The organism is Rhodobacter viridis, from assembly GCF_003217355.1.
GTDB lineage: Bacteria > Pseudomonadota > Alphaproteobacteria > Rhodobacterales > Rhodobacteraceae > Rhodobacter > Rhodobacter viridis.
The window spans coordinates 558006-615676 of sequence record NZ_QJTK01000001.1; the positions used below are offsets into that span (position 1 = coordinate 558006).

46 protein-coding genes and 1 tRNA gene (1 of these 47 only partly in view) are annotated in these 57671 nt (G+C 65.3%); 27 read left to right on the forward strand and 20 right to left on the reverse strand.

Features of this window, described 5'->3' with window-relative positions:
• Window positions 1-125: 125 nt before the first annotated feature.
• Complete coding sequence (locus C8J30_RS02670; protein ID WP_110804157.1) at window positions 126-707, reverse strand: recombinase family protein; 582 nt, start codon at window positions 705-707, stop codon at window positions 126-128.
• 560 nt (window positions 708-1267) lie between these two features.
• Here C8J30_RS02670 and C8J30_RS02675 point away from each other — a divergent pair.
• The 4 genes from C8J30_RS02675 to typA all read left to right on the forward strand — a co-directional run bounded on the left by C8J30_RS02675 (window position 1268) and on the right by typA (window position 4755).
• Window positions 1268-1885 carry a YitT family protein gene (locus C8J30_RS02675; RefSeq protein WP_110804158.1) on the forward strand — a complete coding sequence of 206 codons (618 nt, stop codon included), beginning with the start codon at window positions 1268-1270 and terminating at the stop codon, window positions 1883-1885.
• Window positions 1886-1924: 39 nt separating this feature from the next.
• On the forward strand, window positions 1925-2536 hold the full coding sequence (locus C8J30_RS02680) for a YitT family protein (protein ID WP_110804159.1): 612 nt from the start codon (window positions 1925-1927) through the stop codon (window positions 2534-2536).
• Window positions 2536-2868: a DMT family transporter gene (locus C8J30_RS02685; protein WP_245909688.1), complete on the forward strand. Its 333-nt coding sequence runs from the start codon at window positions 2536-2538 to the stop codon at window positions 2866-2868. Before C8J30_RS02680 ends, C8J30_RS02685 begins: the two co-directional genes overlap by 1 nt.
• Before the next feature lie 69 nt (window positions 2869-2937).
• A complete protein-coding gene (typA, locus tag C8J30_RS02690) occupies window positions 2938-4755 on the forward strand; it encodes a translational GTPase TypA (protein ID WP_110804161.1) in 1818 nt (605 codons plus the stop codon).
• A 173-nt stretch (window positions 4756-4928) separates the two neighbouring features.
• On the opposite strand, the gene C8J30_RS02695 is transcribed toward typA, so the two are convergent.
• The 4 genes from C8J30_RS02695 to C8J30_RS02710 all read right to left on the reverse strand — a co-directional run bounded on the left by C8J30_RS02695 (window position 4929) and on the right by C8J30_RS02710 (window position 9319).
• The gene (locus C8J30_RS02695) at window positions 4929-6005 is read right to left on the reverse strand and encodes an ABC transporter ATP-binding protein (protein WP_110804296.1); all 1077 of its coding nucleotides are present in this window, start codon (window positions 6003-6005) and stop codon (window positions 4929-4931) included.
• A 47-nt stretch (window positions 6006-6052) separates the two neighbouring features.
• Entirely contained in the window at window positions 6053-6859 is an 807-nt protein-coding gene (locus C8J30_RS02700; protein WP_110804162.1) for an ABC transporter permease, read from the reverse strand.
• A complete protein-coding gene (locus tag C8J30_RS02705; protein WP_110804163.1) occupies window positions 6856-7737 on the reverse strand; it encodes an ABC transporter permease in 882 nt (293 codons plus the stop codon). The genes C8J30_RS02700 and C8J30_RS02705 overlap by 4 nt, the downstream gene beginning before the upstream one ends.
• Window positions 7738-7909: 172 nt before the next feature.
• Window positions 7910-9319, reverse strand: coding sequence for an aminotransferase-like domain-containing protein (locus C8J30_RS02710; RefSeq protein ID WP_110804297.1), 1410 nt, complete (start codon window positions 9317-9319; stop codon window positions 7910-7912).
• An 87-nt stretch (window positions 9320-9406) separates the two neighbouring features.
• Here C8J30_RS02710 and C8J30_RS02715 point away from each other — a divergent pair, with 87 nt between their 5' ends.
• Window positions 9407-9616: a DUF1127 domain-containing protein gene (locus C8J30_RS02715; RefSeq protein WP_110804164.1), complete on the forward strand. Its 210-nt coding sequence runs from the start codon at window positions 9407-9409 to the stop codon at window positions 9614-9616.
• Window positions 9617-9689: 73 nt separating this feature from the next.
• Here C8J30_RS02715 and C8J30_RS02720 read toward each other — a convergent pair whose 3' ends face one another.
• The 3 genes from C8J30_RS02720 to C8J30_RS19005 form a co-directional block, all read right to left on the reverse strand.
• Window positions 9690-11324, reverse strand: a complete 1635-nt coding sequence (locus C8J30_RS02720) for a Hint domain-containing protein (RefSeq protein WP_110804165.1) — start codon at window positions 11322-11324, stop codon at window positions 9690-9692.
• A 146-nt stretch (window positions 11325-11470) separates the two neighbouring features.
• Window positions 11471-12142: a Hint domain-containing protein gene (locus tag C8J30_RS02725; protein ID WP_181420744.1), complete on the reverse strand. Its 672-nt coding sequence runs from the start codon at window positions 12140-12142 to the stop codon at window positions 11471-11473.
• Window positions 12143-12493: 351 nt separating this feature from the next.
• The gene (locus C8J30_RS19005) at window positions 12494-20518 is read right to left on the reverse strand and encodes an Ig-like domain-containing protein (protein ID WP_245909689.1); all 8025 of its coding nucleotides are present in this window, start codon (window positions 20516-20518) and stop codon (window positions 12494-12496) included.
• A gap of 907 nt (window positions 20519-21425) precedes the next feature.
• Here C8J30_RS19005 and ppk2 point away from each other — a divergent pair.
• On the forward strand, window positions 21426-22367 hold the full coding sequence (ppk2, locus tag C8J30_RS02775; protein WP_110804167.1) for a polyphosphate kinase 2: 942 nt from the start codon (window positions 21426-21428) through the stop codon (window positions 22365-22367).
• Window positions 22360-22977 carry a TetR/AcrR family transcriptional regulator gene (locus tag C8J30_RS02780; RefSeq protein ID WP_110804168.1) on the forward strand — a complete coding sequence of 206 codons (618 nt, stop codon included), beginning with the start codon at window positions 22360-22362 and terminating at the stop codon, window positions 22975-22977. The genes ppk2 and C8J30_RS02780 overlap by 8 nt, the downstream gene beginning before the upstream one ends.
• 11 nt (window positions 22978-22988) lie before the next feature.
• On the opposite strand, the gene C8J30_RS02785 is transcribed toward C8J30_RS02780, so the two are convergent.
• A complete protein-coding gene (locus C8J30_RS02785; protein WP_110804169.1) occupies window positions 22989-23615 on the reverse strand; it encodes a LysE family translocator in 627 nt (208 codons plus the stop codon).
• Window position 23616: 1 nt separating this feature from the next.
• Entirely contained in the window at window positions 23617-24063 is a 447-nt protein-coding gene (locus tag C8J30_RS02790) for an Lrp/AsnC family transcriptional regulator (RefSeq protein WP_110804170.1), read from the reverse strand.
• A 292-nt stretch (window positions 24064-24355) separates the two neighbouring features.
• Between C8J30_RS02790 and C8J30_RS02795 the strand changes: the two genes are divergently transcribed.
• Window positions 24356-24445: transfer RNA gene (locus tag C8J30_RS02795), tRNA-Ser, on the forward strand.
• Window positions 24446-24628: 183 nt separating this feature from the next.
• On the opposite strand, the gene C8J30_RS02800 is transcribed toward C8J30_RS02795, so the two are convergent.
• Entirely contained in the window at window positions 24629-24835 is a 207-nt protein-coding gene (locus C8J30_RS02800; RefSeq protein ID WP_146227852.1) for a DUF3329 domain-containing protein, read from the reverse strand.
• A 175-nt stretch (window positions 24836-25010) separates the two neighbouring features.
• A complete protein-coding gene (gene katG / locus C8J30_RS02805) occupies window positions 25011-27179 on the reverse strand; it encodes a catalase/peroxidase HPI (protein WP_110804172.1) in 2169 nt (722 codons plus the stop codon).
• 94 nt (window positions 27180-27273) lie between these two features.
• Between katG and C8J30_RS02810 the strand changes: the two genes are divergently transcribed.
• The gene (locus C8J30_RS02810; RefSeq protein ID WP_110804173.1) at window positions 27274-28188 is read left to right on the forward strand and encodes a hydrogen peroxide-inducible genes activator; all 915 of its coding nucleotides are present in this window, start codon (window positions 27274-27276) and stop codon (window positions 28186-28188) included.
• Window positions 28189-28419: 231 nt separating this feature from the next.
• Here the strand turns inward: C8J30_RS02810 and C8J30_RS02815 are convergent, their stop codons facing one another.
• On the reverse strand, window positions 28420-29373 hold the full coding sequence (locus C8J30_RS02815) for an acyltransferase family protein (protein ID WP_181420745.1): 954 nt from the start codon (window positions 29371-29373) through the stop codon (window positions 28420-28422).
• A 163-nt stretch (window positions 29374-29536) separates the two neighbouring features.
• On the opposite strand from C8J30_RS02815, the gene C8J30_RS02820 reads away from it, so the two are divergent.
• Window positions 29537-30730 (forward strand): NnrS family protein, encoded by a 1194-nt coding sequence (locus C8J30_RS02820; protein ID WP_110804174.1) that lies wholly within the window; start codon window positions 29537-29539, stop codon window positions 30728-30730.
• On the opposite strand, the gene C8J30_RS02825 is transcribed toward C8J30_RS02820, so the two are convergent.
• Both C8J30_RS02825 and C8J30_RS02830 read right to left on the reverse strand, forming a co-directional pair.
• Window positions 30712-31275, reverse strand: a complete 564-nt coding sequence (locus tag C8J30_RS02825) for a UbiX family flavin prenyltransferase (RefSeq protein ID WP_110804175.1) — start codon at window positions 31273-31275, stop codon at window positions 30712-30714. The two genes, C8J30_RS02820 and C8J30_RS02825, sit on opposite strands and share 19 nt — an antisense overlap.
• Entirely contained in the window at window positions 31272-32783 is a 1512-nt protein-coding gene (locus tag C8J30_RS02830) for a UbiD family decarboxylase (RefSeq protein ID WP_110804176.1), read from the reverse strand. The genes C8J30_RS02825 and C8J30_RS02830 overlap by 4 nt, the downstream gene beginning before the upstream one ends.
• A gap of 138 nt (window positions 32784-32921) precedes the next feature.
• Between C8J30_RS02830 and ubiT the strand changes: the two genes are divergently transcribed.
• The 7 genes from ubiT to C8J30_RS02865 all read left to right on the forward strand — a co-directional run bounded on the left by ubiT (window position 32922) and on the right by C8J30_RS02865 (window position 44106).
• Window positions 32922-33470, forward strand: coding sequence for a ubiquinone anaerobic biosynthesis accessory factor UbiT (gene ubiT / locus C8J30_RS02835; RefSeq protein WP_110804177.1), 549 nt, complete (start codon window positions 32922-32924; stop codon window positions 33468-33470).
• Window positions 33470-34447, forward strand: a complete 978-nt coding sequence (ubiU, locus tag C8J30_RS02840) for a ubiquinone anaerobic biosynthesis protein UbiU (protein ID WP_110804178.1) — start codon at window positions 33470-33472, stop codon at window positions 34445-34447. The genes ubiT and ubiU overlap by 1 nt, the downstream gene beginning before the upstream one ends.
• A gap of 16 nt (window positions 34448-34463) precedes the next feature.
• The gene (gene ubiV / locus C8J30_RS02845; RefSeq protein ID WP_110804300.1) at window positions 34464-35366 is read left to right on the forward strand and encodes a ubiquinone anaerobic biosynthesis protein UbiV; all 903 of its coding nucleotides are present in this window, start codon (window positions 34464-34466) and stop codon (window positions 35364-35366) included.
• 324 nt (window positions 35367-35690) lie between these two features.
• Window positions 35691-37334: an NAD(P)-binding protein gene (locus C8J30_RS02850; RefSeq protein WP_110804179.1), complete on the forward strand. Its 1644-nt coding sequence runs from the start codon at window positions 35691-35693 to the stop codon at window positions 37332-37334.
• Window positions 37327-40956: a pyruvate:ferredoxin (flavodoxin) oxidoreductase gene (nifJ, locus tag C8J30_RS02855; protein ID WP_110804180.1), complete on the forward strand. Its 3630-nt coding sequence runs from the start codon at window positions 37327-37329 to the stop codon at window positions 40954-40956. Before C8J30_RS02850 ends, nifJ begins: the two co-directional genes overlap by 8 nt.
• A gap of 10 nt (window positions 40957-40966) precedes the next feature.
• Complete coding sequence (locus tag C8J30_RS02860) at window positions 40967-41962, forward strand: dihydroorotate dehydrogenase-like protein (protein ID WP_110804181.1); 996 nt, start codon at window positions 40967-40969, stop codon at window positions 41960-41962.
• A 56-nt stretch (window positions 41963-42018) separates the two neighbouring features.
• Window positions 42019-44106, forward strand: a complete 2088-nt coding sequence (locus C8J30_RS02865) for a methyl-accepting chemotaxis protein (RefSeq protein ID WP_220033690.1) — start codon at window positions 42019-42021, stop codon at window positions 44104-44106.
• Window positions 44107-44180: 74 nt separating this feature from the next.
• Here the strand turns inward: C8J30_RS02865 and C8J30_RS02870 are convergent, their stop codons facing one another.
• Both C8J30_RS02870 and speB read right to left on the reverse strand, forming a co-directional pair.
• Window positions 44181-45215, reverse strand: coding sequence for a DUF475 domain-containing protein (locus C8J30_RS02870; RefSeq protein ID WP_110804183.1), 1035 nt, complete (start codon window positions 45213-45215; stop codon window positions 44181-44183).
• A gap of 87 nt (window positions 45216-45302) precedes the next feature.
• Window positions 45303-46280, reverse strand: coding sequence for an agmatinase (gene speB, locus C8J30_RS02875; RefSeq protein ID WP_110804184.1), 978 nt, complete (start codon window positions 46278-46280; stop codon window positions 45303-45305).
• 167 nt (window positions 46281-46447) lie between these two features.
• Between speB and C8J30_RS02880 the strand changes: the two genes are divergently transcribed.
• The 4 genes from C8J30_RS02880 to C8J30_RS02890 all read left to right on the forward strand — a co-directional run bounded on the left by C8J30_RS02880 (window position 46448) and on the right by C8J30_RS02890 (window position 49106).
• Window positions 46448-47497: a cytochrome-c peroxidase gene (locus C8J30_RS02880; protein WP_110804185.1), complete on the forward strand. Its 1050-nt coding sequence runs from the start codon at window positions 46448-46450 to the stop codon at window positions 47495-47497.
• 214 nt (window positions 47498-47711) lie between these two features.
• Window positions 47712-48218, forward strand: coding sequence for an RrF2 family transcriptional regulator (locus C8J30_RS02885; protein ID WP_110804186.1), 507 nt, complete (start codon window positions 47712-47714; stop codon window positions 48216-48218).
• A 242-nt stretch (window positions 48219-48460) separates the two neighbouring features.
• A complete protein-coding gene (locus C8J30_RS19220; protein ID WP_281269360.1) occupies window positions 48461-48592 on the forward strand; it encodes a hypothetical protein in 132 nt (43 codons plus the stop codon).
• A gap of 109 nt (window positions 48593-48701) precedes the next feature.
• Window positions 48702-49106: a TfoX/Sxy family DNA transformation protein gene (locus C8J30_RS02890; RefSeq protein ID WP_110804187.1), complete on the forward strand. Its 405-nt coding sequence runs from the start codon at window positions 48702-48704 to the stop codon at window positions 49104-49106.
• Here the strand turns inward: C8J30_RS02890 and ndk are convergent.
• Window positions 49073-49495, reverse strand: coding sequence for a nucleoside-diphosphate kinase (ndk, locus tag C8J30_RS02895; protein ID WP_097070160.1), 423 nt, complete (start codon window positions 49493-49495; stop codon window positions 49073-49075). The genes C8J30_RS02890 and ndk overlap by 34 nt on opposite strands.
• A 273-nt stretch (window positions 49496-49768) precedes the next feature.
• Between ndk and C8J30_RS02900 the strand changes: the two genes are divergently transcribed.
• From C8J30_RS02900 to C8J30_RS02925, 6 genes are all read left to right on the forward strand, one after another.
• A complete protein-coding gene (locus tag C8J30_RS02900) occupies window positions 49769-51625 on the forward strand; it encodes an ABC-F family ATP-binding cassette domain-containing protein (RefSeq protein WP_110804188.1) in 1857 nt (618 codons plus the stop codon).
• A gap of 28 nt (window positions 51626-51653) precedes the next feature.
• Window positions 51654-52589, forward strand: coding sequence for a nucleoside hydrolase (locus tag C8J30_RS02905; protein ID WP_110804189.1), 936 nt, complete (start codon window positions 51654-51656; stop codon window positions 52587-52589).
• A gap of 89 nt (window positions 52590-52678) precedes the next feature.
• Window positions 52679-54100 (forward strand): protein adenylyltransferase SelO, encoded by a 1422-nt coding sequence (locus C8J30_RS02910; protein ID WP_110804190.1) that lies wholly within the window; start codon window positions 52679-52681, stop codon window positions 54098-54100.
• A 59-nt stretch (window positions 54101-54159) separates the two neighbouring features.
• Complete coding sequence (locus C8J30_RS02915; protein WP_110804191.1) at window positions 54160-55050, forward strand: DMT family transporter; 891 nt, start codon at window positions 54160-54162, stop codon at window positions 55048-55050.
• A 115-nt stretch (window positions 55051-55165) separates the two neighbouring features.
• Window positions 55166-56440: a phosphopyruvate hydratase gene (gene eno, locus C8J30_RS02920; protein WP_110804192.1), complete on the forward strand. Its 1275-nt coding sequence runs from the start codon at window positions 55166-55168 to the stop codon at window positions 56438-56440.
• Between the two features lie 127 nt (window positions 56441-56567).
• On the forward strand, window positions 56568-56996 hold the full coding sequence (locus tag C8J30_RS02925) for a cupin domain-containing protein (RefSeq protein WP_110804193.1): 429 nt from the start codon (window positions 56568-56570) through the stop codon (window positions 56994-56996).
• On the opposite strand, the gene C8J30_RS02930 is transcribed toward C8J30_RS02925, so the two are convergent.
• Both C8J30_RS02930 and C8J30_RS02935 read right to left on the reverse strand, forming a co-directional pair.
• Complete coding sequence (locus tag C8J30_RS02930) at window positions 56997-57251, reverse strand: DUF2798 domain-containing protein (RefSeq protein ID WP_110804194.1); 255 nt, start codon at window positions 57249-57251, stop codon at window positions 56997-56999. It abuts the gene before it with no gap.
• 150 nt (window positions 57252-57401) lie between these two features.
• Window positions 57402-57671, reverse strand: the 3' portion of a protein-coding gene (locus C8J30_RS02935; protein WP_110804195.1) for a DUF4405 domain-containing protein. The gene runs 147 nt beyond the window's last position; only the last 270 of its 417 coding nucleotides appear in the window; its start codon lies beyond the right edge, outside the window; the stop codon is at window positions 57402-57404.

The window sequence follows — 57671 nt, forward strand, 5'->3', positions numbered from 1 at the left end:
ATGGCGTTGACGCAAAAAATAGAAAATCTACTGCGAAAACGCCCGATAGCTCTTTGGCATCATGGGGTTGGCCGGTCGCGCCGCTGCGCCTGTGCCCGGATTTGCGCCCGAGCCCGGCCTGTCGCTCATGCCTCGGTCGTTGTTTCCGCGGCTGTCCCATCGCCAAGAATACGATAGACGCTGGCCCGACCGATTCCCAAACGCTTGGCGATCTCGGTGCCGCCGATGCCTTCCGCGTGCAGCCGCAACACCTCGTCGGCCTTGGCGCGGGCGGTGGGGGCACGGCCCTTGTATTTTCCTTCGGCCTTCGCCTTGGCGATCCCCTCGCGCTGGCGCTCCAGCATGATCTCGCGCTCGAACTCGGCCACGCCGCCGAGGATCGTCAGCATCAGCTTGCCGGTGGGCGTCGCGGTGTCGATGCCCATGGACAGGATGCGCAGCGCCACGCCCTTCGCCTCAAGCTGCCCCAGAATGCCCACCAGATGCGCCACAGAGCGCGCCAGACGGTCAAGCTTGGTGACGACGAGCGTATCCCCTTCCCGCGCGAAGGCCAGCGCCTCGGCCAGCTGCGCGCGGCTGACGACGTCAACCGAGGAAACCTGCTCAACAAAGATCCTCTTGCAACCGACGGCATCCAGATCGCGCCGCTGGGCGTCGAGCCCGGCTTTCTGGTCGAGGGTCGAGGTGCGGGCATATCCGATCAGCATGGGGCCTCTCCAAGTCGTCTCACAATGTCTTAGACGTTCTCAGCCACACCGTCCCAAATGTCAACGACAACTTCTGTGAGACGCAATTCGGGCGAGGCCGAGACGTCTCACTAGACCATGCCCTGCGAGACGCGCCCGGCAGTGGAGGACGCGGGCCGTGCTGATCGGGCCGGTAGTTCTGGCGAGGATCGCTAACCGGGAAAGGTCAAGCAGACGCGGACCCCACCGGGGGGAACCACGCGGCATCCGCTGTCGAGGGCTGACCTCTCAGATTTTTCCGCCGAAATCCTCGGGCAAGCCTTTGACGACTGGTACATAGACCTGATACATCCGAACCATCCGAGGCGCCGGAAAATCCTTTGAAATCAATGTATCGTCAGGTGAGCGGGCGGACTTCGAGTCTCTCATCACCCACCATCGCAGCCCGTGAGACCTGATCCTGACGACGCCCCCCGCAATGCGATCTGCGGGGCAGGTCTTTTGTCGGACCGGGGCCGAAGCGGCCGGATCGCAGTCGCCTGCCCCCTTGCCCGCGCGCAGCAGGAATGAGACAAGCGCGCATGACCGAAATCATCGCCGAAAACCCCGTCGAACATACTTTGCTGGATGACGCCCAGGGCCTGGCCTATGGCACAACGATGGCCGCTTTCGGCATCGTGCTGCTGACCCATCTGGGCTTGGTGACCGGGCAGACAGCGGGGCTTGCGGTGCTGATTTCCTACGCCACCGGCTGGGGCTTCGGGCCGGTCTTCTTCGCGATCAACATCCCCTTCTACTGGTTCGGCTATCGCCGCATGGGGCTGGCTTTCGTGATCAAGACCTTCCTCTCGGTCGCGGCGCTCTCGGCCTTGGCGGCCTTCTTGCCCGGCTATGTCAGCTTCGCCAACGTCAACCCGATCGTCGGCGCGGTGATCTTCGGCTTCCTCTCCGGCTCGGCGCTGCTCGCGCTCTTCCGCCACGGGGCGAGCCTTGGCGGTGTCGGCATCATGGCGCTCTATCTGCAAGACAGGACCGGCTTTCGCGCCGGCTGGACGCAGCTGATCTTTGATGCCTGCGTCTTCGGCATCGCGCTCACCCTGCGTGACTGGAAGACGGTCGCGATTTCGGCACTGGGCGCGCTCGTCATCAACATCGTCATTGCGATGAACCACCGCCGTGACCGCTATATCGCGACCTGATCCGTTGACAGGACAGCAATTGTGACGCATATTCACGTCATGAGTGCTGACCCATCTGCCCGCCGCTACACGCCCTTCGAAGATGCCCAGGGCCTTGTGCTCGCCTCGGCGCAGGCGGCGCTTGGCATTCATCTGCTGCGCGCCGCGGGGCTGGTCACCGGCGGCACCGCGGGCACGGCGCTGATCCTCAGCTACGCCACCGGGCTGAACTTTTCGGCGCTGTTCTTCGCACTCAACATCCCCTTTTATGCGCTGGCCTGGTGGGCGCGCGGACCGATCTTCTGCCTGAAGTCGCTCGCCACGGTCACCTTCGTCTCGATCCTGGCCGAGGCGCTCAAACCCGTCCTTGTCCTGCAAACCATCCACCCGGCCGCCGCCGCCCTGCTTTTCGGCGTCTCGGCGGGCGTGGGCCTGCTGGGCCTCTTTCGCCATTCCGGCACCTTGGGCGGCGTCTCGATCATCGCGCTGATCGTGCAGGACCGCTTCGGCTGGCGCGCGGGCCATGTGCAGCTGGCGCATGACCTGATCCTGTTCGCCATCGCCGCGCTCATCCTGCCCCTCGACCGCATCGGCTGGTCGCTCCTTGGCGCGCTCGTTCTCAATTTCGTCATCGCCTTCAACCATCGGCGCGACTGGTATATCGTGTCGTGATGAAACCTTATCTCTATCTCCTGATCGCGGTCCTGTTCGAGACCTTCGGCTCCACCTGCCTGCAGGCCTCGAACCAGTTCACCCGGCTTTGGCCGACGCTGGGCGTGATCTTCGGCTTTGGCGTCGCCTTCTGGTTCTTCACGCTGGTGCTGAAATCGCTGCCGCTTGGCATCACCTATGCGCTTTGGTCGGGCATCGGCATCGTGCTGATCACCGCCTCGGGCTGGCTGATCTTTCAGCAAAAACTCGACCTGCCCGCGCTCTTCGGCATCGGCCTGATCATCGCGGGCATCGCTGTCATCAACCTGTTTTCGTCGGCAGGGCATCCCTGACGCGGTTCTTACTGGCCAAACGGCTGCTTTTCCCGTAAGGGCAGCACAAATCTCGAACAGGCGGACTTCATGGACATTCGCAATATTGCGATCATCGCACACGTTGACCACGGCAAGACGACCCTCGTCGACAAGCTGCTGGGTCAATCCGGGGCTTTCCGGGAAAACCAGGCCGTCGCGGAACGCGCGATGGACAGCAACGACATCGAACGCGAACGCGGCATCACCATTCTGGCCAAATGCACCTCGGTCGAATGGAAGGGCACGCGGATCAACATCGTCGACACGCCCGGCCACGCCGATTTCGGCGGCGAGGTGGAGCGCATCCTGTCGATGGTCGATGGCGTCTGCCTGCTGGTCGATGCCGCTGAAGGCCCGATGCCGCAAACGAAATTCGTGACCTCGAAGGCCCTCGCGCTTGGCCTCAAACCGATCGTCGTGCTGAACAAGGTCGACAAGCCCGCGGCCGAGCCCGACCGCGCGCTGAACGAGGTCTTCGACCTTTTCGCCAACCTTGGCGCCACCGACGAGCAGCTGGATTTCCCGCATGTCTATGCCTCGGGCATCGGCGGCTGGGCGGATCGCGAGCTTGACGGCCCGCGCTCCGATCTTTCCGCGCTCTTCGATCTGATCCTCGACCATGTCGAACCGCCGAAACAGGAATTCCGCGCAGACGAGCCCTTCCAGATGCTCGCGACGACCCTTTCGGCCGACCCGTTCATCGGCCGCATCCTCACCGGCCGCGTCGAGGCCGGGCGCCTCAAGGTCGGTGACACGCTCAAGGCGCTCTCGCGCACCGGCGAGCGGATCGAGCAATTCCGTTGCACCAAGATTCTCGCCTTCCGCGGCCTGACGCAGCAGCCGATCGACGTGGCGGAAGCGGGCGACATCGTCACCATCGCCGGCATGACCAAGGCGACCGTGGCCGACACGCTCTGCGCGCTGGAAATCGACATCGCGATCCCGTCGCAACCGATTGACCCGCCGACGATCTCGGTCACCTTCGGGATCAACGACAGCCCGCTGGCGGGCCGCGACGGCACCAAGGTGCAATCGCGCGTCATCCGCGAACGCCTGATGAAGGAAGCCGAAACCAACGTCGCGATCCGCGTCGAGGACACGCCCGGCGGCGATGCTTTCGTCGTTTCGGGGCGCGGCGAACTTCAGATGGGCGTGCTGATCGAGAACATGCGCCGCGAAGGGTTCGAGCTGTCGATCTCGCGTCCGCGCGTGATCTTCCGCGAGGAAAACGGCGAGCGGATGGAGCCGATCGAAGAGGTCATCGTCGATGTCGATGACGACTATTCGGGCGCGGTGATCGAGAAACTGACCGGCCCGCGCAAGGGCGATCTGGTCGAGATGCGCCCCGCCGGTCACGGCAAGACCCGGATCGTCGCCCATGTGCCCTCGCGCGGCCTCATTGGCTATCAGGGCGAGTTCATGACCGACACCCGCGGCAACGGCGTCTTGAACCGCATCTTCCACGGCTGGGCGCCCTACAAGGGCCCGATCCAGGGCCGCCGTCAGGGCGTGCTGATCTCGATGGAGAACGGCGTCTCGGTCGCCTATGCGCTGTGGAACCTCGAAGAACGCGGCAAGCTCTTCATTGGCGCGCAGGAACAGATCTACGAGGGCATGATCATCGGCGAGCATTCGCGCGACAATGACCTCGAAGTGAACCCGCTCAAGGGCAAGAAGCTGACGAACGTGCGCGCCTCGGGCACCGATGAAGCGGTGCGCCTGACGCCGCCGGTGCGGATGAGCCTGGAAGAGGCGATCGCCTATATCGACGACGACGAACTCGTCGAAGTCACGCCGAAGATCGTGCGGCTGCGTAAACGGCTCCTTGACCCGCATGAGCGCAAACGCGCCTCGCGCTCGGAATAAGATGGGAAAAGGGGGGCTCTGCCCCCCTCTTTCATTCGTGCCGAATGAAATTCACCCGCCGGGATATTTGAAGCAAGATAAAGGACTTGCGAGGCGTATTTATCTTGCCGGAAATATCCCGCGGGGGGTGAATTTGCGCAGCAAAGAGGGGGGCGCGAAGCCCCCCTTTTTCCTCAGCGGAACAGAACCAGCGCGCCCGGCGACCAGGCCACCCGCGTCTGTGTGCCCACATCCAGCACCGGACGGCCGAAGACGTTGCGCATCGAAATCCGCACCGGCGTTTCGACGCCATCGAGCTTCACGTCGTAATAGGTCATATCGCCGTAATAGACGACCTCGTCGATCACGCCGGGGGATTCGCGGTCCTGCGCGGTCTGACCTTCGTAAAGGATCGTCAGCGTCTCGGGACGGAAGCCCACCGCGGGCTCACCGCCCTGCGGCTTGGCCGAGGCCTGCTCATCCGTCACATCAACCTGACCCAGCCCCGCCACCTCGAGCTGCACATGGCCGTTGCCCTCGCCCAACACCTTGGCGGGCAGGAAGTTCATCACGCCGATGAAATCCGCGACGCGGCGCGAGGCCGGACGGCGGTAAAGCGTTTCCGGGTCAGCCAGCTGCGCGATCTCGCCCTCGAACATCACGGCGATCCGGTCCGACATCACCAGCGCCTCTTCCTGATCGTGCGTCACCAGAACGAAGGTGATGCCGACCTCGCGCTGCAGCTTGATCAGTTCGATCTGCATCTGCTCGCGGATCTTCTTGTCGAGCGCCGAGAGCGGTTCATCGAGCAAGAGCACCTTCGGTTTCAGGATCAGCGCCCGCGCCAGCGCCACGCGCTGCCGCTGCCCGCCCGAAAGCGCATGCGCCGCCCGCGCGCCGTAGCCCTTGAGCCCGACCATCTCCAGCGCCTCTTCCACCGCCTTGGCTTTCTCGGCCTCGGACCGCGGATCGCGACGCAGGCCGAAGCCGACGTTCTGCCCGACGCTCAGATGCGGGAAGATCGCATAGCTTTGAAACACCATGTTCGTCGGGCGCTTGTTCGGCGGCACGTCTTCCATGTGCTTGCCGTCGATCAGCACGGAGCCCGAGGAAATATCCTCGAACCCGGCGATGGTGCGCAAAAGCGTGGTCTTGCCACAGCCCGACGGACCAAGAAGCGAGAAAAACTCGCCCTCGCGGATCGTCGCGGTGATGCCGCGCAGCGCGTGGTAATCACCGTAATATTTGTGCACGCGATCGAATTCGATCATCTTGCGGCGTTGCTCGAGCGGCACCTTTGCCGTGATGACGTTCTGGGTCACAGGAAACCTCCAGTGTCTTTGGCGCCGGTCTTCGCGATGCCGCGGCGGCGGAAATATTCGGCAGTGGCGAGCAGCATCACCGAGCAGACCACAAGCACGGTGCCAAGCGCCATGATCATCGGGATCTGCTTCGGGAAACGCAGCTGCGAATAGATGTAGGTGGGAAGCGTCGTCTGTTCGCCCGCCAGGAAGAAGGCGATGATGAATTCATCGAGCGAGATGGTGAAGGCCATCAGCGCCGAGGAAATGATGCCGGGCGTGACCAGCGGCAGGATGATCAGCCGGAAGGTCGACCATTTCGTTTCGCCCAGATCATAGGCGGCTTCCTCGAGCGAGCGGTCGAGCGAGGAGAAGGCCGCGTTCAGAACCGCAATGGCATAGGGCGTGGCGACCAGAACGTGACCGAGGATCACCGTCAGGATCGAGAGCGGCACGCCCGCGGCGAGCAGCACGACGAGAAGCGAGACCGCGACGATGATCTCGGGCAGAACGAGGGGCAGCATGATCAGCCCCATCGCCCCCGCCTTGCCCGGGTAGTTGTAGCGGGTGGCCGAACGGGCGGCGAAAATGCCAAGCGTCGTGGCCAGGACCGAGGTCGAAAACGCCACGATCAGCGAATTCGTCAGCGCCCCCGCCAGGGTTTCATTCTCGAAGAGCTGCGCGAACCATTTCAGCGTGAAGCCCTTCAGCGGAAAGGCGATCACCGTACCGTCGTTGAAGGCAAAGACGGGCAAGAGTGCAATCGGCGCATAAAGGAAGACGAGATAAAGGAAGGCATAGGCCCTCAGCCCGGAAAACTTCATTTGCCCACCTTCAGGAAGCGCCGGTTCAGGAAGAGGAAGAGCAGCGACACCGCCGCGACGACAAACATCGCCGAGACCGCGACCGCCGCGCCAAGGGGCTTGTTGTCGATCTTCAGCATGTCCTTCTGGATCATGTTCGCCACCATCGGCAGCTTGCCGCCGCCAATCAGTTCCGGCGTCACGTAATCCCCGATCGTCGGGATGAAGACGATCATCACCGCCCCGATCACCCCCGGCATCGCCAAGGGCAGCGTCACCCGCCAGAAGGTCATCAGCTTGCTCTCGCCCAGATCCTGCCCGGCTTCGAGCAAGGATCGGTCGATCTTCTCAAGGCTGACGAAGATCGGCAGGATCGCGAAAGGCGCATAGGCATGGGCGAGCGTGATCGCGATCGCGCCGATCGAGTTCAGCATCTGCAGCGGGCTGTCGATGATCCCCAACCCCTGCAGCGTCGAGTTGATCACGCCGTTGAAGTTCAGGATCACCTTCCACTGAAACACCCGGATCAGATAGGAGGTCCAGAACGGGATGGTGATCAGAAACAGCCAGCGCGACTTGTTCGAGGCGGGCACCACGAACGAGATGAAATAGGCGATCGGAAAGGCCAGCAGCACCGTCACCAGCGTCACCAGCGCCGAAACCAGCACCGAGCGGAACAGGATGGTACGGAAGATCGGGTCCGACCAGGCGTCGATGTAGTTCTGCGTGGTGAATTCGTGGATCACCACCAGATAGCCATCCTTGAAGAAGGAATAGGCAAAAATGGTCGCCAGAGGCGCAGCCAGCAGCAGCATGGCATAAATCAGCGTGGGGCTGACCATGAACCAGCCGCTGGCCGCCTCCGAGCGCGCCCATCGCCGTATTGGAGATGCCGACATACTCTTAATTCTCCCTCAGCGCGTCTCAGGCGCGTTAAGGTCAAATTTGCACAAGGTTTCGGCAGAGGAAAGGGGGAGGATGCCCCGCCCCAAGACGCCGTCAGGGAAATTTTCCGCGACTGCCCAGCAAAGCGGCAGCCGGAGCGTCGCCGCGCAACCTTGACGTGTGTCGTCAGACGGGCAGATCCCGGGGCGGATTCTCGAGCAGCGCCCGCAATTTCGCGATTGCGCGCATCAGACGGTCCTCGGGCACGCCCCCCGCCAGCGCGAAGCGCACCGCATTTGGCGCATGGCCATCGGCGAGCACATATTCATCCGCCGAGCGCACCAGCACCCCCTCGGCCTCGGCGACGCGCGCGAAGGTCGAGGAGCGCCAGCCCGTCGGCAGCCGCAGCCAGATGAAGCTCAGCCCCGGTTGCCAGGCGATGTCGTGATCGGCCATCGCCTGCACGACCATCTGCAGGCGGCGGCTCATCACCTCCTGCGCGGCATGGCGCAGACGCATCGCCTCGCCAGAGGTGAAAAGCCGGGTGATGATGTCGGTGACCGGCCGCGGCAGGCCGAAGAAGCTGTGCTGCGCGGTCAGCCGCCCGGCCTCGCCCATGCCTTCGGGGGCGATGACGATGCCAAAGCGCATCCCCGCCGAGATCGTCTTCGAGGGCGAGGTCACATGCCAGGTCCGTTCCGGCGCGATCACCCGGATCGCATCCAGCCCCGAGACGGGGGCAGTGTAGCAATCATCCTCGATGATCTGCAGATCATGGCGGCGTGCGACCTCGGCAATGGCCTGCCGGCGCTTGTTCGACATCCGCGCCGTGGTCGGGTTCTGCGCGTCGGGCGTGACGCAGACCACCTGCCCGCCATAGCGGCGACAGGCGGCATCAAGCGCCTCGGGGATCATCCCCTCGTCATCAAGCTTCACCGGCACCACCTCGGCCCGGCTCAGTCGCGCGGCATGGCGGAAGCCGGGATAGGCGAGCTCCTCGCACAGCACCACCGGACGCTCGCCGCGCAGACAGCATTGCAGCACGATCGAGATGCCGTTCTGCCCGCCATGCGTCAGCACCAGATCGTCGGCACCGATCTGCCCATGCAGCGAACAATGCGAAAACCAGTCGAGCGCCGCCTCGCGGCAATAGCGGTCGCGGCGCAGGCCGGGATATTCCAGATAATGCTCGCCCAGTGCCGTCGCCGCATCGGCCATGGCCTGGGCCAGCGCCACGGATTGTCCCACATCGGGCAATTGTGGCGAGCGCAGATCGATCACCCCATCCGCCGCAGGGTCCGAAAGCGGCTGTTGATAGAGAGATTCTGTCGGCCCCAGCCGACGCGATTGTGTTGATACAAATGTTCCGCGTCCGACCGCGGCCTCCAGAAGCCCCTCCTGGGTGGCAATCTGGTAAGCGCGGGCCACCGTTCCGGGCGTAACACTCAGTTTCCATGCCAGATCGCGCACTGTCGGCAGCCGCGATCCGGGCGCAAGATCGCCCCGGCGCACGCCTTCGCGCAGCGCCCGGACCAGCGCCAGATATTTCGGACCGGATTGTACCGGCAGGTCGGGCTTCCAACTTGTATCAGTCACAATGTTTCCCTCGCGCTGCTTGTGCGGGAATTGTAGGGTCTTCATACCAGAAAACGCTCAATTGTATCAATACAGAAAAGGTGCATCATGACCAGCCTGTCCCACTCCGTTTCGTCGCTGTCGCCGCGTGGCGCGCAGACGCCGCTTGCGGTCGTGCTGGGCGCGGTCGCCCGTTGGCGCGATGACCGCCGCGCCCGACTGGCGCTGGCCCGCCTCGACGATCATCTTCTGCGTGACATCGGCCTTGCCCCCATCGGCGCGGCGAAACCGCTGCCGTCTCAATATTCGGCCTTCTGAATCCCGAGCGCCGCAGTCCCCTGTCGGCCTCTTCCTGTGGCCGGGTGCATCGCATCCGGCCTTTTTTCTTTGCCTATGCCGCCTTGAGGGCCAGCAGCACGCGCACCTCATGCGCCTTCAGCGACCGACGCGCCGAGGTCCAGCGGCCCTGCCGGGCAATCTTGCCAAGATCCGGAAAGATCTGGAACAATTCCTCGCGCTGCGGCGCATCAAGGCCCGAGAGCGTGTGATCGCCGGGCTGGAAGCTTTCGGTCCAGGCGCCCTCGGCGCGGATGATTTCATGCGCGTCGAACATCAGATGCAGATAGGTGACCTCGTCGCGCTGCACCCGGGTGATGCCGGGCAGGCCGACCATATGCGCCGCCGCGGCCAGAACCTCGGCCTCGCCAAACAGCAGTTCCGCCCGCGCGCCTGAAATCAGCATCCGGTGCTGCGGGCTCACCAGCATGTCGGCCTCGGGCAGCCCCTCGCCCAACGCCCCCGCCGCGATCCGCACCGGTTGCAGATGCGGCGCCGCCGCCAGATCCGAGGCCTTCAGCCGCCGCCGCCCGATCCAGCGGATCGCCTGATAGCCATTGTCGCGCGTCAGCACCCGGTCGCCCAGCCGCAGCGTTTCCACCGCCACCCGACCGCGCTTCGTCTCGATCAACGTGCCGGGAATGAAACAGGGGATATTTCGGACGAATTCGACATTTTCGATATTCGTGAAACTTGTCGTCGCGCCATTCAGCCAGACGATCGTGCCGGATTCGCCGTTGATGACGGTGCGCGACCAGTCGATGTCGTGACGAAAGACGTACAGCGTATCGACATCGCTGTTGTTGGCATCCTCCGAGCCGATGATGACGGTATTGCCGCCCGAGGTGACAGAGATCGTGTCGGAGCCCGCGCCGCCGTTGACCGTGTCGTTGCCCTCGCCGGTGTTGATCGAATCAGCGCCATCGCCGCCCAGGATCACGTCATTGTCGGCCCCGCCGGTCAGCGTGTCGTTGCCCGCGCCGCCCTCGAGGCTGTCCGCCCCCGCGCCGCCGAGCACCAGATCATTGCCAGCCCCGCCGGTGACAGTGTCGTTGCCGGTGCCACCATCGACACTGTCATTGCCGGCGTCACCGGACACAAGGTCATTGCCCGCGCCGCCCAGAACGGTGTCGTTGTCGTCGCCGCCATAAAGGCTGTCGTCGCCCCCTGCCCCATCGAGCGAATCCGCGCCGCCATAGCCGTAAAAGACGTTGGTGTAGCTGTCCGAGCCGCTGGTGCTCTGGCCGTCGAAGCCGATCAGCGTATCGGCATAGGTCGAGCCATGGATCCCGTCGATGCCGCTGAGCGCATCGGTGCCCCCGCCGCCGGTCGCCGTGCCCGCGGACAGATTGACCGAAACCCCCGCCGTCGCATCGGTGTAATCGGCGAAATCCATGCCGGTGCCACCGTTCAGCGTGTCATTCCCGGTCCCGCCGCGCAGCGTGTCATCGCCCGCCTCGCCATAGAGCTGATCGTTGCCCGAGCCGCCCGACAGGGAATCGTTGCCATTGCCGCCGTAAAGGCGATCCGCGCCATTCGCCCCGTAGACGGTGTCATTGCCGTCCCCCGCCAGAACGTAATCGCCACCATCCCCAGCATTGACAAGATCATCGCCCGCCCCGGCATTGATCGTATCCGCAAATGCGGTGCCGTTGAGCGTGTCGTTCTGGTCTGTGCCCGTGATCGCCATAGTCGTTCCAGCCTGCCCCGGTGACCGGGGCCTTTGCCGAAGCAATGGTAAACAAGCGTGGCGGATTGGGGCCGGAAAGAGGGCAGAGGGCGTGCGCTATCGTGGCACGTTCAAGGCGGCAGGCCTGCGGGACGGTCGCGGCAGGCTCAGGCGGCCGAGCCGATCTCGGCAAAGGGACGGACGGAGTCGAAGCCGGTGATCACCTCGGTCTCGATCCCCGGCAGTGCCAGCGACAGGGCGGCGCGGCCCTCGCTGTCCAGCGCCGCAAGGCTCGCCTGCGTTGGCAGGAAGCTTTCCGACCAGCTGCCATCGGCCAGCACCAGTTCGTGGCGCGCAAAGAGCAGCTGCCAGTATTCCACCTCGATCGCGGCATCGCAGGCGATCCCGTAGAGACCGACCAGATCGCGCGCCATCGTCAGCCGCTCGGCGGCTTCGCCCTCGCCCGGCATCCGCGTCAGGAACCGGTGGTTCGGCGACACGACCATGTCCCGCTCGGGCAGGCCCTGCCCCAGCGCCCCCGCGGAAATCCGCACCGGGCGCAGCAACGGATTGAGGCCAAGCGCTTGCCAGCCAAACCGGCGGCGACCGACCCAGAGCAATTCCTGCATGCCATTGTCGCGGGTGATCACCCGCGTCCCGGGGGTGAGCGCCGAGACCGGGATCATGCCTTGTCCGGTGGCAATCTGGCTGTTTGCGGTGAAGCAGGGCACCGAGCCCAGCAACTTCCTGATATCCATGGAGAAAAGCTGATCGCCCGCGGCATCGCGACCCTCGATCCGTCCGCTCGATTCGTCATATCCATCGAAATGGAGACGCATTTCGACCACGGGATTGGGGGACCCGATCCGCCCTGAGGCACCATCGAGAAGCGCTGTTCCGTGCATGATTTTGCCCGTTGCCGTCATCTTCCACGTCCTGACCCGGAAAAACCGGGGTCCACAGAACACCCCAACACTGAGCATACTGCAGGGTCGGCATTGCCAAAAGGTAAATGATCAAAAAATTGTCACAATGAGGCGGAACTTTCCGTTTCCCGACACGAAACCAACGCATTGGCCGCGATCTCGCCATGATTGAAACGGATCGGTTCGGTTTCCGTTCGGAAAACTTGGGGCGCACGAGGTTTCCCCCGCACGCCCCAGCCCCCACTGACCTTGGTCAGACCGGTCTCAGCGCCGCTGCAGCAGCGTCGCCTCGTGTTTCTTCAGGATCTTGCGCGCCGCACCGTAGGCCTCGATGCCCTCGCGGGTCCGCAGCTCCGGGAAGAGTTCCAGGATCTCGGCACGTTGCGCATTGCCCAGACCTTCGAGCGTCTGATCGCCCGGCTGGAAGCTTTCGGTCCAGGCGCCGTTCGCCAGAACCACTTCGTGCCGGTCGAACATGAAGTGGATGTAGCTGGTGCCCAGCGTTTCCACCGACTTCACGCCGCGGTTGTCGATCAGGTGCTTGGCCGCCACCAGAACCTCGTGCTCTTCGAAATAGAGCGCGGTGCGTTCGTTCGCGACCAGCATCCGGTGGTTGGGCGAGACAAGCATGTCACGCTCCGGCAGACCGTTGCCAAGGCTGCCCGCCTTGATCAGCACCGGCTTCAGATGCGGCGCGGCGATCAGTTCCGCCCGGTTCATGTCCCTCCGGCCGATCCAGCGGATTTCCTGAATGCCGTTGTCACGGGTCAGGATGCGGTCGCCTTCGCGCAGCTCTTCGACCAGCCGCTCGCCCCGCGGCGTCGCCACCAGCGTGCCGGGGGTGAAGCAGGGCACCACCTTCTCGATGTTCCTGAAGTTGAGCGAGCCGGTGACATTGCCATTCGCATCGAGGAAGTTGACGGTCCCGCTTTCGCCCACGCCCGTCGCCGGATTGTAGGTCGGATCAGTCGGATCGTAGATGATCTTGACCCGACCGGAGCCGGACAGATCGAGCGTATCCCAGTCGTCGCCGCCTTCGTTGCCGTCGATGATGTCGTGATTGCCGACATCGCGGCTCGTCACGAGGAACATGTCGCGATCGTCGCCACCCGAGAGCGTGTCGACACCGTCACCACCAACCAGCGTGTCGTTGCCCGCGCCGCCCTCAAGCAGATCCTGGCCCTGACCGCCGGTCAGGCTGTCGGCACCCGCATCGCCGTAAAGCCGGTCGTCGCCATCGTCGCCAGCGATCGTGTCGGCGCCCGCACCACCATGGACCGTGTCCTGACCGGTGCCGCCGGAGGCCAGATCATCGCCCTCGCCGCCCGTGATCGAGTCGTCGCCCTCGCCGCCCGCCAGCGTGTCGTTGCCGGTGCCGCCATCCAGCGTGTCCGAGGCCGAACCGCCATCAAGGCTGTCATTGCCCGCACCGCCCAGAAGCGTGTCGTTGCCCTCGCCGCCGGTGATCGTGTCTTCGTCGATGCCGCCGTCGATGAAGTCGTTGCCGTTGTCGCCGGTCAGGACGTCATCGTCGTCGCCGCCGTAGATGACGTCATTGCCCTCGCCGCCATGCACCGTGTCCATGCCGTTTTGCGGCACCGGATCGGTGGCATCCGCGACTTCGGTCGGGCTCGTCGTGCCCGGGCCGTTGTCGGCATAGATCGTGTCGTTGCCGTCGCCGCCGGTGAGGCTGTCCGAGCCCTCGCCGCCGATGACCAGATCGTCGCCGATGCCCGCTTGCACGGTGTCGGCATCGTCACCGGCGTCGATCACGTCATTGCCCTGGCCCGCGTCGATGCTGTCGGCGTCGTCCCCGGTGCGGATCGTGTCGTTGCCCACCCCGGCGATGACCGTGTCGCGGTCGTCGTTCGGGTTGGTGTCGGCCCCGTAAAGGCCCGGATAGGCCAGATCGGGGCGCGAGGTCGTGCCCGAGGTGTCGATCAGATCGGCGCCGTCGCCGCCATCGACCAGATCGTTGCCGTCGCCGCCGGTCAGCGTGTCATCGCCAAGCTCGCCGTAAAGCGTGTCGTTGCCGGTGCCGCCGGTGACGCTGTCATTGCCGTCGCCGCCATCGATGCTGTCGTTGCCCGCGCCGCCGTCGATCGTGTCGAGACCGCTGCGACCGTCGAGCGTGTCATTGCCCTCGCCGCCGCGGATGCTGTCGTCATCGAGCCCGCCGATGACGCTGTCATCACCCGCGCCACCGTCGAGCGTGTCATCGCCCGACTCGCCGAGGATGGTGTCGTTGCCCGCGCCGCCCGAGACCGAGTCATCGCCCGCCCCGGCCTGCACCGAGTCATTGCCCGAGCCCGCATCCACGGTGTCATCGCCCAGACCGGACAGGATCGTGTCATTGCCCGCCCCGGCCACGACGCGGTCATCCTGCGGGCCATCGCCCGGGATCAGCGCGTCATTGTGGTCGATCATGTCGCCTTCCGGATCGCCCGTGTAGTCGTAGTCGATCAGGTCGGCGCCATCGGTGCCTTCGACGATGCCATCGCCATCGGTGATGATGTTCTCGATATTGGTGAAGTTCAGCGTGCCGACCACATTGCCGTCGGCATCAAGGAACTGCACCGTGCCGTTTTCGGCATTGTGCGGATCGTAGATGATGTTGGTGCGGCCCGCGCCGGTCAGATCAAGCGTGTCATAGTCGTCGCCCCCCTCGTTGCCGTCGATGACGTCGCCCGAGCCCGCCGCCGCGGTTGCGACGCGGAAGGTGTCGCGATCGTCGCCGCCCGCCATCGAGTCGGCACCCTGACCGCCGATGATGCTGTCATTGCCGGTGCCGCCAAGGATCGTGTCCTCGTCGATGCCGCCGTCGAGCGTGTCATTGCCCGCATCGCCGTAGATCTGGTCGTCGTCGTCCTCGCCGTAGATGACGTCATTGCCGTCGCCGCCGTGGATCGTGTCCATGCCGTTGTTCGGAACAAGGTCGGTCGCGTCGGGCACGTTGATGATATCGGGCACGGTCGGGCCAAGGCCGCCGTAGATCGTGTCATTGCCCGCGCCGCCATCGACCACGTCCGAGCCGCAGCCCGAGGTGATGCTGTCGTCGCCCTCGCCGCCCAGCACGGTGTCGGCATCGACGCCGCTGTCGATCGTGTCATTGCCGGTGCCGCCGTCGACGCTGTCGGCATCGTCGCCGGTCAGGATCGAGTCATTGCCCGCCCCGCCCAGCACGGTGTCGCGGTCATCATTCGGATCGGTGTCGGCCGGGTAAAGCCCCGGATAGGCGATATCGGGCGAGGCCGCATCGTTGCGGGTGTTGATGACGTCGTTGCCGTCGCCCCCCTCGACCCGATCCGAGCCGGTGCCGGTGGTGATGCTGTCGTCGCCGGTGCCGCCAAGCGCGGTATCGTTGCCCGCCACGCCTTCCAGCGTGTCGTTGCCAGCGCCGCCAAGCAGGCTGTCGTCGCCCTTGCCGCCGATCACGAGGTCATTGTCGTCGCCCCCATCGACGGTGTCGTTGCCGTCGCCGCCGCGCAGCGTGTCGGCGCCGCCTTCGCCCAGAAGGCTGTCGTCGCCGTCACCGCCCTCGACCGAGTCATTGCCGGTGCCCGCCCAGACAGTGTCATCGCCGAGACCTGCCAGCACGGTGTCATTGCCCGCGCCCGCACGGATGCGGTCGTCGTTCGGTGCATCGCCCGGCAGGATCGCGTCGGAATGATCGACCATGTCGCCTTGCGGATCGCCGGTGTAGCTGGTGTCGATCAGATCGCCCGCCGCCGTGCCGTCCACATAGCCATCGCGCGGATCGCAGCCGACGGTCACGGTCACGATCGCGGTGTCGGTGCCACCATGGCCATCCGAAACGGTGTAATTGATCGTCGCATCGCCCGAGAAGCCGTTGGCCGGGGTGAAGGTGATCGTGCCGTTCGCGTTGATCGTGACGGTGCCGTTCGGGCTCGTGGCCGAGGTCACGGTCAGCGTGTCGCCGTCGATATCGGTGTCATTGGCCAGAACGGCGACGTTCACCGCGGTCTGGTAATTCGTCGCGGCGGTGTCGTTCACCGCATCCGGCGCATCGTTCACCGGGGTGACGGTGACATTGACGGTGCCGGTGTCAGTGCCGCCATGGCCGTCCGAAACGGTGTAGCTGATCGTCGCCGGACCGTTGTAGTTCGCGTTCGGCGTGAAGGTCAGCGTGCCGTTCGGGTTGATCGTCACGGTGCCGTTCGGGCTCGTCGCGGCGGTCACGCTCAGCGTGTCGCCATTCGCATCGCTGTCGTTGCCGAGCACGTCGATGATGACGGACTTGTCCTCTTCCACCGTCGCGGTGTCGTCATTCGCCACCGGCCCGACCTGATCGCCGACGACCTTCTCGATCTCGGTGAAGTTGATCGACCCCGTCACCGCCCCATGCGCATCGAGGAATTCGACGGTGCCGTTGATGCCGTTGCCGTTGCTGTCGGTCGAGGTGTTGACCAGACGCCAGTTGCCCTGACCGGTGATGTCGAGCGTGTCATAATCGTCGCCGCCCGCGCCGCCGTCGACCACGTCGCCCGCCGCGCCGTTGATCAGGTCGCGATCATCGCCGCCCGAAACGGTGTCCGCCCCGGCGCCGCCCACCAGCGTATCCGCGCCCGTGCCGCCCGAAAGGCTGTCCTTGCCATCGCCGCCCAGAAGGCTGTCGAGACCATCCCCGCCCAGAAGCGTGTCGTCGTCAATGCCGCCATCGAGCGTGTCATTGCCCGCATCGCCCGACAGCACGTCACTGTCGTCGCCGCCGTAGATCACGTCATTGCCGCCGCCGCCATAAACGGTGTCGTCGCCATTGTTCGGCGCGGCATCGGTCGCATCGGGGATCTCGGTCGAGCTCGTCGTGCCCGGGCCGTTGTCGGCATAGATCGTGTCATTGCCATCGCCGCCGGTGAGGCTGTCCGAGCCCTCGCCGCCGATCACGAGGTCGTCGCCCATGCCCGCTTGCACGGTATCGGCGTCGACGCCCGCGTCGATCACGTCATTGCCCTGCCCCGCATCGATGCTGTCGGCATCGTCGCCGGTGCGGATCGTGTCGTCTCCGGTTCCGGCGATCACCGTATCCCGGTCGTCGTTCGGATTGGTGTCTGCACCATATTGGCCCGGATAGCCGATATCGGGGCTCGAGGTCGTGCCCGAGGTGTCGATCAGGTCGTTGCCCTCGCCACCATCGGCCAGATCATTGCCATTGCCGCCGGTCAGCGTGTCATTGCCAAGCTCGCCCTTGAGCGTGTCATTGCCCGCCCCGCCATTCAGGCTGTCGTTGTCCGCGCCGCCATCGAGGCTGTCATTGCCGTCGCCCCCGATCAGCGTATCGCGGCCGTCATTGCCCAGAAGCGTGTCATTGTCGGCCCCGCCATCAAGGCTGTCGTCGCCCAGACCGCCGACAAGGCTGTCATTGCCCGCGCCACCGACCAGCGTATCGTTGCCGTCGCCGCCAAGCGTGGTGTCATTGCCGGTGCCGCCATCGACCGAGTCATTGCCCGCCCCGGCGTTGATCGAGTCGTTGCCAGCACCCGAGCGCACGGTGTCATTGCCCGCGCCCGCTTCGACGATGTCATCCTCGGGGCCCTGACCGGGCAGGATCGCATCGCCGTGGTCGATCAGATCGCCCTCGGGGTCGCCGGTGTAGTTGTAGTCGATCAGATCGTCGCCCGCGGTGCCTTCGACCACGCCATCGCGCGGATCGGCGCCGACGGTGACGGTGACAGTCGCGGTATCGACACCGCCATGCCCGTCCGAAACGGTGTAGGTGATCGTCGTATCGCCCGAGAAGCCGGTGGCCGGGGTGAAGGTGATCGTGCCGTTCGCGTTGATCGTGACGGTGCCGTTCGGGCTCGTGGCGGCGGTCACGGTCAGCGTGTCGCCGTCGATATCGGTGTCATTGGCCAGAACGGCGACGTTCACCGCGGTCTGGTAATTCGTCGCGGCGGTATCGTTCACCGCATCCGGCGCATCGTTTTCCGGGGTGACGGTGACGTTCACCGTCGCCGTATCGGTCAGACCGTCCGGATCGCGCACGGTGTAGGTGATCGTGTCGGTGCCGTTGTAATTCGCATTCGGCGTGTAGGTCAGCGTGCCGTTCGCATTGATCGTCACCGTGCCATGCGCCGCCGTCGCGCCGGTCACCGTCAGCGTATCGCCATCGGGGTCGGTGTCGTTCGCCAGCACGCTGATCGTGGTCGAATGGTCCTCGGCCGTGGTCGCGGTGTCGTTCACCGCATCCGGACGGTGGTTGACGTCATCGCCGGTGATGTTCTCGATCTCGGTGAAGTTGAGCGAGCCGGTGACGTTGCCATCGGCATCCAGGAATTGCACGGTGCCGTTATGGCCGTTGCCATTGCTGTCGACGGTCTGGTTGATCACGCGCCAGTCGCCCTGGCCGGTGATGTCGAGCGTGTCGTAATCGTCGCCGCCCGCGCCGCCATCGACGGTATCGCCCGCCGCGCCATGAATCACGTCGCGGTCATCGCCCGCCGAGATCCGGTCATTGCCCGCACCGCCGGTGATATTGTCGTTGCCGCCCTGGCCCAGGATGGTGTCGTCGCCATCGCCGCCCGACAGCGTGTCGGCCCCGGCCACGTCGGGATCAACCGCCGAAACGGTCGAGCAGGTCAGGTCGGTCACGGTGATCGCCTGATCCGAATTGCCACCGTTGTTGTAGTCGATCTCGATGCGGGCGACGGTGCCGTCGATATGCACCAGAACCGAACCCTGCGCCGAGGCCGAGGACAGCGAACCGTTGTCGACATCATGGCCGGTGACGGTGCCGTTCGAAACGGTCTGCGCGCCTTCGACGGTGTAGGTCACGTTCAGCAGGTGGCCCTGCGCATCATAGGCGCGGACGGTGACGATATCCTGATGGTAGTCGCAGCTGTTGCCGACATCGATATCGTTGATGCGGAAGCTGACATCGGTCACCGCCGAGGCGTAATCGGCATTGGTCGAAGCGAAGTTCAGCGAGGTGGTCGAGGTGTTGCCCGCCCCGCCATTGCCGTAAAGCCGCAGCCCGCCCGAGGCGTTCAGCCCGTCGCCCGCCTCGACATATTGCGTTTCGGTGGTCGAGGTCGCCGTGGCACCGCAGGTCTGGTCGGCGAAGCCGAAGGTGACCTTCACGCCGCCCATGTCATAGGACGAGCCATTGGTGATCGTGCCGCAGCTCTGGCCGAATTTCTGCCAGTCCATCGTCAGATCGACCGAGGCCGCGCCGCTGTCGAGATCGCCGTCGCCCTCGATATAGTCGTTGCCCGACCCGCCCTCGATGCTGTCGTTGTCGGCACCACCATAAAGGCTGTCGTTGCCGCCCATGCCCGAGATCGTGTCGTTCCCGTCCATGCCGTGGAAGACGTTGGTGAAGGTGTCGGCGGGGGTGGTGCCCTGCTGGTCGAAGCCGGTCAGGCTGTCGTTGTAATCCGAGCCGATCACGCCATCGACGCCGGAGCTGACGGAATCGCCCGCCGCATCGCCGCCCGAGAGCACGCCGGTGTTCAGGTTCACGTTCACCGCCGCGCCGGAGTTCGAATAGTCGATGACGTCAAGGCCGGTGCCGCCCGTGAACGTGTCATTGCCCGCACCGCCGACAAAGGTGTCGTCGCCCGCGCCGCCAAACAGCGCGTCATTGTCGGCGCCGCCGTTGATCAGGTCGTTGCCGTCTTCGCCGTAAACGGTGTCATTGCCCGCACCCGACAGGATCGTGTCATTGCCCGCGCCCGCAACGACGCTGTCGGCATTGCCGCCCTGGTAGTCGTTGTGATCGATCATGTCGCCTTCCGGGTCGCCGGTGTAGCTCGTGTCGATCAGATCGGCACCCGCGGTGCCTTCGACGATGCCGTCAAGCGTCGGATAGGTCGCGAGGCAGGAATAGGGAACCGAGGGGCAGTTGTCGGTGCAGGAAACGACCGTATAGGTCACGCCCGCCTTCAGCGCCGAGGTGGAGACGATGCCGACCATGTCGTTGTCGGCCATCTCGAAGGCATAGACGGTGATGTATTGCGCGGGATCGGTGCAACCGGCGGGGGCGACGGTATAGGCATATTCGGGGGTGATGCGGCCGGAGGCGGAGGTGTAGCTCGAACCTTCAAGCGTCTCGCTCGAGTTCAGCGTCTGATCCAGATCGCCATCGTTGAAGCAGCTGTCGTTGTCACGCACGGTGATCTGATTGACCGTCGCGCCCGAGGCGATGGAGAAGGTCGCGCCAGCGGCATTGCTGAGCCCGACGGCGCTGTCCGCGAAAAGACCGGCTTTCGAAGATGTGATGTTCGACAAATCCCACGCGAAAATCGTGTGATCGCTGAAAGTATAGGTCATGGCAGCTTCTCCTTACCCCCACGGCGAAGACAATTCTCCGCGCGCCTTGCAATCTCGGCCCTGCCCCGCGCAGGTCCTTTACTCGTCCTCACGGGTCTCCCCGCCACCGCCGTGAGACCTTGAAACCGTCGGGCTGGATCAGGGATGCACAAAGCCACCCGCCGAAATGGCGGTTTTGCAGACTTGCTTCGGTGTCGTTTTTCGGGGTGGCAGATCACCCCTTCTACGGCAGCACCACTTCAACCTTCCCGAGGATCCGAAGATCTCGATCGTCACAGGCCGCCCCCACGGCCCGCGCCCAAAGTCGGGCCCCGTACTGATACCAAGAGCTTGTCCTTCGGGGAACGGGAATCTGCCCAAATCTCGCCCAGATTTTTCCGCGAACACTCCTTGGTTGTCCCATTCGCGCCGTTATTTCGGACCTATCGCGCCCAGATTGTTTCCCGCGCCGTTTCGGCGCCCCAAGAAAATACTGGCCATTTCACTAAAATTTGTCCTGTTTACCGGGAATTAACGATGACCCGATGGGGGAGGCACCGCTCGTCATCGCCCCCCGGCCCGGCAAGTGTTTCCACTTGCTCGACAATGCCGCCGCGGCGCCGTTTCCGGACCATGATCAATCTTGGCGCGTGGCCGGAACAATTCCAGACCCCCGATTGTTCCGCAAACGCCACCAAAGTGACCGAAACCGCTGCTTTGTTCGCCGCCCAGAAGATCGCACCCCGAATCACATTTTGCTAACCAGAACCGGCACATGGCCGCCGACTCTCACCTGCGGGGAACTGTCGCGGGGGGCCGATCTTCCTGCCGCGCTGCGCGCAAGGCGATGCTGCCACGCCGGGCTGCCCCTTTGCCTGCCCAAGCCGGAGCGCTATAGTTAAGCGGCTTCACATTCCGCGAGGGGCGCATGTCCAAAGATCAGAAGACCAGCGAAAAGGCCAAATCGGACACGCGCGACGAGGCCCCCGCCAGGGACCGCCCCGACATTCCCTTCGTCGGCGAGATCACGCATTTCCTGCACAAGGAGGCGCCCGAGGCGCTGCGCAGGGCGATCGAAACCGCGAAACCCGACGAGATCCTTTGCCCCTCCTTTCCCTATCGTCAGGAGATGTCGAAAAAGGATTATGCGGCGCAGATGGAGGCGCTGCAGGTCGAGTTGGTGAAGATGAGCTGGGGGCTGAAAAAGGCCGGGCGGCGGCTGGTCGTTCTGTTCGAGGGCCGCGATGCCGCGGGCAAGGGCGGCACGATCGAGCGGCTGCGCGAGAACCTGAACCCGCGGCAGGCGAATATCGTCGCGCTGCCGACGCCGACCGAACGCGAACAGAGCCAGTGGTATTTTCAGCGCTACGTCGAGCGCCTGCCCGCAGCCGGGGAAATCGCGCTCTTTGACCGGTCGTGGTACAACCGCGGCGTGGTCGAACATGTCTTCGGTTTCTGCACGCCCGAGCAGCGCACGCGTTTCTTCGCCCAGCTGCCCGGCTTCGAGAAGATGCTCGTCGACGAGGGCATCGTGCTGGTGAAACTCTGGCTCTCGGTCGACCGGGCCGAGCAGCTCAAGCGCTTCCTCGATCGCGAGCAGGACCCGCTCAAGCAATGGAAGCTGAGCTGGATCGACGTCGAGGGGTTGAAGAAATGGGATGCCTATACGGTTGCCATCGCGGAAACGCTGCGCTGGTCGGACACGGCCCATGCGCCCTGGACGGTGATCCGCGCCGATGACAAGTACCGCGCCCGAATCGCCGCGATCCAGACGGTGCTGGGCGCGCTCGATTATCCGGGCAAGGACCGCGATGCGATCGGTCAGCCCGATCCGCTGATCTGCGGGGGCATCGATCACATCGATGGCTAAGGCAGGATATCACCACGGAAATCTCCGCCAGGCGCTGGTCGAGGCGGCACTCTCGCTGATCTCGAGCCGGGGCGCGCAGGGCTTCACGCTGTCGGAAGCGGCGAAGGAGGCGGGCGTGACCCCCGCAGCCGTCTATCGGCATTTTGCCGGGCGCGAGGATCTGATCGCCGAATGCGCGCGGCAGGGCTATGCGATCTTTGCCGATCTGATGGAACATGCCTGGAACGGCGGCAAACCCTCGGCGCTCTCGGCTTTCGGCGCGACCGGGCGGGCCTATCTGGCTTTCGCGAAGAAATTCCCCGGCCATTACATGGCGATGTTCGAAAGCGGCCTCAGCCCGAACCGCTCGCCCGAACTCGCCGCGGGCATGGCGCGGGCCGAGGCGGTGGTGCTGAAGGCGACGCAGGCGCTTTCGGCCCATATCCCCGAGGGCCGCCGCCCGCCGCCGACGATGGTGGCCGCGCATGTGCGCGCGCTCAGCCACGGGGTCGTCGAGCTTTACGCCCGCGCGGCACCGGGCACGCAATCGCCCTTCACGCCCGAGGATCTGCTCGAAAGCGGCATCGGCGTCTATCTGCGCGGCCTCGGCCTGATCGCCCCGGACGGTTGAAGGGCCGACCGTCAGAGGATCGAGGCAAAGGCCCAAAGGCCAAAGCCCGCCATCGTCAGGCTCGACACCCGCCCGGTCCACAGCGCGAAAGCGGGCGGCAGCCGGTGGTGCAGCGCCGCGACAAGGCCCGACAAGAACGCCCACCAGCCGATCGAGCCCAGAAACACCCCCAAAACCAGCGCCACGATGGCCAGCCCCGATCCGGTCTGCGCCAGCCCCAACCCGGCAAAGATCGCGGCAAACAAAAGGATCGTCGGCGGGTTGGTGATCGTCAGCCCATAGGTGACGATCGTCGTGCGCAAAAGCCCCCGCGTCTCGGGCGCCCGCGCCGCGGCAGGCTCGGCCCCTGCGCCCCCCCGCGGCCAGCCGCTCCAGGCGAGATACATCAGGAAGGCCCCGCCGATCAGGCCCAGGGGCAGCGCGATGCGCTCGACCAGATCCTTGAAGACGGCAAAGCCGACCGCGGCCCCGGTGGCGAAGGTCAGATCGGCCAGCGCCGTGCCCAAACCGCCCGCGACACCCGCCCAGAAGCCGCGCGCCAGCGTGCGCTGGATGCACAAGGCCCCCATCGGCCCGATCGGCGCGGCGATCGCCAGCCCTATGAACAGCCCTTTTCCGAACAGCACCAGCGCGTCCATTCTATCTCCTGTAGCGAAACGGCGGCTCGACCACGGTCGAGAGCGCCAGCATGGTTTCGGTCCGCGCGATCCAGCCCGCGCGCTTCAGCGCGACCAGAAACGCCTCGACCGCGACGAGCGAGGCAACACGGATCTGCACCAGATAGGACCAGCCCCCGGTGACATGATGACAGGCGGTGACGGCGGTATTGTCGGCGATGGCGGCGCGAAAGGCAGCCTCGTCGATGCCCTCGGCCAGCGCGATCCAGACGAAGGCGGCAACGGGCAGGCCCACCGCCTCGGGATCGACATCGGCGAGCGTCCGGCGCAGCACGCCGCGCTCGATCAACCGCCGCAGCCGATCATTGACCGCCGAGGGCGAGAGCCCCACCCGCGCCCCTAGCTGCGCCATCGACTGCCGCGCATCCTCGCCCAGAAGGGCGCAAATCTTTCTGTCGATCTCGTCCATCACCGCGATTCATCCGCTCAAATAGCCCTTCGACCGGATCATCGCCGATGCGCGCTTAATTGCAACGGATGTTTTTCACCCGCCGGACATCGTCCGGCTGCCGCGCTTGCCCCCACCGCCCGACCGCATGACATCCGGTTTCCCGCAGGAAAGCCCCTGCAGCACGGTTGTTTTTGACCGCGGGAAAGGGGCCTCCGTGGCGGTGATGAAAAAGTTTGCCCGAGGATGAAAAAACCGGTTGCGCCCCCCGGAGGCTCACGTTAAACCCCCGCCTCACGACGACCCCTGATGCGGAGAGGTGGCAGAGTGGTCGATTGCGGCGGTCTCGAAAACCGTTGACCCTGCAAGGGGTCCGAGGGTTCGAATCCCTCCCTCTCCGCCACTTATCCAAGTGGTTCCGTCGTTCCTCAGGACATCACAAGCGCTTTCGCGACGCAAGTTATGCGCCCAAATCGCATGTTCTCTGCGGCAAGGTCTCGCGCCTCCGGACCCTCCCCCCCATGAGAAAACCCGGTCCTGCGGGTGCAGGGCCGGGTTCGGCTTTCGTCACAGGCCGTGCGCGGCGTCAGGCGTCTTTCGACGCCTTCTCGGCCGGGGGCGTGTAGGTGTGGATCAGCACATAGTAGCAATAGGCCGCAGCGCCGATGAACAGGACCGGCCACAGGATGCCGCCCAGGAACACCGCCTCGAACACGGCCCAGCCGACGAGGAAGATCACGGGCAAAAGCCGCATCGGCAGCGGGCGCAGCATGGGATGATCGAAAATGGCCAAGGATGGGCCCTCCCTCGGGTGGGTTGCAGATCGCGGAGTGCCCTTTGCGCCCCGCGCGGGCAAACTTTGCCAAGGAGGGCGCAAAGTCAATGGCACGCGATGCCGCCCCCGACGCGCCAAAAGGCCCCGCGCGAGGTGCGGGGCCTTTCGGGAGTAACGCCAGGCTCCGGGCGGCTCAGGCCAGCAGATCGAAGCGGTCGGCCTGCATCACCTTGACCCAGGCGGCGACGAAATCGGTCACAAACAGGCCCGCATTGTCGTCTTGCGCGTAAAGCTCGGCATAGGCGCGCAGGATCGCGTTCGAGCCGAAGACCAGATCGACGCGGCTGGCGGTGTGCTTGACCGCGCCGGTCGCCCGGTCGCGCAGCTCGTAGCCGACCGCGACCTTGTGCCAGCTCAGCCCCATGTCGGTGAGCGTGACGAAGAAATCGGTCGAAAGCTCGCCCGGCCGATCGGTAAAGACGCCCTGCGGAGTGCCGCCGTGATTGGCGCCCAGCACCCGCAGACCGCCCAGAAGCGCGGTCATCTCGGGCGCGGTCAGCCCCATCAGCTGCGCGCGGTCCAGCAGCAGCTCCTCGGGCGAGACGGCGAAATCCGCCTTCAGCCAGTTGCGGAAGCCGTCATGCACGGGTTCGAGCACGTCGAAACTGGGGCCGTCGGTCATCGCCTCGGTCGCGTCGCCGCGGCCCGGCGTGAAGGGCACCTCCAGCGCGAAACCGGCCGCTGTCGCCGCCCGTTCGACACCGACATTGCCCGCGAGCACGATCACATCGGCGACCGAAGCCCCTGCCCCCGCCGCGATCGGTTCCAGAACCGACAGCACACGGGCCAGACGTTCGGGCTCGTTGCCCGCCCAGTCCTTTTGCGGCGCGAGCCGGATGCGGGCGCCATTCGCACCACCGCGATAATCCGACTGCCGGAAGGTCCGCGCCGAATCCCAAGCCGTCGCCACCAGATCACCGACCGACAGCCCCGCGGCGGCGATCTTTGCCTTCACCGCGGCCACATCCCAGCCGGTCGGGCCAAGCGGCACCGGGTCTTGCCAGATCAGATCCTCAGCCGGGACGTCGGGGCCGATGTAACGCGCCTTCGGCCCCATGTCGCGGTGCAGAAGCTTGAACCAGGCGCGGGCAAAGGCATCATCGAAGGCCGCGGGGTCCGCGATGAAGGTCTGGCAGATCGCATTGTAGATCGGATCGACCTTCATCGCCATGTCGGCATCGGTCATCAGCGGATCGTGGCGGGTGGTCAGATCGGTCGCATCGAGCGGCTTGTCACTCTCCGCAATCGTCACCGGCTTCCACTGCCAGGCCCCCGCGGGGGATTTCGTCAGCTCCCAGTCATGGCCGAAGAGCATCTCGAAATAGCCCATGTCCCAGCGCGTCGGATGCGTCGTCCAGGCGCCCTCGATCCCCGAGGTGACGGCCTGCGCCGCCTTGCCGCCCATATGCGGGTTCGCCCAGCCAAGACCCTGATCGGTGACATCGGCGGCCTCGGGGTCAGGCCCGAGCGCCTTCGCGTCGCCATTGCCATGCGCCTTGCCGACCGTATGGCCGCCCGCGGTCAGCGCCACGGTTTCCGCGTCGTCCATCCCCATCCGCGCGAAGGTCTCGCGGATATGCAGCGCGGTGCGGGCCGGATCGGGCTGGCCGTTCACGCCTTCGGGGTTCACATAGATCAGCCCCATCTGCACCGCGGCCAAGGGGTTTTCCATCGTCTCGGGCTTCGTCAGATCGCCATAGCGACCGTCCGAGGGCGCCAGCCATTCCTCTTCCGCGCCCCAGTAGACGTCCTTCTCCGGCGCCCAGATATCTTCGCGGCCAAAGCCGAAACCGAAGGTCTTCAGCCCCATCGACTCGTAAGCCACCGTGCCCGCAAACAGGATCAGATCGGCCCAACTGACGGCATTGCCGTATTTCTTCTTGATCGGCCACAGAAGCCTGCGGGCCTTGTCGAGGCTGACATTGTCGGGCCAGGAATTCAGCGGTGCAAAGCGCTGGTTGCCGGTATTGCCGCCGCCGCGCCCGTCCGCCGCGCGGTAGCTGCCCGCCGCGTGCCAGGCCATGCGGATCATCAGCCCGCCGTAATGACCCCAATCCGCTGGCCACCAAGGCTGGCTGTCCGTCATGAGCGCGTGCAGATCGGCGCGCAGCGCCGCCACGTCGAGCCCCTTGACCGCTTTGCGATAATCGAACCCTTTCAACGGGTTCCCCTTGGTGTCATGCTGATGCAGGATGTCGAGGTTGAGCGCATTCGGCCACCAACTGGTGTTCGAGACCCCCGCAGCCGTCACCGCCCCATGCATCACCGGGCATTTGCCGGTCTTGCCTTCGCTGCCGTTCATTCTGATCTCCCTAGGTTGCTGTCTGCAAGAAGGTTAAGCGGCGGTGATGATAAATTCCAATTGCATTATCCGAAGGTCGCGATAGTTTTTTCCTATGATCAATCTCTCGATGAAACAGCTTCGCTATTTCGACGCGCTTGCGCGGACCGGGCATTTCGGTCGCGCGGCGGAGGATTGTGCGATCTCGCAGCCCGCTTTGTCGGTGCAGATCCGCGAGATGGAGGAGACGATGGGCGCGGCGCTCTTCGAGCGCGGGTCGGGTCGGGTGCATCTGACGGCGCTTGGGGCGGTGCTGGTGCCGCGGGTGCGCGCGATCCTGCGCGCGGTGGACGAGCTTGGCGATCTTTCCCGCGCGGCGCAGGGGCCGCTCTCGGGGCGGTTGCGGCTGGGCGTCATTCCGACGATCGCGCCCTATCTGTTGCCCGCGCTCGTCGCGGGGTTGGCGCGCAGCCATCCGGGGTTGGAAGTCGCGCCGCGCGAGGCGGTGACGGGCAAGCTGGTCGCGGCGCTGACCGAGGCGCAGCTCGATGCCGCGATCCTGGCGCTGCCGGTCTCCGAGCCCTCGCTGGCGTCAGAGCCCTTGTTCACCGAGGATTTCGTACTGGTGCGCCCTGCGGCGGATGCGGGCAAGCCCGTCCCCTCGGCCGAGGCGCTGCCGAAGATGCGGCTTTTGCTGCTGGAGGAAGGCCATTGCTTCCGCGATCAGGCGCTCGAATTCTGCAAGGTCGGCGGCGTGACCCCGCGCACGGTGATGGAGGGGTCGTCCCTGGCGACGCTGACGCAGATGGTGGGCGCCGGGATCGGGGTGACGCTGCTGCCGGAAATCGCGCTGCCGGTCGAGACGCGCTCGGCCCCGGTGTCGGTGGCACGGCTTGCCGCGCCCGCGCCCGCGCGGCGGGTGGGGATGGTGTGGCGGCGGTCGTCGCCCTTGGCCGCGCAGCTGACCGAGGTGGCGGCGGTGATCGCCAAGGTCGGCACGGCGCTGCGGGATCAGTCCAAGGGGGTATGAGGCCCTCGGGGTCGGGCGGATCAGGAAACGCAGCGCGTTTCCCCGCCCGCAGCGCGACGCAGATCGCAAGACCGTTTCCCCAAGCCCGCGAGAGGCCGGCGCCCGTCCCGGCGGGCGAGAAGCGCCCGCCATGGGCGGGGCGGGCGCTGGCCGAGTGCCTTTGGGCCCTCGGCGGTCACGGGGCCAATGCATCGCGTGACCTCGGCAATGGCCTCGGTCAAGGAAGCGCGCTCAAAACAGCTTCTTGTCCAATCCCGTCCGGATCAGCCCGAGCGTGATCAGCGAGGCCCCGGTGACGGCGATCAGATAGACCTCGACCCGCGGCAGGGTGAAATGGTTCAGCCAGATCACGATGCCCACATGGAGGAAGTAGATCCCGGCCGAAAGCGTGCCGATGGGAAGCCGCACCAGCCAGCCGGGAAAGCCCTGCGCCTTGACGCCAAGCGCCACCAGCAAAGGCCCGGTGACGGCGGCGGTCAGCAGCGTCTCGGGCGCCAAGGGATGCTCGCCCCCCAAGGCCTTCATCAGCTCGGATTCGCCCACGACCGACAGGAGGCCGATCAACGAGCCCCAGAACGCCACCCGCAGCGGGATGCGCGCGACAAGGCCGCTGCGCTTGCTCATGTAGCCGATCAGATAGAACGGAAAACCCATCAGCACGCCGTTCTTCGCATCGGGCCAAAAGCCGCGCGGCAGGAGGTAAAAGCCGATCGCCCATTGCAGCGCGAAGCCCGCCAGAAGCACCGCGATCGCAATCGCCCAGATCGTCCGGTCGGAAAACCGCCAGACCAGCTGCGACAGGCCCACCGCCATCGCCAGCCCGACCAGAAACCACAGATGCCAATAGCCGAAGACCCAGAACTTCCCATATTCGATCAGCCCGTGGTCCCAGACCGTCTGCCACCAGGCGGGCAGATAGATCGCCAGCCAGAGGAAATGCAGTTTCAGATAGCGCAGCATCAGCTTCACCGAGCGCCCGGGCACTTCGGGGCGGAAGGTGTAGCCCGCGACAACGAAGAAGGCCGGAACCCCGATCCGGGCGAGACCATTGCCAAGCGCCCACATCGCCTCGTCATTCACGCCGCGAAACGGGTTCGCGTGGATCGTCACCACCAGAAGCGCCAGAAACAGCTTGAGCAGATCAAGCCCGATCAGGCGCTGGGTTTGCGGGGCGGAAGCGGTCATCTTTGCCTCGGGTCTGCTGCGTCGCCCTGCCCTAGCCTTCCGGCCCATCACATTCAAGTGTGCCGCGTCACACCGCACGGGTGAGCCAACGTGCCGCCTGCCACGGGGCTTGCGAAAAGGCGATGGTGCAGGCACGAAAGGCCAAAGACCAAGGAGCCACCCCATGTCCCGCATCTTCCGCGAGGGTCACCGCACCTTCTACCTTGCCGCGATCCTGTTCGCGATCCTGGCTATGGCGCTTTGGGGCCATTGGATCGGCGCGGGCCTGACCGAGGGGCTTTTGCCCACCCGGGCGATGCCGATCGACTGGCACGCGCATGAGATGATCTTCGGCTATGGCGGCGCGGTTCTGGCAGGGATCTTCCTCGCCTCGGCGCCGAAATCGCTGCAGGGCGTTTACTTCCCGGTGCTTGCCGCGCTGTGGCTCGCCGGTCGTCTGGCGATCGCCTTTTCGGCCTTCATCCCGGCGCCCGTGGTGGCGCTGATCGATCTTGGCTTTGGCGTCATCGTGATGGCGAAGATGGCCTGGCCCGTGGCGCGACTGAAGAAGCTCGAAACGCTGAGCTATCTGGGGATTTTCGCGCTGCACTGGGTCTCGGACCTGGTCATGCATCTGGATTGGATGGGCATGGCACCGGGGCTCGCGCCGAAGGGCGCGATGGCGGGGCTGATGGCCTGTGCGACGATGAACGCGGCCTTTGGCGGCAAGCTGACCCAAGGGCTGACGCGCAACGCGATGGTGCACAAGGGCGAGACCGCCCTGCCGCGGCCCAGCGGGCTCGACACCTGGGGGCCGATCTTCACCGCCTTCTGCGTGCCCGCGGCCTTCTTGCCGCCGCGCGCCTTTGGCGCCGTGATGGTGCTTGCCGGGGCGACGAACCTGTTCCGTGCGATGGGCTGGCGCAATGGCTGGGCCTTCAAGAATGACGCGCTGATCTCGGGCTTCCACCTTGGCTTTTTGTGCCTTGGCACCGGGCTTTACGCGATGGGCCTTGCGGGGGTTATGTCGATGGAAATCTATCCGGGCGCCGTGCACCTGCTCGCCATCGGCGCCGTGGCGGGGCTGTCGAGCGCGGTGATGATCAAGATGAGCCTTGGGCAATCGGGCCGTCGCTCGGTCGCGACGCTGCCGCTGAAAGCCGCGGGGCTGCTGCTGATCGCGGCAGCGGGGCTGCGGGCGTCAAGCTCGGAGCCGATGGCGCTGATCGCCTCGGCGCTGCTCTTCGTTGCGGCCTATGGCGCGATGCTGGTCGGGCTTTGGCCGTCGCTGACGGGCGAGAAGCTGCAACCCGGCACGCCCGGCGCGCGGCCCTTGGGCCATGGCCCGAAGATCCCGGTTCAGGGCGACCAGGCCTGAGCCTGTGCCGGACCCAGGCGGAGCAGATCGACGGCCCTTGCCCCGATCTGCGCCGCGATCTCCTCGGCAGTCTGGGGTTTCAGGTAAAACGCGGGCACGGGCGGCAGGATGATGCCGCCCATTTCCGTCACCGCCGTCATGTTGCGCAGATGCGCCAGCGTCAGCGGCGCCTCGCGCGCCATCAGGATCAGCGGACGGCGTTCCTTCAGTTGCACCGAGGCCGCCCGCGTCAGCAGGTTATCATCAAGCCCATGCGCGACAGCAGCGAGCGAGCGCATCGAACAGGGCGCAATGATCATCCCCGTCACCGGGCAGGAGCCGGACGCAATCGCCGCGCCGACATTACCGATGGCGTGGACATGCGCCGCCATCCCTTGCAGCCGCTCCAGGGCGCCCGCATCGGCCTCGGTCGCGAAGGTCAGCTTCGCGGCGGAAGAGACGACCAGATCAATCTCGGCGCCGACCTTGACCAGCGCCTCGCCCACGGCGAGCGCCAGAAGCGCCCCCGAGGCGCCCGAGACGCCCAAAACGACGCGGGCCGTCATTTCACACCGCCGGGGAAATGGCGCTTGAGCAGCGTTTCGGCAAAGGCCGTATCCTCGGGGCGCATCTTCATCACCGTGCCCCATTCGCGCGTGGTCTCGGTGCCGATCTTGTTCGTCGCATCGATGCCGATCTTGCCCGCCAAGCCTTCCAGCGGCGAGGCGAAATCGAGATAATCCATCGGCGTGCGGTCCAGAATGACGGTATCGCGCGCCGGGTCCATCCGCGTCGCCATCGCCCAGGCGATGTCATCCCAGTTGCGCGGGTCGATGTCTTCATCGACGACGATGATCATCTTCGTATAGCTGAACTGCGCCAGCATCCCCCACAGCGCCATCATCACCCGCTTCGCCTGACCGGGGTAGCGCTTGGCGATCTGCACCACCGCGATGCGGTAAGAACAGGCGGCGGGCGGCAGGAACAGGTCACGGATTTCCGGGATCTGCTGGCGGAAGACCGGCATGGCGAGTTGGTTGAACACCTCGCCGATGATCGCGGGCTCGTCCGGCGGGCGGCCGGTATAGGTCGAGAGGTAAATCGGGTCCTTGCGATGCGTCAGCGCCGAGACGCGCAGCACCGGGAAGGGCTCGACCGAGTTATAGTAACCGGTGTGATCGCCGAAGGGGCCTTCGGGCGCGGTGTCATTGGGGTGAATCCAGCCCTCGATCACCATTTCGGCCTCGGCGGGGACCATCAGCGGCACGGTCTTCGCGGGCACCAGATGGCTGCGGGCGCCGCGCAGCACGCCCGAGAAGGTGAGTTCGGACACCGTTTCCGGCAGCGGCAGTGCGGCCGAAAGCAGCGTGGCCGGATCGGCGCCGAGCACCATCGCGACCGGCATCGGCTGCCCCGCGGCGAGCCACGACCGGTGATGCGCCGCGCCGCCACGATGGGCAAGCCAGCGCATGATGATGCTTTCCGGCCCATGCAGCTGGGCCCGGTAGATACCCAGATTGTAGCTCATCACCGCATCGGCGGCGGTGCCATGCGGCCGCGTGATGACGACGGGCCAGGTGAAGAGCCGCCCGCCATCGCCGGGCCAGAGCTTCTGCACCGGCACGTCTTCCAGGTTCAGCCCCTTGCCCGGCTCCAGCACCACATCCTGCACCGGGCCTTTTTTCGAGATATTGACCCGCGTCGAGAGCGCCGCCTTCAGCATCGGCAGGCGGCTGAACGCATCGCGCATGCCCTCCACCGGCGCGGGGGATTTGAGGTCCGCCAGAAACTGACCCAGCTCCGGCACCTGATCGAGCGTCAGCCCCAGCCCCGCCGCCACCCGGTCGGTCGTGCCGAAAAGATTCGTCACGACCGGAATCGGCGAACGCTGGCCCGAGGGCAGCACCGGCGCCTCGAAGCGCAGCACCGGCCCGCCCTGCTCCAGTACCGCGCGATGCACGGCCGACATTTGCAGATCGGTCTGCACAGGTTCGGGAATCGCGCGCAGGTCGCCCTTCGATTTCGTCCAGTCGAGGAAGGACCGCAGGTCGGTGAAAACGGGCAGGCTGCGCATGATATCTCCGGAGTTCTGTCGGTCCGCTACCATCCCCGGTTAAAGAGAGGTTTGATATTGATCAAGTTGCCGCATTGTGAGCCGCGTTAAAGCAGCCCATCTAACGGGGGGGCCTTCCCGCCCGACGAAAGGAGCGCCATGTCCGATCATGACCAGACGATTCCCCGCCTGCCAAGCCTGATGGGCCGGGCGATGCGGCCCTTGCCGCTTGCGCCGCTCTCGGTGACGCTGTCGATGCTGGCGCGACGGATTGCCACACGCCATCCGGGGCTGTTCGCCCGGCTCGGCCAATATCGCGAATGCCGCTTCCTGCTCGACCCGACCGATCTGCCGTTCATGCTGCTTCTTGATCTGCGGTCTGGCGGGGTGAAGGTCAGCGCGCATCGCAAGCCGCCGATGGCGGAAGCGCGGATTGCCGGGCCGATCGCGGCTTTCCTTGGCATGATGCACGGCGCCTATGACGGCGATGCCCTGTTCTTTTCGCGCGATCTGGTGGTCGAGGGGGATACCTCGGCCGTGGTCGCGCTGCGCAATGCGATCGACGATGCGGAACTTGACCTTGCGGCCGAACTGGCCGAGATGGCGGGCCCGCTGAAACCCTTCGTGCAACAGGCGGTGACCCTCGCCGAAAAGGGGTCGGGCGTGGTGTTGCACCGCGTCGATACGCTGGCAGGAGACTGGACATGATGGAACTTGTTTGCCCCGCGGGAACGCCTGCTGCACTGCGTGCAGCCGTCGAGGCCGGGGCGCATGCCGTCTATTGCGGGTTCTCGGACGAGACGAACGCGCGCAACTTCCCGGGGCTGAACTTCTCGACCGAGGAGCTGACGGCCGCCGTGGCCGGGGCCCACAAGCGCGGCGCCAAGGTTCTGGTCGCGCTGAACACCTTCCCGCGCGCGGGCGCCGAGGGGCTGTGGCACAAGCGTCTGGCCGATGCGGAATCCGCGGGCGTCGATGCGGTGATCCTCGCCGATATCGGGCTTCTGGACTACGCGGCGACGAACCATCCGAAGCTGCGCCGTCACCTGTCGGTGCAGGCTGCCGCCGCGAACCCGGATGCCATCAACTTCTACGCCGAAGCCTTTGATGTGAAACGGGTTGTTCTGCCGCGCGTGCTGACCGTGCAGGAGATTGCCGCGATCAACAAGGAAATCGACGTCGAGACGGAAGCCTTTGTTTTCGGCGGTCTGTGCGTCATGGCCGAGGGGCGCTGTGCGCTCTCGTCCTATGCCACGGGGCTTTCGCCGAACATGAACGGCGTCTGCTCGCCCGCAAGCCACGTCGTCTATGCCGAGGAAGGCCCGGATCTGGCGGCGAAGCTTGGCGGCTTCACCATTCACCGCACCCCCAAGGAACAGCCCGCGCCCTATCCGACGCTCTGCAAGGGCTGCTTCACCTCGGGCGAGCAGACCGGCCATGTGTTCGAAGATCCGGTGAGCCTTGACGCCCGCCACCTGATCCCGGCGCTGGCGCAAGCGGGGGTGACCGCGCTGAAGATCGAGGGGCGGCAGCGCTCGCGCGCCTATGTGGCCGAAGTCGTGCGCGCCTTCCGCGCCGCGACCGATGCGCTGGCCGAGGGCCGCGAGCTGCCGCTGGCCGAACTGGCCCGCCTGACCGAGGGCCAACAGGCCACGGCCGGGGCCTATGCGAAGACCTGGCGTTGAGGATTTGAAGATGACGATGGACCTCACGGTTGGCGCCAACCTGTTTTTCTGGACCACCGATGCGACGCGCGGGTTTTACGAACGCCTGCGCGCGGCGCCGGTGGCCCGGGTCGTGGTGGGCGAGGTGGTCTGCTCGAAACGGCTGCCGTTTTGGGAACATGACATCCCGCTGATCGTTGCGACGCTGAAGGATGCGGGCAAGGAAGTGGCGCTGTCCACGCTTGGCCTGATCACGCTCAACCGCGAACGCGGCAAGACGAAAGACCTGTTCGACATGGGTCTGCCGGTCGAGATCAACGATATCACCGCGCTCAAGCACATTCCCGAAGGCACGCCGTTCTGGGTCGGCCCGCTGGTGAACGTCTACAACGAGGGCACGCTCGCCTATCTCGCCCGCAAGGGCGCGACGCGGATCTGTCTGCCGCCGGAACTGCCGCTGAAGTCGATTGCCGCGCTGTGCAAGGCGGGCAAGGATGCGGGCGTCGCGGTCGAGGTCTGGGGCCACGGGCGTCTGCCGCTTGCCATGTCGGCGCGCTGCTATCATGCGCGGCTGCATGACCGGGCCAAGGACAACTGCCAGTTCATCTGCGGCGTCGATCTGGACGGGCGCGAGGTCGATACGCTTGACGGTCAGGCCTTCCTGTCGGTGAACGGAGTGCAGACGCTCTCTGCCGCCACGGGCTGCGCGGCCTATTACACCGAGGCTCTGGCCGAGGCGGGCGTTTCGACGCTGCGGCTCTCGCCGCAGACGGGCGATTTCAACGCACTCTGTCAGGGCTATGCGGATCGTCTGGCGGGCAAGATCTCGCCCGCGGATCTGGTGGCGAAACTGCTGCCCGAGGCCCCCGGCGGCCGCTTTGCCGATGGCTTCCTCGATGGGCCGTCGGGCTCGGACTGGCAGCACCCGATTTCGGCCTGATCGCCCAAGCCTGTCTTGGCCGCGGCAAGTGACGCGGCCATGCGCAACATTTCCCCCTGACCGCCGGGGGCCCAAAGGCCCTCGGCAAGCGCCCGCCCCGCCCATGGCGGGCGCTGGCCTCTCGCGCGCTTGGGGAAACGGTCTTGCGGGACCGTGGTCGCGACGGGCGGGGAAAAGCGATGCTTTTCCTGATCCGCCCGACCCTGCCATTTCAGCCGCAAAATCCCCCCGCGCACATCTTTTTCGAAATGATCCAAATCATGCACAGCTTTGCACAGCTGCGCTAGGCTTTCACGGTCGGGACCACCACCACCGGAGAAGGCCATGAGCACGCGGCTACGGGATTTGACGCCCTCGATCGTTCCAAGCGGATCGCGGGGCAGCACGGGGCCAGTGCGCACGGAACATCCGCTCTATGTGACCCTCACCCCGCCCTGTCAGGCCGCCTGCCCCGCGGGGGAAAACATCCGGGCGTGGCTCGCGCTCGCGCAGGAGGGCCGCTACCGGCAGGCCTGGGAAAAGCTCACCGAAGACAACCCGATGCCCGCCGTGCATGGCCGCGTCTGCTATCACCCCTGCGAAAGCGGCTGCAACCGCGGCGAGGTCGACAGCGCGGTTTCCATCCATGCGGTCGAGCGGTTTCTGGGCGACATGGCCACGCGCGAGGGCTGGCAATTCCACCGCCTGCGCGATGCCACCGGCAAGCGCGTGCTGATCGTCGGCGCAGGGCCTGCGGGCTTGTCAGCCGCCTATCATCTGGCGCGGGCAGGCCATGCGGTCGAAATCCGGGAGGCCGGTCCGGTCGCGGGCGGCATGATGCATTTCGGCATTCCCGCCTACCGGATGCCGCGCGCGGAACTTGCCGCCGATGTGGCGCGGATCGAGGCTCTGGGGGTGAAGATCACGCTCAACCACCGGGTCATCGATCTGATGGCGGAAAAGACGACGGGGGGCTTTGATGCGGTCTTCCTCGCCATTGGCGCGGGGATGGGCAAGCATGTCGAGATCCCGGCCCGCGATGCGGCCAAGGTGCTTGATGCGGTGAACCTGTTGCGTGACACCTCGTCCGCGGCGCCGCCGATGCTGGGCCGTCGCGTCGTCGTCTATGGCGGCGGCAACACCGCGATGGATGCGGCGCGCACGGCGAAGCGTCTGGGCGCCACTGAAACCATCATCGTCTACCGGCGCGACCGCGCGCATATGCCCGCGCATGGGTTCGAGGCCGACGAGGCGCTGGAAGAGGGCGTGAAGATCCGCTGGCTGACGACGATCAAGGAAATCTCGGGCTCGGATCTGCAGATCGAACGGATGGAACTGGATGCCGAGGGTCGGCCGCAGCCCACGGGCGAGATCGAGACGCTCTCCGCCGATGCGCTGGTGCTGGCCTTGGGACAGCAATCGGACACGGGCTTTTTGCAGGCGGTGCCGGGCCTCAGCTTCACCCCCGATGGTGCGCTGGTCGTCGGCCCCGACATGCAGACGGGCGCGGCGGGCATTTTCGCGGGCGGCGACATGGTGCCCGCGCAACAATCCGTCACCATCTCGACCGGGCACGGCAAACTCGCCGCGCGCCATATCGATGCCTGGCTTTCGGGCGCGGTACATGAGCCGAAGATCCCTGCCCCCTTGGCCGGATTTGGCCGCCTCAACCTGCCGGTCTATTCCGATGCGCTGCAAAGCGAACAGCGGCGGCTGACGGAAACCGCGCGGATGGGCGGATTTCAGGAAATCATCAAGGGGCTGACCACCAAGGAAGCCCGCTACGAGGCGCAACGCTGCTATTCCTGCGGCCAGTGCTACGAATGCGACAACTGCTTTGCCGCCTGCCCCGAGGAAGCGATCGTCAAGCACGGCCCCGGCCGTGGCTATCGCATCGATCTGACGAAATGCACCGGCTGTTCGACCTGCGTCGAGCAATGCCCCTGCGGCGCGATGGAGTTGATGCCCGAGGAGACCTCCCATGCGTGATGCGGTTGCTGAAAAGCCCAAGGCCCCGGCCGATCAGGGCCTGCAGGCGGTGATGGATGGCAATACCGCCGTTGCCCATATCGCCTACCGGGTGAACGAGGTCTGCGGCATCTATCCGATCACGCCCTCCTCGACGATGGCGGAGCTGGCCGACGAATGGGCCGCGCGCGAGATCCGCAACATCTGGGGCAATGTGCCCGTGATTCAGGAGATGCAGTCCGAGGCCGGGGCGGCAGGCGCCGTGCATGGCGCGTTGCAGGCGGGTGCGATGACGACGACCTTCACCGCGTCGCAAGGCCTGATGCTGATGATCCCGAACATGTTCAAGATCGCGGGCGAGCTGACGCCGACGGTCTTTCATGTGGCGGCGCGGGCGCTTGCCACCCATGCGCTCTCGATCTTTGGCGATCATTCCGACGTGATGGCAGTGCGGGCGACGGGCTTTGCGATGCTGGCATCAAGCTCGGTGCAGGAAGCCCACGACATGGCGCTGATCGCGCAGGCCGCCACGCTGCGCGCCCGCGTGCCCTTCGTGCATTTCTTCGACGGTTTCCGCACCAGCCATGAGGTCAACACGCTGCGGCTGATCCCCGACGAGACGATCCGGGCGATGGTGAATGATGATCTGGTGCGCGCCCATCGCGCCCGGGCGTTGTCGCCCGACAATCCGGTCGTGCGCGGCACGGCGCAAAACCCCGACGTGTTCTTTCAGGGCCGCGAGGCGGGCAATCCGTTCCACGCCGCCGTGCCGGGGATCGTCGCCGAGGAAATGGCGCGGCTGGGTGCCCTGACCGGGAGGTCCTATTCCCTTGTCGACTATCTGGGCGATCCCGAGGCGACGCGGGTGATCGTCATCATGGGCTCGGGCGCCGAAGTGGTCGAGGAGGCGCTTTCGGCGCTGACTGCCACGGGCGAAAAACTCGGCGCGCTGGTGGTGCGGCTCTACCGCCCCTTCCCGGCCGAAGCCTTTCTGGCCGCCCTGCCTGCGACCTGCACCAAGCTTGCCGTGCTCGACCGCTGCAAGGAACCCGGTGCCCCGGGCGAGCCGCTTTTCCTTGATGTCGTGGCGACTTTGGCCGAGGCCGTGGCGACCGGCAAGCGGGCGGCGATGCCGCGCGTCACCGGCGGGCGCTATGGGCTTTCCTCGAAGGATTTCGACCCGGCGCAGGTGAAGGCCGTCTATGACGAGCTGGCGAAGGACGCCCCGAAACAGGGCTTTACCGTCGGCATCACCGATGACGTCAGCTTCACCAGCCTGAGCGTCGATCCGACCTTCAACACCGAACCGGAAGATGTTGTCCGCGCAGTCTTTTTCGGCCTTGGGGCGGATGGAACGGTGGGCGCGAACAAGAACTCGGTCAAGATCCTCGCCGAGGAGGCGGGGCTGTGTGCGCAGGGCTATTTCGTCTATGACAGCCACAAGTCGGGGGCGCAGACGGTCTCGCACCTGCGCTTCGGGCCGCGCCCGATCAAGGCGCCCTATCTGATCCATGCGGCGAATTTCGTCGCCTGCCATCAGTTCCCCTTCATGTCGAAAATCGACGTGCTGCGCGTTGCGGCGCCGGGGGCGACGTTCCTGCTCAATGCGCCGTTCGGGCCGGAAAAGGTCTGGGACCGCCTGCCCCGCTCGGCACAACAGACGATCCTGACGAAGGGGCTCAAAGTCTACGTCATCGACGCCAACAAGGCCGCGCGCGAGGTGGGCTTGGGGCGCCGGACGAACACCATCCTGCAGACCTGCTTCTTTGCGCTCTCGGGCGTGTTGCCGCGCGAAGAGGCGATTGCGCAGATCAAGGCCTCGATCAAGAAAACCTATGGCCGCAAGGGCAAACGGGTGATCGAGCAGAACTGGGCCGCCGTCGATGGCGCGCTCGAGCGGCTGCACGAGGTCAAGCTGCCCGCCGGCGTCACCTCGCGCTTCGAGCGTCCCCCGGCCGTGCCACCGACCGCGCCCGACTTCGTGCGCCGCGTCACCGCGCCGATGATGGAGGATATGGGCGACACGATCCCGGTCAGCCTGTTGCCGGCCGATGGCACCTTCCCGACCGGCACTGCCGCTTGGGAAAAACGCAATGTCGCCGAGGACGTTCCGGCATGGCGCAGTGATCTGTGCATCCAGTGCGGCCAATGTTCTTTCGTCTGCCCGCATTCGGTCATTCGGGCGAAATACTTCGACGAAGACCTGCTCGAAGGCGCGCCCGAGGGGTTCAAATCCGCCCCGGTCAATGCCCGCGGCTACCCCGGCGCGCGGTTCAGCCTGCAATTCCATGTCGAAGACTGCACCGGCTGTGGCCTTTGCGTCGAGGCCTGCCCGGCGCAAAGCCCGGTCGAGCCCGGCGTCAAGGCGATCAACCTGACCGACAAGGCCGCGCTTCTGGAGGACGCGCGGCAGGCGATGACCTTCTTCGAGCATCTGCCGGTCAATGATCGCTCGCGCGTCGATTTCGCCAACGTCCGCGGCGTGCAATTCCTTGAGCCGCTCTTCGAATTCTCGGGCGCCTGTGCGGGCTGCGGGGAAACGCCTTACGTCAAGCTGCTGTCGCAGCTCTTCGGCGACCGGCTGATGATCGCGAATGCGACCGGCTGTTCCTCGATCTATTCGGGCAACCTGCCGGTGACGCCCTGGACGAAGAACGCCGAGGGACGCGGCCCGGCCTGGGCGAATTCGCTCTTCGAGGATAACGCCGAGTTTGGTCTGGGCTTCCGGCTTGCTGCCGACAAGCATCTCGACCTCGCCCGCAGCCTTGCGCAAGAAATGGCGCCTGAAGTGGGCGAGGATCTGGTCGCCGCAATCCTGAGCGCGCCGCAGATCCGCGAAAGCGAGATCCGGGCGCAGCGCGAGCGGGTGGCGACGCTGAAGACGCGGTTGCTGGCGCATCGCGACGACGGGCGGGCGAAACATCTGATGAGCGTGATCGACCATCTGGTGCGCCGCTCGATCTGGATCGTCGGTGGCGACGGCTGGGCCTATGACATCGGCTATGGCGGGCTGGACCATGTGCTCGCCTCCGGGCGCAACGTGAATATCCTGGTGATGGACACCGAGGTTTATTCCAACACCGGCGGGCAGGCATCGAAGGCCACCCCCCTTGGCGCGATTGCGAAATTTGCCGCCGCGGGCAAGCGCACGGCGCGCAAGGATCTGGCGCTGCAGGCCGTGGCTTACGGCAATGTCTATGTCGCGCAGGTGGCGATGGGGGCAAACCCGCAGCAGACCCTGCAGGCCTTCCGCGAGGCCGAGGCCTATGACGGCCCGTCCCTCATCCTCGCCTACAGCCATTGCATCGCGCATGGCTTCGACATTCGGCGTGGGCTGAACCAGCAAGACCGCGCCGTCGCCTCGGGCTACTGGCCGCTTTTGCGCTACGACCCGCAGCTGCGCGGCACGGGCGCGGCACCGTTTCGCCTTGACAGTCCGCGTCCAACCCTGCCCTTCAAGGACTACGCCTATAACGAGTTGCGCTATTCGGCCCTTGCCGCGACGCGACCCGAGGAGGCGGCGGCGCTTCTGGCCGAGGCGCAGCAGGCAGTGCTTGAAAAGTACCGTAGTTACGAAGACTTTGCGCGTATGGATGCAGGACCCGACCCGGCCCGTGCGATGGGCGCGGCAGGCAAGATGTGAGGACCCCGGAATGGATTTGAGAACCCGCTACCTGGGCCTTGAGCTGCCAAGCCCCGTCGTCGCCTCGCCGAGCCCGCTGAATGCGCGGCTCGACGTGCTCAAACAACTCGCCGATGGCGGCGCGGGCGCCGTGGTGCTGCCCTCGGTCTTCGAGGAACAGATCTGGCACGAGCAGCGCATCCTCGATCAACTGGTCGAGCATGGCACCGAGAGCTATGGCGAGGCGCTGAGCTATTTTCCGACCCAGGCGGCCTTCGCCTTCGAGTCTTCGAACACGATCGGCCTGGTCGAAAAGGCCGCGAAGACGCTGTCGATCCCGGTCATCGCCTCGATCAACGGCACGACCGACAGCGGCTGGACCGACACCGCCCATGACATGGCCGAAGCCGGTGCGACGGCGATCGAGCTGAACATCTATTTCCTGCCCACCGATCCGACGGTCTCGGGCTCGGATGTCGAACGGCGCACGCTCGATGTGGTGCGCGCGGTCTGCGAGACGGTGAAGATCCCGGTGGCGGTGAAGATCGGGCCCTATTTCTCGTCGCCCGCGCATATGGCCAAGCGCATCATCGCGGCGGGCGCGAAGGGGGTCGTGCTCTTCAACCGCTTCTATCAGCCCGAGATCGACCCGGTCGGCCTGACCGTGACGCCCGCGCTGCAGCTGTCGCACCGTTACGAGATGCGGCTGCCGCTGCTCTGGATCGGCGTGCTCTCCGGGCGGCTCGGCGGATCGCTGGCCGCGACGACCGGGGTCGAAACCTCGGAGGACGTCGTGCGCTATCTGCTGGCCGGGGCGGATGTGGTGATGACCACCTCGGCGCTTCTGCGTCACGGGCCGGGGCATATGGAGGTGCTGGTGCGCGGGCTCGAGGATTGGCTCGCCGCGCGCGGGGTGAATTCGCTTGCCGCGGTGCGGGGGATGCTGGCCCATGGCGCGATCGACGACCCAGAGGGCTACGAGCGGGCGAACTACATCAAGGTGATGCAAAGCTGGGCAAAAAGCTGAGGCGAAGCGCCAAAAGGCGACGTGGATTAACGTGACGGCAAGACCCGGCTCCTATGGTGATCGCGCTGAAACGTGCCACCGGAGTCGCCATGTTCTTCCGCCACAAGCCTGCTACCGAGTCGATCCTTGAAAGAGCCGAGCGCAGTGCCGTCGAAACGGCGCTTGCGGTGATCATCATCGAAATCGACGGCACCATCCGGCATGTGAACACCGTCTATTCTGCGCTGCTTGGCTATGCGCCGGGTGAGTTGGTCGGCAAACCGGTCTCGGTGCTGATGCCGCCGGAGGAAGCTGGCCGGGTCGGCCAAGGTGCGTTCTGGGACGGGCTGCGCGCTGGCAAGGTGCAACGCGTCACCGCCGCGCGCAAACGCAAGACCGGCGAAACGATCTGGATCGAGGCGACCTATGTTCCGGTCTGTGATACCCCCGGACAGGTCGCGCATGTCGTGAACTTCGCCGCGGATGTCACGGAAAAGACGAAGCAAACGAAGCGGATGGAAGCGATGATGCAAGCCATCTGCCGCTCCGCCGCGGTGATCGAGTTCAGTCTCGATGGCACCGTCACCGAAGCGAACGAGAATTTCCTGAAGGTCACCGGCTACACCGCCGCCGAGGTGGTGGGCAAGCATCACCGCGTCTTCATGCCCTCGGGCAAGGCCGATCTGCCGGACTACGCGCAGTTCTGGAACCGGCTGCGCGCAGGCGAGCTGATCGAGGGCGAATTCCTGCGCATCGGCAAGGGCGGCCAGGACATCTGGCTGCGCGCCACCTACAACCCGCTCTTCGGGCTCGACGGCAAGCTGACCGGAATCGTGAAATTCGCCTATGACGTGACGGAGGTGAAGAAGGTCGCGCTCGATCAGGCCGGTCAGATCGCGGCCCTGAACCGCTCGCAGGCGACGATCGAATTCGACATGAACGGCACGACGCTGACCGCGAATGATATCTTCCTGAAGGCGATGGGCTATTCGCTGCCGGAGATCATCGGCAAGCCCCACGCGACCTTCCTGCGGGCGCAAGAGCGCGACACCGAGGCGTACCGGCAATTCTGGGCCAATCTGCGCGCGGGCATCCCGCAAGTGGGCGAATTCTGCCGTGTCGGCAAGTCGGGGCAGGAAGTCTGGATTCAGGCCAGCTACAACCCGATCCTCGACGCCGAGGGCAATCCCTACAAGGTGGTGAAATTCGCCACCGATATCACCGCCCGCAAGGCGGCCATTCTCGACTTCCAGCAGGCCGTCGCGGCGCTCAGCGCAGGCGAACTCGACCACCGGCTCGACCGGCCGATGACCACGGAATTCGAGGCGCTGCGGCAGAACTACAACGAGGCGATCGGCCGGATGGCGGAGCTTGTCGGCTCGATCCTCGACAGCGCGCAATCGATCCAGAGCGAGACAGAAAGCCTGTCCGGGGCCTCGGCGGAACTCGGGCGGCGCACGGAAACGCAGGCGGCCTCGCTCGAGGAAACCGCGGCGGCGATCAATCAGCTCGCCTCCTCGGTGGAAAGCTCGTCGAGCGGCGCGCGCAATGCGGCGGGCGCGGTGAGCAAGGCGCGGCATCGCTCGACCGAGGGACGGCGCGTCGTCGAAGAGACGATCGCAGCGATGAACGACATTGCCCGCAGCTCGGAACAGATTTCGCGCATCACCTCGGTGATCGACGACATCGCCTTCCAGACCAACCTTCTGGCGCTGAACGCCGGGGTCGAGGCGGCGCGCGCGGGCGAAACCGGCCGCGGCTTTGCCGTCGTCGCCTCGGAGGTGCGGGCGCTGGCGCAGCGCTCGTCCGAAGCCGCGCGCGAGATTGCGGAGTTGATCGAAACCTCGGGCCGGCAGGTGCGGCAGGGCGTCGATCTGGTCAATTCCTCGGGTCAGGCTCTGGGCGAGATCGACCATCTCGTGGCCGAGGTTGATACGCTGGTGCAGGCGATCGCCAATTCGGCGGTGGAACAGTCGATGGGTCTGGGCGAGATTTCCTCGGCGGTGAACCAGCTCGATCAGGTGACGCAACAGAACGCCGCGATGTTCGAGGAAAGCTCGGCCGCCGTGGCAGTGCTGCGCGATCAGGCGGGGCATCTGTCGGCGCAAGGGGCGAATTTCCGTACCGGCGGCGACGTTCAGGTCAGCTACCGCCGCGCCTCGTAAGGATCGGAGCAGGGAAACAGAAAACCCGGGCGCGCGATGCGGCCCGGGTCTGTTTCGGTTCGGTCTGGGTCCGATCAGGCCGCGTTCGAGCGGCTCCAGCGCAGCGACGACATCAGGCTTGCGCCGATGAAGACGACGCCCAAGAGCCCGGTCGCCCATTCCGGCACATGCATCAACGTCTGCGCGAACATCGCCACCGACAGCACGAGGATCGACCAGAACGCCCCGTGTTCGAGATAGCGGAAGTCGCTCAGCGCCTGCCGCTCGACCAGCATCACCGTCATCGAGCGCACGTAGAACGCGCCGATCCCAAGGCCGATGGCGATCAGGAACAGGTTTTGCGTCAGCGCAAAGGCACCGATCACGCCGTCGAAGCTGAAGGAGGCATCGAGCACTTCGAGATAAAGGAACGCCCCGAGCCCGCCGCGCGCGACATCGCCAGTCAGCGAGGCCTTGTCGAGCACCTGCCCCAGCCCCTCGACCGCCAGGAAGGTCAAAAGCCCGGTGCAGGCGGCGATCAGGAAGGTGCCCTCGGTCGCGGGGGGCAGCCACCAGGCGAAGGTCAGCACGATCGCCAGCAGGAAGCCCACCTCGATGCCGCGGATCGAGGCCCAGTCGCTCAGCCGCCGCTCGAGCGCGACGAACCAGTGCACTTCCTTGCTTTCATCGACGAAATAACTCAGTGCCACCATCATCAGGAAGGCGCCGCCAAAGGCCGCGATCGACAGATGCGCCTCGCCGATGATGCGGGAATATTCAGCGGGTTGTGTCGCCGCGATGCGCAGGGCCTCGACCGGGCCGATGCCCGCCGCAACGACGACGATGATCAGCGGAAACAGGATCCGCATGCCGAAGACGGCGATCAGGATCCCCCAGGTCAGGAAGCGGCGCTGCCAGACCGGCGTCATCTGGCCAAGCTTGTTGGCATTGATGATCGCATTGTCGAAGGAGAGCGAGATTTCCAGCACCGCCAGCACGCAGGCGACGAAGAAGAACGACAGCGCCCCGTGCGTCGTGTGCTCATAGACGAAGCCGAGCCACATCGCCAAGGCCAGACCGACCGCGGTGAACCCGAATGCCCAGCTGAAATATTGCAAGGTGCTGCGCATGACGTCCCCGTTTTGCGGCCGATCGGCCTGTTGTCTTGTGCGCGATGTAGGCAGAGCAGGCCTGCTGTGCAAGCCCTTTGCCCTGCGTCACGGTGCGTTCGGGGTCTTGCGCCGGGTGTAGCCGTAAAGCGCGATCAGTTCGGTGGCGACATGGGCCCCGGCAATCGCGGTGGCGCCGGTGGTGTCATAGGGGGGCGAGACCTCGACCACATCGCCGCCGACCAGATGGACGCCCGCCAAGCCACGCAGGATCGCCGCTGCCTGCCAGCTGGCCAGACCGCCCCAGACCGGCGTGCCGGTGCCGGGGGCAAAGGCCGGGTCGAGGCAATCGATGTCGAAGCTGATATAGGTCGGCCGGTCCCCCACCACGGCCTTGATCCGCGCCACGGTTTCGTCGACGCCCGCGCGATGCACGAAGGGCGCATCAAGGATGGTCACGCCGCAGGTGTCGGGGTTGTCGGTGCGGATGCCGACCGAGACCGTCGTCTCGGGCGCGACGAGGCCCAGTTTCAGCGCCTTGTAGAGGAAGGTGCCGTGATCGATCCGGCTCATGTCGTCATCGGCCCAGCTGTCGGAATGGGCGTCGAAATGAATGAGCGCAACGGGGCCGTGATGGGCCGCATAGGCGCGCAGGATCGGCAACGTGATGAAATGATCGCCGCCGAGCGTGATCGTCCCCGCGCCTTGCGCCAGAATCCCCGCGATGTGATCGGTGACCCGGTCCGGGAAGCTCGCCGTATGGGCGTAGTCGAAAGCAAGATCGCCGTAATCGGCAATCGCCAGTTCACTGAACGGGTCGAAGCCCCAGCCATAGGGCGCGTCAAACGCCTGCAGCGTCGAGGCTTCGCGGATCGCGCGCGGCCCGAAGCGGGTGCCCGGCCGATGCGTCACCGCCTGATCGAAGGGCACGCCGGTCACCGCCAGATCGATGCCGCGCAGATCCTTGGTGTAGCGGCGCCGCAGGAAGGAGGTCGCACCCGCAAAGGCATTCTCGAAGGCAAGGCCGCGCGGATCTTGCCGCGTGAACGCCATATCTATCTGATTTTTCGCGTCTTCCAGTGCCATGGACATGCCCCCTTTTCATCCCATAGCACCTTGATACACTCGCGGGTGTCAACCGAAACCTGCGTCACCCCGCCACGTTTGGACTTATTCTAACTTGACGCAGATCAAGATCTTCACGCGACCGTGAGTTTAGAAGTATTCCATATCGAAGACACGGAGGGACACCGATGAAACGTAACCAGATCAGCCTGTTGGCACTGACGGCGCTGCTTGCCGCCCCCGCTTGCGCCGATGATGCAGCGCTGCGCGAGCAGGCAAAAGGTCTTTTCGAAGTGATCCCGATGCAGGCGCCGCAGCTGGCGGACAACAATGCCGTCACCCGCGACAAGATCGATCTGGGCGCGAAGCTGTTCTTCGACCCGCGGATGTCGAAATCGGGCGTCTTCTCGTGTCAGTCCTGCCACAACGTCGGCATGGGCGGCGTCGACGGGCTGGAAACCTCGATCGGGCACGGCTGGCAGAAAGGTCCGCGCAACGCGCCGACCGCGCTGAACGCCGTTTTCAACATCGCGCAATTCTGGGACGGCCGCGCCCCCGATCTGGCCGCGCAGGCCAAGGGGCCGGTGCAGGCCGGCGTCGAGATGAACAATACTGCCGACAATCTGGTCGCGACGGTGAAATCGATGCCGGGCTATGTCGAGGCCTTCGCCAAAGCCTTCCCCGGTCAATCCGATCCGGTCAGCTTCGACAATTTCGCGCTCGCCGTCGAAGCCTTCGAGGCGACGCTGATCACGCCGAATTCGAAATTCGACCAATGGCTCACCGGCTCGGATAGCGCGATGAGCGAGGATGAAAAGGCCGGGCTGAAGCTCTTCATCGATACCGGCTGTGCAAGTTGCCACAACGGCATCAACATCGGCGGCAACGGTTATTATCCCTTCGGCGTGGTCGAGGCCCCCGGCGCCGAGATCCTGCCCGCGGGCGACACGGGCCGCTTCAAGGTCACCAAAACCGCCTCGGACGAATATGTCTTCCGCGCCGGGCCCTTGCGCAACATCGCGCTGACGGCGCCTTATTTCCACTCCGGCAAGGTCTGGGATCTGAAAGAAGCGGTGTCGGTGATGGCGAATTCGCAGCTGGGCGCGAAGCTCGAGGACAAGCAGCTTGATCAGATCGTCGCCTTCCTTGGCACGCTGACCGGCGAGCAGCCCGAGGTGATGCATCCGATCCTGCCCGCGCGCACGACCGAGACGCCGAAACCGGTGCAGATGAACTGATATCGCACCAAATTTCGGCACGAGAGGCGCGGGGTTATTGCTCGCGCCTGTCTTTTCGGCAGTCCCGCCGCGGCGGCCCCGGGAAAAGGAATACCTCGCAGACATATTGCCGCAAGGACACCGTTGCACTGTCAATCGGCGCGGTTTCCTGACATATGTCAAAACAATATCTGTGACATGCCTATTCCGTTTTTCGGCAAATCCTGGAGCCAGCATGCGACTGACGACTCGGACCAACCTGGCGATGCGCACCCTGATGTTTTGCGCGGTGAATGGCGACCGGATCGTGCGCAAGCACGAGATCGCCGAGGCCTGCAACGCCTCTGAAAACCACCTGGCGCAGGTGGTGAACACGCTTGCGCAACGCGGCTTCATCGAAACGCAACGCGGCCGCTCGGGCGGGCTGCGGCTGGCGCGACCGATGGATCAGATCGGCGTCGGCGAGGTGCTGCGCACCTTCGAGGCGGTGCTGCCTTTCGTCGAATGTCTGGACGGCGAGAACAACACCTGCCCGCTGTGCGACGCCTGCCGCTTCCGCGATGCGATCGGCGCGGCGCTGGAAGCGTTTTACACCGCGATGGACGCGCATTCGGTGGGCGATCTGGTGCGCGACAACGCCGCACTGGAACACCTCCTGCGGCTGCCCGGCGCGCAAAGGATCTCGATCTGCGGCGGCCCGGCACGGGCGCGCGCGAGCGTGGCGGCCGAACTCGAGGCCTGATCACCCCTCACGGAAATGTTTCGAAAGAAACGGAATTCTCACGAACCCGCGCCCGGACACGGCGCGGGTTCGGCCATTTTCCGCCCGCGATTTCAAGGTAACGCTAACGCTCCTTTCATCGTGAGTTGCACTTTCGGGCAGGCCTGTTTAGCTGCGTCATAGTGTCGCCGCAATTCAAGCGCCCCATGAAGGGGCAAGCGGTAATAACGAGGCCCGAGATGCAACAGACGCAACAAATGGGAATGGTGTCTTCCGACCAACCGGAAGGCGTGCAACGTCAACAGGCCGACGCGAAAGCTTCGGTGCAGCAGCAGGGCCATGCGGAAAAGCCCGTGCAGGCTGGCAAGACGATCACCGACTGGGCCTCGATCTGAGGCCCGCGGACCGGACCCGTCGCGGGTCTGACGCGGACTTGCCCGATCGCGGGCAAGACTTGCGGGACCGCTCCTGATCGGGGATCATCGCCCTGATCCGGAGCGTCCCATGACTTCGCCCACCTCATCACCCCTGACCGACATCCCCGGGATCGGCCCCGCCACGGCGGAGGGGTTTACCCGTGCCGGGATCGCAAGTGCCGAAGCGCTGCGCGCCCTGGGCGCCGATGCCGCTTACGAGGCCTGGCTTCGGGGCGGGAACCCGCCGCATTTCATCGGATATTACGCGCTCGTCATGGCGCTGCAGGGTCGGCCGTGGAACGACTGCCGCGGCGCGGAAAAGGACGCATTGCGGGTCAAGTTCGATGCGCTGAAAGCGCGCGTGGCCGGAAATCAAAAGGGCCACCCCGGGATCGAGGCGGCCCTTGATATGATTGGCGTCGGCCTGCGCCGTCAGGCGCAAGCCGTCCGGTCCGGCGATCAGCCGACCAGTTCGAGGCCCGAGAAGAAGTAAGCGATTTCGACCGCGGCGGTTTCCGGCGCGTCCGAGCCATGGACCGAGTTTTCGCCGACCGAGAGGGCGAATTCCTTGCGGATGGTGCCATCGGCGGCGTTCGCCGGGTTGGTGGCGCCCATCACTTCACGGTTCTTGGCGATCGCGCCTTCGCCTTCGAGCACTTGCACGACGACCGGCTCCGACGCCATGAATTCGCACAGCTCGCCATAGAAGGGGCGCTCTTTGTGGACTTCGTAGAACTTGCCGGCCTGTTCGAGGCTCAGCTTGATGCGCTTTTGCGCGACGATGCGCAGACCGGCTTCCTCGAACTTGGCATTGATCTTGCCGGTGAGGTTGCGACGGGTCGCATCGGGTTTGATGATCGAAAGGGTGCGTTCGATGGCCATGAGGGAAAGCCTCTTTGGTTGGGGACCGGGGCTGACTGCCCGGTCAGAAAAGCGTCTGGCGCCTGCTACCATGGGGCAGAGACGTTGAAAACCCCTGCACGCCTGCCGTTTTGGTCAAGAAATGCGACAAATGCGCAAAGGGAATGCTGAAAATCCCGCCAATTCGGTCGAGGGCAGCGGGCCCCGCGCCGCAAGCGCTCTGGCGGTGCCCACGGCGGCCCCGAAGGCGCCATCGCCATTGACGCGCGGCCCCGGCTGAGGCACAGCCACCCCATGCTCACGCTCGACGCCATCACCTATGCCATCGAGGGCCGCCCGCTGTTCGACGCAGCCTCGGCCCGCATTCCCACCGGCCACAAAGTCGGCCTTGTCGGCGCCAATGGCGCGGGGAAAACCACCCTTTTCCGGCTGATCCGGGGCGAGCTTGCGCTCGAATCGGGCGAGATTTGCATGCCCGTGCGCGCCCGCATCGGCGGCGTCGCGCAGGAGGTTCCGTCGTCCGAAACGAGCCTTCTGGACACCGTTCTGGCCGCCGATACCGAGCGCGCGGATCTGTTGGCGGAATCGCAGACCGCGACCGACCCCGGCCGCATCGCCGAGATCCAGACCCGGCTGACCGATATCGACGCCTGGTCGGCCGAGGGCCGGGCGAGCGCGATCCTGCGCGGGCTGGGCTTTGACGCCGAGGCGCAGCGGCGCCCCTGTTCGGATTTCTCGGGCGGCTGGCGGATGCGCGTCGCGCTGGCGGGGGTGCTGTTCGCGCAGCCCGATCTGCTGCTTCTGGACGAACCGACGAACTATCTCGACCTCGAGGGGGCGCTCTGGCTCGAACAATATCTGGCCCGCTACCCGCATACGGTCATCATCATCTCGCACGACCGCGATTTGCTCAATCGCGCCGTGAGTTCGATCCTGCATCTGGAAAACCGCAAGCTGACGCTGTGGAACGGGCCTTACGATCAATTCGCCCGCCAACGCGCGGCGGCGCGGGCGAACCTCGCTGCGGCGGCGAAGAAGCAGGAGGCGCGGCGGGCGCATCTGCAAAGCTTCGTCGATCGCTTCAAGGCCAAGGCGACGAAGGCCGCGCAGGCGCAGGCCCGCGTCAAGATGCTGGAAAAGATGGAGCCGATCACCGCCCCCGAGGAGGCGGCAAAGCAGGTCTTCAGCTTCCCCACGCCGGAACAGCTGTCGCCGCCGATCATCACGCTGGATGGCGCGGCGGTGGGCTATGGCGAAAAGCCGATCCTGCGGCGGCTCAATCTGCGCATCGATCAGGACGACCGGATCGCGCTTCTGGGCCGCAACGGCGAGGGGAAATCGACACTTTCGAAGCTGCTCGCGGCCAAGCTGGAAACCTGCGAGGGGCGAATTGCCCGGTCCTCCAAGCTGCGGATCGGCTATTTCGCCCAGCATCAGGTGGACGAGCTGGATCTGAACGCGACGCCGCTGCTGCACTTGCAGCGCCTGCGCCCCGAGGAGCATCAGGCGAAACTGCGCGCGCGGCTGGCGGGCTTCGGGCTCTTGGCCGATCAGGCCGAAACCGCGGTCGGCAAGCTCTCGGGCGGGCAGAAGGCGCGGCTGTCGCTGCTTCTGGCCACTTTGGACGCGCCGCATCTGCTGATCCTTGACGAACCGACGAACCACCTTGATATCGAAAGCCGCGAGGCTTTGGTCGAAGCGCTGACCGCCTATTCGGGCGCGGTGATCCTCGTCAGCCACGACATGCACCTTTTGTCGCTGGTCGCCGACCGGCTCTGGCTCGTGAAGGGCGGGGCCGTGGCACCCTACCCCGCCGATCTGGAAGCCTACCGGGCCGAATTGCTGGCGGGCGATCCCGACGACCGGCCCGCGCCGAAACCTGCCGAGAAGAAGGCCGCTCCGCCCTCGCGCGAGCGGATTCTGGCGCTGCGCGCGGAGGCCCGCAAATGCGAAGAGCGCGTCGAGAAATTGTCCGAGATGCTCGCCAAGCTTGACGAGAAACTGGCCGATCCTACGCTTTATGAGGCGGCCCGCGCTGCCGAGCGCGAGAAATGGATGCTCAAGCATGCCGAGGCCCGCGAGGCGATGGCGCGGGCCGAGGAACTCTGGATGGCGGCGCTTGAAGCGCTGGAAACCGCGATGGCGGGCTGAGGGCAAAGCCCGAAGGCACAGGTGAAACATGACGCGCAAGATCATCATCGATACGGACCCCGGGCAGGACGATGCCGTGGCGATCCTGCTGGCCCTTGGCAGCCCCGAGCTTGAGGTGCTGGGGATTACCTGCGTCGCGGGCAATGTGCCCTTGGCGCTGACCTCGAAGAACGCGCGGATCGTCTGCGAGCTGGCCGGGCGGCGCGATGTGAAGGTCTTTGCGGGCTGCGACCGGCCGCTTTTGCGCCCGCTCGTCACGGCGGAATATGTGCATGGCAAGACCGGGCTCGACGGCATCCCGCTGCCCGAGCCGACGATGGCCCTGCAAGACCAACATGCGGTCGATTTCATCATCGAGACGCTGCGCAGCGAGGCCCCGGGGACGGTGACGCTCTGCCCGCTCGGGCCGCTGACGAATATCGCGACCGCCTTCCGCCGCGCGCCCGAGATCATCTCGAAGGTCGAGCAGATCGTCTTGATGGGCGGCGCCTATTTCGAGGTCGGCAATACCACCCCGGCGGCCGAGTTCAACATTTACGTCGACCCGCAAGCGGCGGAAATCGTTTTCAAATGTGGCGCACCCGTGGTTGTCGTGCCACTGGATGCGACGCACAAGGCGCTGACCACCAGGCCAAGGATCGAGGCGTTCCGGGCGCTTGGCACCCCCGTCGGTGCGGCGGTGGCAAGCTGGACCGATTTCTTCGAGCGCTTCGACATGGCGAAATATGGCTCGGAAGGCGCGCCGCTGCACGACCCCTGCGTCATCGCCTGGCTTTTGCGCCCCGATCTCTTCGAGGGCCGCTTCATCAACGTCGAGATCGAGACCCATTCGGAACTGACCATGGGCATGACGGTCGCCGACTGGTGGCGCGTGACGAAGCGCGAACCGAATGCGCTCTTCCTGCGCGACGTCGATGCCGACGGGTTCTACACGCTCTTGACCGAGCGCCTCGCACGGCTCTGACGCCGACTGTCTCGATCGCAGAACAGGCTGACCCGCTTTTCTGCGCACATGTTCTTGACTAAAACTGCATGCGCGGCACATCTTTGCACATGCATCCCGTTTTCGACAATTCCTATGCCCGCCTGCCCGAGCGCTTCTTTGCCCGGCTGGCGCCCGACAGGGTCGCGTCTCCTCTCCCCATCGTCGTCAACCGGGCTCTGGCCGAGCGTCTGGGGATCGATCCCGACTGGCTTTCGAGCCCCGAGGGCACCGCGGTTCTGGCGGGCAATCGCCTGCCTGAGGGCGCCGAGCCGATCGCGCAGGCCTATGCGGGGCATCAGTTTGGTGGTTTCGTGCCGCAGCTCGGCGACGGCCGGGCGATCCTTCTGGGCGAGGTGCTGGCGCCCGATGGCGCGCGCTTCGACTGGGTGCTGAAAGGCGCCGGTCGCACGCCCTGGTCGCGCGGCGGTGACGGGCGGGCCTGGCTCGGGCCGGTGTTGCGCGAATATCTGGTCTCCGAGACGATGGCGGCCCTTGGCGTGCCGACGACGCGGGCGCTTGGCGCGGTGCTGACCGGGCAGACCGTCTATCGCGACGGGTTCCACAAGCCGGGCGCGGTGATCTCGCGCATCGCGACAAGCCATATCCGCGTCGGCACCTTTGAATATTTTGCGGCAAGGCAAGATCAGGAAGCGCTGGCAACGCTTTGCCAATACACGATTTCCCGCCACTACCCCGAGGCAGATGGCCCGCTTGGTCTGCTTGCTGCCGTTGTCGGGGCGCAGGCGAAACTTGTCGCGCAGTGGCTTTCCTTCGGCTTCATCCACGGCGTGATGAACACCGACAATTGCGCGCTTTCGGGCGAGACGATCGATTACGGCCCCTGCGCCTTTCTCGATAGCTACCACCCGCAAACGAAGTTTTCCTCGATCGACAACTATGGCCGCTATGCCTATGCGAACCAGCCGCAGATCGCGCTGTGGAACCTGACGCAGCTGGCCTCCTGCCTGCTGCCGCTGATCGGCCCCGAGGAAGCCGCGGTCGAACAGGCGCGGGCGGTGCTGGATGGCTTCGCCCCGGCCTATCAGGCGGCCTGGCTGTGCCGGATGGGGCGCAAGATCGGCCTTGAACATGCGAAGGAAGCCGACCGGCCGCTGATCGAAAGCCTGCTGTCGCGCATGGCCTCCGAAGGCGCCGATTTCACCCGCACCTTCCGCGGCCTTGCCACCGGGCAGGCGGGCGCGGAATTTTCCGATCCGGCCGCCTTCGACACCTGGGCGCCGCTCTGGCAGGCGCGGCTGGCGCAGGAGGTCGTGCCGCAGGCGGTCCTTTCCGCCGCCAATCCGGTGCGCATTCCGCGCAATCACCGCATCGAAGAGGCGATCACCGCCGCCGTTCTGGGCGATTTCGCACCGTTCCACCGGCTGCAGGCGGCGCTGGAACATCCGTTCGATCCCGACGAGGACTTTGCCGCCTACGAGGCCGCCCCCACCCTCGACGAGCGCGTCACCCGCACCTTCTGCGGCACCTGACTTGTGGCGGATACAATCGCACGCTGGACCTTTGAGTGGCGCGCTGGCAGGGGACCGCCATGGGACATGGTGTTGAAAATCTCCGCGGAAGTCTGCTGATGGTGCTTGCGATGGCGGGCTTCGCCATCGAGGACATGTGCGTCAAATTCCTGGCCGGGCACATGCCCGTGGGCGAGGTGCTGATGCTGCTTGGCATCGGCGGCACGGCGATCTTTGCCACGCTCGCGCTGCGCAAGGGCGACCGGCTGTTTTCACGCGACCTTCTGGCACCCGCGGTGATCGGGCGCAATTTCGGCGAACTGATCGGCACGCTTGCCTTTGTTTGCGCCGTCGCCTTCACGCCGCTCGCGCAGGCGTCGGCAATCCTGCAGGCGACGCCCTTGGCGGTGACGCTGGGGGCTGCGCTTTTCCTTGGCGAGCATGTCGGCTGGCGGCGCTGGTTGGCGATCGGCGTCGGTTTTGCGGGCGTGCTGATCGTGATCCGCCCCGGCACCGAGGGGTTTTCGGTGCTGTCGCTTTTCGCCGTCGTCGGCGTTCTGGGCCTTGCCGCGCGCGATGTGGTGACGCGTCGCGTGCCGAAGTCGATCACCTCGATGCAGCTCGCAACCTACGGATTTGCTTCGGTGATTCCGGCGGGGGCAATGCTGATCCCGTTTCAGGGGCCGGTGGTGATGCCGAGCGCCTTCGATCTCGCCTCGATCGCGGCAGCGCTGATCTTTGGCACGGCGGGCTATTATGCGCTGATCGCGGCGATGCGGATTGGCGAAGTCGCGGTGATCACCCCCTTCCGCTACACGCGGCTGATCTTTGCGCTGATCATCGGCGCGACCGTTTTTGCCGAAGCGCCCGACCGCTGGACGCTGATCGGCGGCGCGGTCATCGTCGCCTCGGGTCTTTACACGCTGGCCCGTCAGCGCCGTCTGGCCAAGGCGCAAGTCCCCGCCGCCTGACGCAAAAATTTCACGCGAAGTCGGACGCTAACACCGCTGTTACCGCTATCAAGGGCCTTTTCGCTGCGGCTGCATTGGGCTATGGAGAGGGCGAATTCCCAATCGGAGCACTCCCATGAGCACGATCATCGACATTCACGCGCGCGAAATCCTCGACAGCCGTGGCAACCCGACCGTCGAAGTCGACGTGACCCTTGAAGACGGCACGATGGGCCGCGCCGCCGTGCCCTCGGGCGCCTCGACCGGTGCGCATGAAGCGGTGGAACGCCGTGACGGCGACAAGTCGCGCTACATGGGCAAGGGCGTGCTGGAAGCCGTGATGGCGGTGAACGGCGAGATCGCCGAGAACCTCGTCGGCGAAGACGTCACCGATCAGGAAGGCATCGACAAGCTGATGATCGAGCTGGACGGCACCGCCAACAAGGGCCGTCTGGGCGCCAACGCCATTCTGGGCGTGTCGCTGGCCTGCGCGAAAGCCGCCGCCGATTTCACCGCGCAGCCGCTTTATCGCTATGTCGGCGGCACCTCGGCCCGCGTCCTGCCGGTGCCGATGATGAACATCATCAACGGCGGCGAGCATGCTGACAACCCGATCGACATTCAGGAATTCATGATCATGCCGGTCAGCGCGGGCAATATCCGCGACGCCGTCCGCATGGGTTCGGAAGTCTTCCACACGCTGAAGAAAGAACTGTCGGCCGCTGGCCTGTCGACCGGCCTTGGCGACGAAGGCGGCTTTGCGCCGAATATCGCCTCGACCCGCGACGCGCTCGACCTGATCCTGAAATCGATCGAGAAGGCCGGGTACAAGCCGGGCGACGACATCTATCTGGCGATGGATTGCGCCTCGACCGAATATTACAAGAACGGCAAATACGAGATGAAGGGCGAAGGTCTGTCGCTGACTTCGGCCGAAAACGTCGCCTATCTGGAAAAACTGGTCGCCGATTATCCGATCATCTCGATCGAAGACGGCTGCGCCGAGGATGATTGGGACGGCTGGAAACTGCTGACCGACACGCTCGGCTCCAAGGTGCAGCTGGTGGGTGACGATCTCTTCGTGACCAACCCGGCGCGTCTGGCGCAGGGCATCAAGGCCGGTGTGGCGAACTCGATGCTGGTGAAGGTGAACCAGATCGGCTCGCTTTCGGAAACGCTGAAGGCCGTCGATATGGCCCATCGCGCGCGCTACACCAACGTGATGTCGCACCGTTCGGGCGAGACCGAGGATGCGACGATCGCCGATCTCGCCGTCGCGACGAACTGCGGCCAGATCAAGACCGGCTCGCTCGCCCGGTCCGACCGGCTCGCGAAATACAACCAGCTGATCCGTATCGAGGAAATGCTGGGCGAGACCGCCGAATACATGGGCCGCGCGATCCTGAAATAAGCCGTTCGGCTTCTTCTTGGTCCAAATACGCAAATCCCGCCGGAGGCCCTGTGCCCCCGGCGGTTTTTCTTTGACTTTGAAGCCTGCGGCGGGCGTATTTGCGCCAAGAAGAAACCCGGAGGGGATCATGGGCGCGGCAGATCGGATCATCGCGAAACTCGGGCTGGAACCGCATCCCGAGGGCGGCTGGTATCGCCAGACATGGATTGCCGAGGCGGAACCGGGCCTGCGTCCGGCAGGCACGGCGATCCTGTTCTTGCTCAAGGCGGGCGAGGCAAGCCATTGGCACCGGGTCGATGCCGCCGAGATCTGGCATTACCACGCGGGCGCGGCGCTTGAATTGCGGATCGCCGCAAGCGACGCCGGGCCGGTGACGCGGCTGCGGCTTGGCCCCGACGTGCTCGGCGCCGAGGTCGTGCAAGGCATCGTGCCGGTCGGCCATTGGCAGGCGGCTCGGACACTTGGCGACTGGACGCTGGTCGGCTGCACCGTCAGCCCAGGCTTTCGCTTCGAAGGCTTCGAGATGGCCGCGCCGGGGTTCGAGATCCCAGACTGATCAGCCCTCGCGCACTGTCCGGTGCATCACGAGGAAGGCGAGCTTGAACGACAGCGGGCCGACGCCGAGCGAGAGCAGGAAGGCCACCGGCCAGGCGGTCAGCCAGTTGCGCAGCCAGATCAGCGCCCAGCCCTCGGGGAAGCCGTGCGGCAGGATGGAGAAGAGGAAGGTCATCATCAGCGCCATCAGGCAGGAGATGAAGACCTGCGCCAGAATGATGGTCAGCTTTTCGCGTTTGGGATCGGGTTTTTGCATGGTCTCTCTCGATAAAGTGCCGCGGGTTCGAGATCGACTAGCTCCCGCCCGAAGGGCGGTGACCGGGATAACCTGACCGGTCTTACGTTTTTCGGCTGAGGCTCAGATAGGGGCGCGCCGAGATTCGGTCAAGGGGGCTGACCTGCCCCCTCAGCTCCAGACGCCGCGCTTGAAGAGATCGGAAAGGTCGGTCAACCAGCTTGCGGGCGGCAGATCGCGCACGGCCAGGGTCATCAGCAACAGCACGGCAATCAGGGCCAGGCCCACCTCGCGCCGGTGCGAAAGCGTGCGGGTGCTCGCCTGCCACAGCAGGTTGGTGATCACCGGCCAATGCAGCCAGATGTGCCAGCCCACCGCGAAGAGGAAGAAGACGCCGAGCGTCAGATGCAGGCTTTCCCATTGCGCGCGGGAGAGGAAGGC

Coding starts and splice junctions, on each gene's coding strand:
- C8J30_RS02670 (WP_110804157.1), bottom strand. CDS start 707: ATGCTGATCGGATATGCCCGCACCTCGACCCTCGACCAGAAAGCCGGG.
- C8J30_RS02675 (WP_110804158.1), top strand. CDS start 1,268: ATGACCGAAATCATCGCCGAAAACCCCGTCGAACATACTTTGCTGGAT.
- C8J30_RS02680 (WP_110804159.1), top strand. CDS start 1,925: ATGAGTGCTGACCCATCTGCCCGCCGCTACACGCCCTTCGAAGATGCC.
- C8J30_RS02685 (WP_245909688.1), top strand. CDS start 2,536: ATGAAACCTTATCTCTATCTCCTGATCGCGGTCCTGTTCGAGACCTTC.
- typA (WP_110804161.1), top strand. CDS start 2,938: ATGGACATTCGCAATATTGCGATCATCGCACACGTTGACCACGGCAAG.
- C8J30_RS02695 (WP_110804296.1), bottom strand. CDS start 6,005: ATGATCGAATTCGATCGCGTGCACAAATATTACGGTGATTACCACGCG.
- C8J30_RS02700 (WP_110804162.1), bottom strand. CDS start 6,859: ATGAAGTTTTCCGGGCTGAGGGCCTATGCCTTCCTTTATCTCGTCTTC.
- C8J30_RS02705 (WP_110804163.1), bottom strand. CDS start 7,737: ATGTCGGCATCTCCAATACGGCGATGGGCGCGCTCGGAGGCGGCCAGC.
- C8J30_RS02715 (WP_110804164.1), top strand. CDS start 9,407: ATGACCAGCCTGTCCCACTCCGTTTCGTCGCTGTCGCCGCGTGGCGCG.
- C8J30_RS02720 (WP_110804165.1), bottom strand. CDS start 11,324: ATGGCGATCACGGGCACAGACCAGAACGACACGCTCAACGGCACCGCA.
- C8J30_RS02725 (WP_181420744.1), bottom strand. CDS start 12,142: ATGCGTCTCCATTTCGATGGATATGACGAATCGAGCGGACGGATCGAG.
- C8J30_RS19005 (WP_245909689.1), bottom strand. CDS start 20,518: ATGACCTATACTTTCAGCGATCACACGATTTTCGCGTGGGATTTGTCG.
- ppk2 (WP_110804167.1), top strand. CDS start 21,426: ATGTCCAAAGATCAGAAGACCAGCGAAAAGGCCAAATCGGACACGCGC.
- C8J30_RS02780 (WP_110804168.1), top strand. CDS start 22,360: ATGGCTAAGGCAGGATATCACCACGGAAATCTCCGCCAGGCGCTGGTC.
- C8J30_RS02785 (WP_110804169.1), bottom strand. CDS start 23,615: ATGGACGCGCTGGTGCTGTTCGGAAAAGGGCTGTTCATAGGGCTGGCG.
- C8J30_RS02790 (WP_110804170.1), bottom strand. CDS start 24,063: ATGGACGAGATCGACAGAAAGATTTGCGCCCTTCTGGGCGAGGATGCG.
- katG (WP_110804172.1), bottom strand. CDS start 27,179: ATGAACGGCAGCGAAGGCAAGACCGGCAAATGCCCGGTGATGCATGGG.
- C8J30_RS02810 (WP_110804173.1), top strand. CDS start 27,274: ATGATCAATCTCTCGATGAAACAGCTTCGCTATTTCGACGCGCTTGCG.
- C8J30_RS02815 (WP_181420745.1), bottom strand. CDS start 29,373: ATGACCGCTTCCGCCCCGCAAACCCAGCGCCTGATCGGGCTTGATCTG.
- C8J30_RS02820 (WP_110804174.1), top strand. CDS start 29,537: ATGTCCCGCATCTTCCGCGAGGGTCACCGCACCTTCTACCTTGCCGCG.
- C8J30_RS02825 (WP_110804175.1), bottom strand. CDS start 31,275: ATGACGGCCCGCGTCGTTTTGGGCGTCTCGGGCGCCTCGGGGGCGCTT.
- C8J30_RS02830 (WP_110804176.1), bottom strand. CDS start 32,783: ATGCGCAGCCTGCCCGTTTTCACCGACCTGCGGTCCTTCCTCGACTGG.
- ubiT (WP_110804177.1), top strand. CDS start 32,922: ATGTCCGATCATGACCAGACGATTCCCCGCCTGCCAAGCCTGATGGGC.
- ubiU (WP_110804178.1), top strand. CDS start 33,470: ATGGAACTTGTTTGCCCCGCGGGAACGCCTGCTGCACTGCGTGCAGCC.
- ubiV (WP_110804300.1), top strand. CDS start 34,464: ATGGACCTCACGGTTGGCGCCAACCTGTTTTTCTGGACCACCGATGCG.
- C8J30_RS02850 (WP_110804179.1), top strand. CDS start 35,691: ATGAGCACGCGGCTACGGGATTTGACGCCCTCGATCGTTCCAAGCGGA.
- nifJ (WP_110804180.1), top strand. CDS start 37,327: ATGCGTGATGCGGTTGCTGAAAAGCCCAAGGCCCCGGCCGATCAGGGC.
- C8J30_RS02860 (WP_110804181.1), top strand. CDS start 40,967: ATGGATTTGAGAACCCGCTACCTGGGCCTTGAGCTGCCAAGCCCCGTC.
- C8J30_RS02870 (WP_110804183.1), bottom strand. CDS start 45,215: ATGCGCAGCACCTTGCAATATTTCAGCTGGGCATTCGGGTTCACCGCG.
- speB (WP_110804184.1), bottom strand. CDS start 46,280: ATGGCACTGGAAGACGCGAAAAATCAGATAGATATGGCGTTCACGCGG.
- C8J30_RS02880 (WP_110804185.1), top strand. CDS start 46,448: ATGAAACGTAACCAGATCAGCCTGTTGGCACTGACGGCGCTGCTTGCC.
- C8J30_RS02885 (WP_110804186.1), top strand. CDS start 47,712: ATGCGACTGACGACTCGGACCAACCTGGCGATGCGCACCCTGATGTTT.
- C8J30_RS19220 (WP_281269360.1), top strand. CDS start 48,461: ATGGTGTCTTCCGACCAACCGGAAGGCGTGCAACGTCAACAGGCCGAC.
- C8J30_RS02890 (WP_110804187.1), top strand. CDS start 48,702: ATGACTTCGCCCACCTCATCACCCCTGACCGACATCCCCGGGATCGGC.
- ndk (WP_097070160.1), bottom strand. CDS start 49,495: ATGGCCATCGAACGCACCCTTTCGATCATCAAACCCGATGCGACCCGT.
- C8J30_RS02900 (WP_110804188.1), top strand. CDS start 49,769: ATGCTCACGCTCGACGCCATCACCTATGCCATCGAGGGCCGCCCGCTG.
- C8J30_RS02905 (WP_110804189.1), top strand. CDS start 51,654: ATGACGCGCAAGATCATCATCGATACGGACCCCGGGCAGGACGATGCC.
- C8J30_RS02910 (WP_110804190.1), top strand. CDS start 52,679: ATGCATCCCGTTTTCGACAATTCCTATGCCCGCCTGCCCGAGCGCTTC.
- C8J30_RS02915 (WP_110804191.1), top strand. CDS start 54,160: ATGGGACATGGTGTTGAAAATCTCCGCGGAAGTCTGCTGATGGTGCTT.
- eno (WP_110804192.1), top strand. CDS start 55,166: ATGAGCACGATCATCGACATTCACGCGCGCGAAATCCTCGACAGCCGT.
- C8J30_RS02925 (WP_110804193.1), top strand. CDS start 56,568: ATGGGCGCGGCAGATCGGATCATCGCGAAACTCGGGCTGGAACCGCAT.
- C8J30_RS02930 (WP_110804194.1), bottom strand. CDS start 57,251: ATGCAAAAACCCGATCCCAAACGCGAAAAGCTGACCATCATTCTGGCG.